The organism is Brevundimonas sp. D3-1P (genome assembly GCF_055809335.1).
The window spans coordinates 110,763-165,193 of record NZ_CM147908.1 but is presented as its reverse complement, the minus strand read 5'-3'; the positions used below and the strand labels follow the sequence as shown (position 1 = coordinate 165,193).

The 54,431-nt window shown below is 68.6% G+C and carries 60 protein-coding genes (2 of these 60 cut by a window edge); 34 read left to right on the top strand and 26 right to left on the bottom strand.

Annotation, left to right across the window (positions count from 1 at the left end; genetic code table 11):
- The 4 genes in view from AC0L6G_RS00870 to AC0L6G_RS00855 are tightly spaced (at most 58 nt apart) and all read right to left on the bottom strand, a layout consistent with a single transcriptional unit that may run on beyond the window.
- Positions 1-539: the beginning of a lysine--tRNA ligase gene (locus AC0L6G_RS00870; RefSeq protein ID WP_293824409.1), read on the bottom strand. 1,141 nt of this gene lie to the left of the window's left edge; only the first 539 of its 1,680 coding nucleotides appear in the window; its start codon is at positions 537-539; the stop codon falls past the left edge of the window.
- A 40-nt stretch (positions 540-579) separates the two neighbouring features.
- Positions 580-936, bottom strand: coding sequence for a RidA family protein (locus AC0L6G_RS00865; RefSeq protein ID WP_293824407.1), 357 nt, complete (start codon positions 934-936; stop codon positions 580-582).
- A gap of 58 nt (positions 937-994) precedes the next feature.
- On the bottom strand, positions 995-1,471 hold the full coding sequence (locus tag AC0L6G_RS00860; RefSeq protein ID WP_293824405.1) for a hypothetical protein: 477 nt from the start codon (positions 1,469-1,471) through the stop codon (positions 995-997).
- Positions 1,472-1,501: 30 nt separating this feature from the next.
- Positions 1,502-1,951, bottom strand: a complete 450-nt coding sequence (locus AC0L6G_RS00855) for an Lrp/AsnC family transcriptional regulator (RefSeq protein WP_293824403.1) — start codon at positions 1,949-1,951, stop codon at positions 1,502-1,504.
- 132 nt (positions 1,952-2,083) lie between these two features.
- Here AC0L6G_RS00855 and AC0L6G_RS00850 point away from each other — a divergent pair, with 132 nt between their 5' ends.
- Both AC0L6G_RS00850 and queA read left to right on the top strand, forming a co-directional pair.
- Positions 2,084-3,370: a D-amino acid dehydrogenase gene (locus AC0L6G_RS00850; RefSeq protein ID WP_473252719.1), complete on the top strand. Its 1,287-nt coding sequence runs from the start codon at positions 2,084-2,086 to the stop codon at positions 3,368-3,370.
- 359 nt (positions 3,371-3,729) lie between these two features.
- A complete protein-coding gene (gene queA / locus AC0L6G_RS00845) occupies positions 3,730-4,815 on the top strand; it encodes a tRNA preQ1(34) S-adenosylmethionine ribosyltransferase-isomerase QueA (protein WP_293824399.1) in 1,086 nt (361 codons plus the stop codon).
- 10 nt (positions 4,816-4,825) lie between these two features.
- Here queA and pdxH read toward each other — a convergent pair whose 3' ends face one another.
- The gene (pdxH, locus tag AC0L6G_RS00840; protein WP_293824398.1) at positions 4,826-5,500 is read right to left on the bottom strand and encodes a pyridoxamine 5'-phosphate oxidase; all 675 of its coding nucleotides are present in this window, start codon (positions 5,498-5,500) and stop codon (positions 4,826-4,828) included.
- A 110-nt stretch (positions 5,501-5,610) separates the two neighbouring features.
- Between pdxH and AC0L6G_RS00835 the strand changes: the two genes are divergently transcribed.
- The 3 genes from AC0L6G_RS00835 (at position 5,611) to AC0L6G_RS00825 (ending at position 8,021) form a co-directional block, all read left to right on the top strand.
- Positions 5,611-6,345, top strand: coding sequence for a J domain-containing protein (locus tag AC0L6G_RS00835; RefSeq protein WP_293824396.1), 735 nt, complete (start codon positions 5,611-5,613; stop codon positions 6,343-6,345).
- A 9-nt stretch (positions 6,346-6,354) separates the two neighbouring features.
- Positions 6,355-7,440, top strand: a complete 1,086-nt coding sequence (gene aroC / locus AC0L6G_RS00830) for a chorismate synthase (protein ID WP_293824394.1) — start codon at positions 6,355-6,357, stop codon at positions 7,438-7,440.
- 239 nt (positions 7,441-7,679) lie between these two features.
- Positions 7,680-8,021, top strand: a complete 342-nt coding sequence (locus tag AC0L6G_RS00825) for a VOC family protein (RefSeq protein ID WP_293824392.1) — start codon at positions 7,680-7,682, stop codon at positions 8,019-8,021.
- A 3-nt stretch (positions 8,022-8,024) separates the two neighbouring features.
- On the opposite strand, the gene AC0L6G_RS00820 is transcribed toward AC0L6G_RS00825, so the two are convergent.
- The 3 genes from AC0L6G_RS00820 to thiE are packed head-to-tail and all read right to left on the bottom strand — an operon-like array spanning position 8,025 to position 11,174.
- Positions 8,025-8,726 (bottom strand): hypothetical protein, encoded by a 702-nt coding sequence (locus AC0L6G_RS00820; RefSeq protein WP_473252718.1) that lies wholly within the window; start codon positions 8,724-8,726, stop codon positions 8,025-8,027.
- Positions 8,727-8,769: 43 nt separating this feature from the next.
- Positions 8,770-10,455, bottom strand: coding sequence for a sensor histidine kinase (locus AC0L6G_RS00815; protein WP_473252717.1), 1,686 nt, complete (start codon positions 10,453-10,455; stop codon positions 8,770-8,772).
- Positions 10,456-10,514: 59 nt separating this feature from the next.
- Positions 10,515-11,174: a thiamine phosphate synthase gene (gene thiE, locus AC0L6G_RS00810; RefSeq protein WP_293824386.1), complete on the bottom strand. Its 660-nt coding sequence runs from the start codon at positions 11,172-11,174 to the stop codon at positions 10,515-10,517.
- A 129-nt stretch (positions 11,175-11,303) separates the two neighbouring features.
- Here thiE and AC0L6G_RS00805 point away from each other — a divergent pair, with 129 nt between their 5' ends.
- The 6 genes from AC0L6G_RS00805 (at position 11,304) to AC0L6G_RS00780 (ending at position 15,469) form a co-directional block, all read left to right on the top strand.
- On the top strand, positions 11,304-11,489 hold the full coding sequence (locus AC0L6G_RS00805) for a (2Fe-2S)-binding protein (protein WP_291537992.1): 186 nt from the start codon (positions 11,304-11,306) through the stop codon (positions 11,487-11,489).
- 142 nt (positions 11,490-11,631) lie between these two features.
- Positions 11,632-12,132 carry a bacterioferritin gene (gene bfr / locus AC0L6G_RS00800; protein ID WP_293824383.1) on the top strand — a complete coding sequence of 167 codons (501 nt, stop codon included), beginning with the start codon at positions 11,632-11,634 and terminating at the stop codon, positions 12,130-12,132.
- A 59-nt stretch (positions 12,133-12,191) separates the two neighbouring features.
- Positions 12,192-12,731 carry a tryptophan-rich sensory protein gene (locus tag AC0L6G_RS00795; protein ID WP_293824381.1) on the top strand — a complete coding sequence of 180 codons (540 nt, stop codon included), beginning with the start codon at positions 12,192-12,194 and terminating at the stop codon, positions 12,729-12,731.
- A gap of 121 nt (positions 12,732-12,852) precedes the next feature.
- The gene (gene efp, locus AC0L6G_RS00790) at positions 12,853-13,419 is read left to right on the top strand and encodes an elongation factor P (RefSeq protein WP_291537304.1); all 567 of its coding nucleotides are present in this window, start codon (positions 12,853-12,855) and stop codon (positions 13,417-13,419) included.
- A 173-nt stretch (positions 13,420-13,592) separates the two neighbouring features.
- Positions 13,593-14,399, top strand: coding sequence for an inositol monophosphatase family protein (locus tag AC0L6G_RS00785; RefSeq protein WP_293824379.1), 807 nt, complete (start codon positions 13,593-13,595; stop codon positions 14,397-14,399).
- Between the two features lie 41 nt (positions 14,400-14,440).
- Positions 14,441-15,469, top strand: a complete 1,029-nt coding sequence (locus AC0L6G_RS00780; RefSeq protein WP_293824377.1) for a glycerophosphodiester phosphodiesterase — start codon at positions 14,441-14,443, stop codon at positions 15,467-15,469.
- Positions 15,470-15,491: 22 nt separating this feature from the next.
- Here AC0L6G_RS00780 and AC0L6G_RS00775 read toward each other — a convergent pair whose 3' ends face one another.
- A complete protein-coding gene (locus tag AC0L6G_RS00775; RefSeq protein ID WP_293824375.1) occupies positions 15,492-17,360 on the bottom strand; it encodes an ABC transporter transmembrane domain-containing protein in 1,869 nt (622 codons plus the stop codon).
- 136 nt (positions 17,361-17,496) lie between these two features.
- On the opposite strand from AC0L6G_RS00775, the gene rpmE reads away from it, so the two are divergent.
- Positions 17,497-17,721 (top strand): 50S ribosomal protein L31, encoded by a 225-nt coding sequence (gene rpmE / locus AC0L6G_RS00770; RefSeq protein ID WP_087119900.1) that lies wholly within the window; start codon positions 17,497-17,499, stop codon positions 17,719-17,721.
- 160 nt (positions 17,722-17,881) lie between these two features.
- Positions 17,882-19,444 (top strand): L,D-transpeptidase family protein, encoded by a 1,563-nt coding sequence (locus AC0L6G_RS00765; protein WP_293824373.1) that lies wholly within the window; start codon positions 17,882-17,884, stop codon positions 19,442-19,444.
- 8 nt (positions 19,445-19,452) lie between these two features.
- Here AC0L6G_RS00765 and rcdA read toward each other — a convergent pair whose 3' ends face one another.
- Positions 19,453-19,959 carry a protease adaptor protein RcdA gene (gene rcdA / locus AC0L6G_RS00760; protein WP_291537297.1) on the bottom strand — a complete coding sequence of 169 codons (507 nt, stop codon included), beginning with the start codon at positions 19,957-19,959 and terminating at the stop codon, positions 19,453-19,455.
- Positions 19,960-20,065: 106 nt separating this feature from the next.
- Positions 20,066-20,269, bottom strand: coding sequence for a DUF1192 domain-containing protein (locus AC0L6G_RS00755; protein WP_291537296.1), 204 nt, complete (start codon positions 20,267-20,269; stop codon positions 20,066-20,068).
- 88 nt (positions 20,270-20,357) lie between these two features.
- Here AC0L6G_RS00755 and AC0L6G_RS00750 point away from each other — a divergent pair, with 88 nt between their 5' ends.
- Positions 20,358-21,329, top strand: coding sequence for an NAD(P)H-quinone oxidoreductase (locus AC0L6G_RS00750; RefSeq protein ID WP_293824371.1), 972 nt, complete (start codon positions 20,358-20,360; stop codon positions 21,327-21,329).
- Here the strand turns inward: AC0L6G_RS00750 and AC0L6G_RS00745 are convergent.
- Positions 21,326-21,922 (bottom strand): beta/gamma crystallin-related protein, encoded by a 597-nt coding sequence (locus AC0L6G_RS00745; RefSeq protein ID WP_293824369.1) that lies wholly within the window; start codon positions 21,920-21,922, stop codon positions 21,326-21,328. The two genes, AC0L6G_RS00750 and AC0L6G_RS00745, sit on opposite strands and share 4 nt — an antisense overlap.
- A gap of 220 nt (positions 21,923-22,142) precedes the next feature.
- On the opposite strand from AC0L6G_RS00745, the gene AC0L6G_RS00740 reads away from it, so the two are divergent.
- Positions 22,143-22,808, top strand: coding sequence for a DUF1013 domain-containing protein (locus AC0L6G_RS00740; protein WP_291537293.1), 666 nt, complete (start codon positions 22,143-22,145; stop codon positions 22,806-22,808).
- Between the two features lie 131 nt (positions 22,809-22,939).
- On the opposite strand, the gene AC0L6G_RS00735 is transcribed toward AC0L6G_RS00740, so the two are convergent.
- The gene (locus tag AC0L6G_RS00735) at positions 22,940-23,113 is read right to left on the bottom strand and encodes a YdcH family protein (protein WP_291537292.1); all 174 of its coding nucleotides are present in this window, start codon (positions 23,111-23,113) and stop codon (positions 22,940-22,942) included.
- Positions 23,114-23,229: 116 nt separating this feature from the next.
- Between AC0L6G_RS00735 and AC0L6G_RS00730 the strand changes: the two genes are divergently transcribed.
- The 6 genes from AC0L6G_RS00730 to AC0L6G_RS00705 all read left to right on the top strand — a co-directional run bounded on the left by AC0L6G_RS00730 (position 23,230) and on the right by AC0L6G_RS00705 (position 27,743).
- Positions 23,230-23,829 (top strand): UbiX family flavin prenyltransferase, encoded by a 600-nt coding sequence (locus AC0L6G_RS00730; protein WP_293824366.1) that lies wholly within the window; start codon positions 23,230-23,232, stop codon positions 23,827-23,829.
- Positions 23,829-24,293 (top strand): TIGR02444 family protein, encoded by a 465-nt coding sequence (locus AC0L6G_RS00725; RefSeq protein ID WP_293824364.1) that lies wholly within the window; start codon positions 23,829-23,831, stop codon positions 24,291-24,293. The genes AC0L6G_RS00730 and AC0L6G_RS00725 overlap by 1 nt, the downstream gene beginning before the upstream one ends.
- A 36-nt stretch (positions 24,294-24,329) precedes the next feature.
- Positions 24,330-24,554 carry a YdcH family protein gene (locus AC0L6G_RS00720; protein ID WP_291537289.1) on the top strand — a complete coding sequence of 75 codons (225 nt, stop codon included), beginning with the start codon at positions 24,330-24,332 and terminating at the stop codon, positions 24,552-24,554.
- 163 nt (positions 24,555-24,717) lie between these two features.
- Positions 24,718-25,356 (top strand): M23 family metallopeptidase, encoded by a 639-nt coding sequence (locus AC0L6G_RS00715; RefSeq protein WP_293824362.1) that lies wholly within the window; start codon positions 24,718-24,720, stop codon positions 25,354-25,356.
- Positions 25,357-25,440: 84 nt separating this feature from the next.
- Positions 25,441-26,388 carry an ABC transporter ATP-binding protein gene (locus AC0L6G_RS00710; RefSeq protein ID WP_293824360.1) on the top strand — a complete coding sequence of 316 codons (948 nt, stop codon included), beginning with the start codon at positions 25,441-25,443 and terminating at the stop codon, positions 26,386-26,388.
- Complete coding sequence (locus AC0L6G_RS00705) at positions 26,385-27,743, top strand: ABC transporter permease (protein WP_293824358.1); 1,359 nt, start codon at positions 26,385-26,387, stop codon at positions 27,741-27,743. Before AC0L6G_RS00710 ends, AC0L6G_RS00705 begins: the two co-directional genes overlap by 4 nt.
- A gap of 220 nt (positions 27,744-27,963) precedes the next feature.
- Here the strand turns inward: AC0L6G_RS00705 and rpsU are convergent, their stop codons facing one another.
- The gene (gene rpsU, locus AC0L6G_RS00700; protein ID WP_087120183.1) at positions 27,964-28,206 is read right to left on the bottom strand and encodes a 30S ribosomal protein S21; all 243 of its coding nucleotides are present in this window, start codon (positions 28,204-28,206) and stop codon (positions 27,964-27,966) included.
- Between the two features lie 188 nt (positions 28,207-28,394).
- Here rpsU and AC0L6G_RS00695 point away from each other — a divergent pair, with 188 nt between their 5' ends.
- Positions 28,395-29,042: a COQ9 family protein gene (locus tag AC0L6G_RS00695; RefSeq protein ID WP_293824356.1), complete on the top strand. Its 648-nt coding sequence runs from the start codon at positions 28,395-28,397 to the stop codon at positions 29,040-29,042.
- A gap of 199 nt (positions 29,043-29,241) precedes the next feature.
- Here the strand turns inward: AC0L6G_RS00695 and AC0L6G_RS00690 are convergent, their stop codons facing one another.
- Both AC0L6G_RS00690 and purE read right to left on the bottom strand, forming a co-directional pair.
- Positions 29,242-30,324: a 5-(carboxyamino)imidazole ribonucleotide synthase gene (locus AC0L6G_RS00690; RefSeq protein WP_293824355.1), complete on the bottom strand. Its 1,083-nt coding sequence runs from the start codon at positions 30,322-30,324 to the stop codon at positions 29,242-29,244.
- Positions 30,325-30,816 (bottom strand): 5-(carboxyamino)imidazole ribonucleotide mutase, encoded by a 492-nt coding sequence (gene purE / locus AC0L6G_RS00685; RefSeq protein WP_291537283.1) that lies wholly within the window; start codon positions 30,814-30,816, stop codon positions 30,325-30,327. It abuts the gene before it with no gap.
- A 173-nt stretch (positions 30,817-30,989) separates the two neighbouring features.
- On the opposite strand from purE, the gene AC0L6G_RS00680 reads away from it, so the two are divergent.
- Positions 30,990-31,553, top strand: a complete 564-nt coding sequence (locus AC0L6G_RS00680; RefSeq protein WP_293824353.1) for a GGDEF domain-containing protein — start codon at positions 30,990-30,992, stop codon at positions 31,551-31,553.
- 24 nt (positions 31,554-31,577) lie between these two features.
- Here the strand turns inward: AC0L6G_RS00680 and AC0L6G_RS00675 are convergent, their stop codons facing one another.
- The 3 genes from AC0L6G_RS00675 to AC0L6G_RS00665 all read right to left on the bottom strand — a co-directional run bounded on the left by AC0L6G_RS00675 (position 31,578) and on the right by AC0L6G_RS00665 (position 36,044).
- A complete protein-coding gene (locus AC0L6G_RS00675) occupies positions 31,578-33,380 on the bottom strand; it encodes an autotransporter domain-containing protein (protein ID WP_293824351.1) in 1,803 nt (600 codons plus the stop codon).
- Between the two features lie 112 nt (positions 33,381-33,492).
- Positions 33,493-35,385, bottom strand: coding sequence for a phosphoglycerate dehydrogenase (gene serA / locus AC0L6G_RS00670; RefSeq protein WP_293824349.1), 1,893 nt, complete (start codon positions 35,383-35,385; stop codon positions 33,493-33,495).
- Between the two features lie 119 nt (positions 35,386-35,504).
- Positions 35,505-36,044, bottom strand: coding sequence for a hypothetical protein (locus AC0L6G_RS00665; protein WP_473252716.1), 540 nt, complete (start codon positions 36,042-36,044; stop codon positions 35,505-35,507).
- Between the two features lie 196 nt (positions 36,045-36,240).
- Here AC0L6G_RS00665 and AC0L6G_RS00660 point away from each other — a divergent pair, with 196 nt between their 5' ends.
- The gene (locus tag AC0L6G_RS00660) at positions 36,241-37,164 is read left to right on the top strand and encodes an Hsp33 family molecular chaperone (protein WP_293824347.1); all 924 of its coding nucleotides are present in this window, start codon (positions 36,241-36,243) and stop codon (positions 37,162-37,164) included.
- Between the two features lie 36 nt (positions 37,165-37,200).
- Here AC0L6G_RS00660 and phoB read toward each other — a convergent pair whose 3' ends face one another.
- From phoB to AC0L6G_RS00630, 6 genes are all read right to left on the bottom strand, one after another.
- Positions 37,201-37,893 (bottom strand): phosphate regulon transcriptional regulator PhoB, encoded by a 693-nt coding sequence (gene phoB / locus AC0L6G_RS00655; RefSeq protein ID WP_291537277.1) that lies wholly within the window; start codon positions 37,891-37,893, stop codon positions 37,201-37,203.
- 20 nt (positions 37,894-37,913) lie between these two features.
- Positions 37,914-38,639, bottom strand: coding sequence for a phosphate signaling complex protein PhoU (gene phoU, locus AC0L6G_RS00650; protein ID WP_473252715.1), 726 nt, complete (start codon positions 38,637-38,639; stop codon positions 37,914-37,916).
- Positions 38,640-38,643: 4 nt separating this feature from the next.
- The gene (pstB, locus tag AC0L6G_RS00645; protein ID WP_293824345.1) at positions 38,644-39,594 is read right to left on the bottom strand and encodes a phosphate ABC transporter ATP-binding protein PstB; all 951 of its coding nucleotides are present in this window, start codon (positions 39,592-39,594) and stop codon (positions 38,644-38,646) included.
- A 4-nt stretch (positions 39,595-39,598) separates the two neighbouring features.
- Positions 39,599-40,903, bottom strand: coding sequence for a phosphate ABC transporter permease PstA (pstA, locus tag AC0L6G_RS00640; RefSeq protein ID WP_293824343.1), 1,305 nt, complete (start codon positions 40,901-40,903; stop codon positions 39,599-39,601).
- Positions 40,896-42,326, bottom strand: a complete 1,431-nt coding sequence (pstC, locus tag AC0L6G_RS00635) for a phosphate ABC transporter permease subunit PstC (RefSeq protein ID WP_293824341.1) — start codon at positions 42,324-42,326, stop codon at positions 40,896-40,898. Before pstC ends, pstA begins: the two co-directional genes overlap by 8 nt.
- Positions 42,327-42,479: 153 nt before the next feature.
- On the bottom strand, positions 42,480-43,874 hold the full coding sequence (locus AC0L6G_RS00630; RefSeq protein ID WP_473252714.1) for a sensor histidine kinase: 1,395 nt from the start codon (positions 43,872-43,874) through the stop codon (positions 42,480-42,482).
- Between the two features lie 147 nt (positions 43,875-44,021).
- Here AC0L6G_RS00630 and AC0L6G_RS00625 point away from each other — a divergent pair, with 147 nt between their 5' ends.
- From AC0L6G_RS00625 to ychF, 9 genes are all read left to right on the top strand, one after another.
- Positions 44,022-46,310, top strand: a complete 2,289-nt coding sequence (locus tag AC0L6G_RS00625; RefSeq protein ID WP_293824337.1) for an ATP-binding protein — start codon at positions 44,022-44,024, stop codon at positions 46,308-46,310.
- A gap of 131 nt (positions 46,311-46,441) precedes the next feature.
- On the top strand, positions 46,442-47,074 hold the full coding sequence (locus AC0L6G_RS00620) for a 50S ribosomal protein L25/general stress protein Ctc (RefSeq protein ID WP_291537270.1): 633 nt from the start codon (positions 46,442-46,444) through the stop codon (positions 47,072-47,074).
- An 83-nt stretch (positions 47,075-47,157) separates the two neighbouring features.
- Positions 47,158-47,418, top strand: a complete 261-nt coding sequence (locus AC0L6G_RS00615) for an antitoxin MazE-like protein (RefSeq protein WP_293824335.1) — start codon at positions 47,158-47,160, stop codon at positions 47,416-47,418.
- On the top strand, positions 47,415-47,741 hold the full coding sequence (locus tag AC0L6G_RS00610) for a type II toxin-antitoxin system PemK/MazF family toxin (protein WP_293824333.1): 327 nt from the start codon (positions 47,415-47,417) through the stop codon (positions 47,739-47,741). Before AC0L6G_RS00615 ends, AC0L6G_RS00610 begins: the two co-directional genes overlap by 4 nt.
- Positions 47,738-48,346, top strand: coding sequence for an aminoacyl-tRNA hydrolase (gene pth, locus AC0L6G_RS00605; protein WP_293824331.1), 609 nt, complete (start codon positions 47,738-47,740; stop codon positions 48,344-48,346). The genes AC0L6G_RS00610 and pth overlap by 4 nt, the downstream gene beginning before the upstream one ends.
- A 48-nt stretch (positions 48,347-48,394) precedes the next feature.
- On the top strand, positions 48,395-48,781 hold the full coding sequence (locus tag AC0L6G_RS00600; protein WP_293824329.1) for a hypothetical protein: 387 nt from the start codon (positions 48,395-48,397) through the stop codon (positions 48,779-48,781).
- Between the two features lie 64 nt (positions 48,782-48,845).
- Positions 48,846-50,903, top strand: a complete 2,058-nt coding sequence (locus AC0L6G_RS00595; RefSeq protein ID WP_293824328.1) for a TonB-dependent receptor family protein — start codon at positions 48,846-48,848, stop codon at positions 50,901-50,903.
- Positions 50,904-50,915: 12 nt separating this feature from the next.
- Complete coding sequence (locus AC0L6G_RS00590) at positions 50,916-51,407, top strand: copper chaperone PCu(A)C (protein ID WP_293824326.1); 492 nt, start codon at positions 50,916-50,918, stop codon at positions 51,405-51,407.
- A gap of 73 nt (positions 51,408-51,480) precedes the next feature.
- The gene (gene ychF / locus AC0L6G_RS00585; RefSeq protein WP_291537265.1) at positions 51,481-52,575 is read left to right on the top strand and encodes a redox-regulated ATPase YchF; all 1,095 of its coding nucleotides are present in this window, start codon (positions 51,481-51,483) and stop codon (positions 52,573-52,575) included.
- On the opposite strand, the gene AC0L6G_RS00580 is transcribed toward ychF, so the two are convergent.
- Positions 52,568-53,107: a hypothetical protein gene (locus AC0L6G_RS00580; protein ID WP_293824324.1), complete on the bottom strand. Its 540-nt coding sequence runs from the start codon at positions 53,105-53,107 to the stop codon at positions 52,568-52,570. The two genes, ychF and AC0L6G_RS00580, sit on opposite strands and share 8 nt — an antisense overlap.
- Before the next feature lie 113 nt (positions 53,108-53,220).
- Here AC0L6G_RS00580 and AC0L6G_RS00575 point away from each other — a divergent pair, with 113 nt between their 5' ends.
- Positions 53,221-54,431 carry the 5' portion of a TonB-dependent hemoglobin/transferrin/lactoferrin family receptor gene (locus AC0L6G_RS00575; protein ID WP_293824322.1) on the top strand. 1,012 nt of this gene lie beyond the right edge of the window, so the window shows 1,211 of its 2,223 coding nt (coding positions 1-1,211); the start codon lies at positions 53,221-53,223; its stop codon lies beyond the right edge, outside the window.

The window sequence follows — 54,431 nt, the reverse complement described above, 5'->3', positions numbered from 1 at the left end:
CCCGACTTGTAGGTCTCGGTCGAGGACATGAACTCGTAGTCGAAGCCGAACCCGTCGAGGAAGGCGCGCAGGCGGGCGTTGTTGTGCGCGCCGAAACTGTCATGGGTTCCGAACGGATCGCGCACCTGGGTCAGGGGCTTGTGCAGGTCTTCGACCAGCATCTCCCGGTTGGGCACGCCCTCGGGAACCTTGCGCAGGCCGTCCATGTCGTCCGAGAAGGCGATCAGGCGCGTGGGCCAGTGGTCGCCGGTCAGGGCGCGGAAGGCGTTGCGCACCATGGTCGTGCGCGCCACCTCGCCGAAGGTGCCCATGTGCGGCAGGCCCGACGGGCCGTATCCCGTCTCCAGGATCACCGGCCGTTGCAGCGCGGGAAAGGTCGCCAGCGCCTCGTCGGCCTTGCCCGCGTCGATCAGCAGCTTGGCGGCGTCGCGCTCGGCGTCGCCGAGGCGCTTCTTCAGAACGTGGTTCAGAAGATTGCGGGCCTGTTCAAACGGCCAGGACTTGGCCTCGCGGGCGAGGGTTTCGAGGTTCTGCAACATGGGCGGGGGTTTGCAGTCTGCATACCGCCCGGTCAACCGCCTAGCGGCCGGATCGGCCCTTGGCGGCGGTGACGATGACTTCGACCCGATAGTCCGGCGAGGCAAGCTTGCTTTCGCCGGTGGCGCGGGCGGGCGGATTGGCGGTGTCGACCCAGGCGTCCCAGACGGTGTTCATCGCCTCGAAGTCGGCCATGTCGGCCAGCCAGATCTGCGCCATCAGGATCTTGGACTTGTCGCTGCCGGCCTGGGCCAGCAGGGCTTCGACCTCGGCCAGGGCGGTCTTGGTCTGGGCGATCACGTCGTCGCCGGGCTCTCCGACCTGGCCGGCCAGATAGATGGTGTCGCCGTGAACGACGGCCTCGCTCATGCGGGCGCCGGGCTGGATTCGGGTGATCATGGCCAAGTCCTCTCGTGCGCCCGCACCTATCGCCGCAGCCGACCTGCTGTCGAGGTCTTTATCGGCGGCTCAGACGGGCGACGGTCAACCCGACGACCAGGGCGCCCGCGCCGACGACGAGGGCGTCCTCGATCAGCCCGCTGCGGGTCTGGCCGATCCGGGCCATGGCCTTCTTGCGGCCGGCCAGGGTCAGATAGGCCAAAGGAACGGCCGTGCCGACGGCCAGACCTGCGCCCAGCTTCTCCTTACCGCGCGGCGCCAGGGCCGAGCCGGCGATGCCCGCGCTCATCACTCGCGCCAGAAGGCCCAGGAAGACCGTGCGGTCCGGGGCCGACTTCATCTTGTCGCCGAACAGCTCGCCCACGCCCATCAACAGGGCGCCGAACTTGAACAGGGGCTGGTTCAGCAGGAACACGCGTCCCGGCGTCGGCTTGTGCGCCAATTCGGCGACGGCGATCGCCGCCATCGGGGTCATGGAACGGGCGCTGGCGACGGCGCCGATGAGGGCGGAAGGCAAAAGCTCGGTGATCTTCATGCCTGCTGAACACCGAAACCCGACGACGGTTCACCCGCGGGCGGCCAGGACGTTGCGGATCGCCAGGCTGGAGTGGATGCGCGACACGCCGGGCAGGCGCGACAGCACATCCTTGTGGATGACCTCATAGGCGGCGATGTCGGGCGCCACGGCCCGCACGATATAGTCCGCCGCCCCCGCCATCAGATAGCAGTCGCGGATTTCCGGGTGGTTGCGCACCGCCGCCTCGAACCGGCGCATATGGTCGTCGGTCTGCTTCTCCAGGGTGATCTCGACATAGGCGACAACCCCGTCGTCGCTGTCGTTGGCCAGGACGGCGGCGTAGCCCCGAATGACGCCCCGCTCCTCCAGCCGCCGCACCCGTCGCAGGCAGGCGGACGGCGACAGGCCGACGGCGGCCGCCAAGTCCGCATTGCTGATTCGCCCGTCGGCCCGCAGGCGCTGAAGCAGGCGGTGATCCATGGGGTCGAGCAGGGTCACAAGATTCCACCATAACGGCGCACAGGATTGCCTGCATCGCATATCAGCCGCAGGAAGTTGCGCAAACAGGCAGGATCGTCGGACGACCCAAGGCTAAGTTTCGGTCTTTCAGGATTCGAGCAGGATTGTCTCATGCGCGTTCTGGTGCTGGGTTCGGGCGTGATCGGCGTGACCACGGCCTGGTATCTGAACCAGGCGGGCCACGAGGTCGTCGTGGTGGATCGCCAGGCCGGTCCCGCCCTGGAAACCAGCTTCGCCAACGCCGGCCAGGTTTCGCCCGGCTATTCGGCGCCCTGGGCCGCGCCGTCCATTCCGGTCAAGGCGATGAAATGGCTGCTGATGCGCCACGCCCCCCTGATCCTGCGCCCCCGGCTGGACATGGCGATGATCCGCTGGACCATCGCCATGCTGCGCAACTGCACCCACGACCGCTATGCGCTGAACAAGAGCCGGATGGTGCGCCTGGCTGAATACAGCCGCGATCAGCTGGACCTGCTGAGGCGGGAAACGGGCGTGGCCTATGACGGCCGCCAGCAGGGCACGTTGCAGCTGTTCCGCACCGAAAGACAGCTGGCCGACGTGCACAAGGACGTGGATGTGCTGAAGGCCCAGGGCGTGCCGTGCGCGGTGCTGGACCGGGCGGGCTGCATCGCGGCCGAGCCGGGGCTGGCGGCGTCCGATGTCGGCTTCGTCGGGGGCCTGCGCCTGCCGCACGACGAGACGGGCGACTGCTTCCTGTTCACCAACGCCCTGGCCAGGCTGGCGGCCGAGCGCGGCGTGACCTTCCACCAGGGCGTCGACATCCTGGGGCTGGAAACCGTCGACGGCCGGGTCGTCGGGGCCCGCACCAACCGGGGCCCGATGACGGGGGACGCCGTGGTGGTGGCCCTGGGGTCGCATTCGCCGCAGATCGCGGCGCCGGTCGGGCTTAAGCTGCCGGTCTATCCGGTGAAGGGCTATTCGATCACGGCCCGGATCGTGGATGCGGACCGCGCGCCCGTCTCGACCGTGATGGACGAGAGCTACAAGGTCGCGATCACCCGCCTGGGGGACCGCATCCGGGTCGGCGGTATGGCCGAATTGTCGGGCTATAACAACACCCTGCCCGCCCTGCGCCGCGAAACCCTGGAGCATTCGGTCGGCAGCCTGTTTCCGGGCGGCGGCGATCTGAAGGGCGCCAGCTACTGGTCCGGCCTGCGGCCCATGACGCCGGACGGCACGCCGGTCATCGGCGCGACCAAGGTTCCGGGCCTGTATCTGAACACCGGCCACGGCACCCTGGGCTGGACCATGGCCTGCGGTTCGGCCCGCGTCCTGGCCGACACGATCGACGGGCGCTCGCCCGAGATCGACGCGCACGACCTGTCGCTGAACCGCTACGGCGCCTGGGCCGGGGCGTTCGCGCCGGGGTTTGGCTGACATCGGACGCTGGCGGCAATTTCACCGTCTGAATAGTGTGAATCGTCTGAAATCGCCCTTTCAAGGATCGATAAGCATGACCTGTCGCCGAACCGCTACGGCGCCTGGGCCGGGGCGTTCGCGCCCGGGGTGGACGGCGTCGGACGCCAGCGGCAATTTTCACCGTCTGAATAGTGTGAATCGTATGAAATCGCCCTTTCAAAGATCGGCGACCATCCTACCACCGCGCCAAGGACCGGTAGGTCGAAAGTCGTTCGGCCGGAAATTCCCGATAGGATTCAGAAGGCGGGGATGGGCGAAAGCGCGTGTCGGCGGGCGCCACGTGGCGCAGGGCGTCGGACGCCCCTATAGAGCGCCCGATGAAGACCGCCGATTTCGATTTCGACCTGCCTGAAGACCGGATCGCCCTGCGACCGGCCGATCCGCGCGATTCCGCCCGACTGCTGGTCGTCAGGAACGGCGCGCTGGAGGATCGGGTCGTTCGCGACCTGCCGGACTTCCTGCGCCCCGGCGACGCCCTGGTGTTCAACGACACGCGCGTCATCCCCGCCCGCTTGTCGGGCGTGCGTCAGCGGATCGGCGTGGAGGACGAAATCCTGACGGTCGAGGTCGAGGCCACCCTGCACCACCGCGACGCGCCCGACGTCTGGTCCGCCTTCATGAAGCCGGGCAAACGCATCAAGCCGGGCGACCGGATAAGGTTCGGGCATGAAGCCGACGCCGCCTGCGACCTGGGCCGGCTGGATGCGACGGCGACGGCCAAGGGCGACGACGGCCTGATCACCCTGAGGTTCGATCTGTCCGGCCCGGCGCTGGACGACGCGATCCGCGAGGTCGGGGTGATGCCCCTGCCCCCCTATATCGCCGCCAAACGACCCGAGGACGAGCGCGACCGCTCCGACTATCAGACCGTCTTCGCCGAGCACGACGGGTCGGTCGCCGCGCCGACGGCAGGCCTGCACTTCACGCCGGCCCTGCTGGAGGCCATCCGCGCCAGGGGGGTCACGACCCATGCGGTGACGCTGCATGTCGGGGCCGGCACCTTCCTGCCCGTCAAGGCCGACGACCTGGCCGACCACAGGATGCACAGCGAATGGGGCGAGGTGTCGCCCGACACCGCCGCCGCCCTGAACGCCGTGCACGCGAACGGCGGCCGCATCGTCTGTGTCGGCACCACCTCCTTGCGCCTGCTGGAAAGCGCCACGGACGAGGACGGAACGATCAGGCCCTTTCACGGCGACACGGCCATCTTCATCACGCCCGGCTATCGGTTCAGGGCGGTCGATGTGCTGATGACCAACTTCCACCTGCCGAAGTCGACCCTGTTCATGCTGGTCAGCGCCTTCGCCGGAACCGACACGATGAAGGCGGCCTACGCCCATGCGGTGGCGGACGGCTATCGCTTCTATTCCTACGGCGACGGGTCGCTGTTGTTCCGCGACTGAGGCGCGGCCGTCAGGGCCAGAGGCGTTCGCGGCTCCAGGCGTCGCCGTCTCGGTTAAAGCGCAGCCGGTCATGCAGACGGAAAGGCCGGTCGCGCCAGAACTCCACCGATCGCGGCGTCACCCGCCAGCCGGTCCAGCGGTCGGGGCGGGGCACATCCTGCCCGTCGAACCGCGCGGTTTCGCGCCCGACGGCCTCTTCCAGCGCCGCGCGATCCGACAGGGGCCGCGACTGGTCCGAGGCCCAGGCGCCGATCCGGCTTTCGCGGGCGCGACTGGCGAAATAGGCGTCCGCCTCCGCCGTCGAGACCGGCTGGACGGCGCCGCGCACCCGCACCTGACGACGCAGGGTCTTCCAATGAAAGGTCAGGGCGGCCGCCGGATGCGCGGCCAGTTCGACGCCCTTGGCGCTCTCGGCGTTGGAATAGAAGGTGAAGCCGCGCGCATCGACGTCCTTCAGCAGCACGATCCGCGCGTCCGGCAGACCGTCGGCGTCGACGGTGGATAGGGTCATGGCGTTGGCGTCGTTCGGCTCATGCGCGCGCGCATCGGCCAGCCATTCGACGAACAGGCCGATGGGTTCGGGACGCGCGAAGATCGTCTCGTCGCCATTGGCGGCCAGGGCGGCGGCGTAGTCGCGGGCGTAGTCCTCGCGCGACGGGCTGGGCGGGATCACGGATGCTGTCATGGCCCCGATCTAGCCCCTGGGCCGAACGGTGGGAATGACCGAGGTCAAAAACGAAGGCCGCGCCGTCACGGTTAACCGCCCATTGACCCTGATCGGCCGACGATGGGGCCATGAGCGCGCACCGTCCTGCATTCGACGTTTCCGGCGTCCGCGAGGCCCTGGCGATCCTGGGCGTGGCGGGCGATGCGGATGCGCCGGCGCTGAAGGCCGCCTTCCGCTCGGCCGTCAAGTCGGCCCGCCCCGACCAGCCGGGCGGCGACGCCGAGCGGTTCCGGCGCGTGATCGCCGCCTATCGCCTGATCCAGGCGCATCGGCCGGTCCGCCCGGCCCTGGCCGCGCCCAGCGCCCGCCCGGCGCCGGCCCCGGTCCTGACCCTGACGCCGATCCAGGCCCTGAGCGGCGGCAAGGTCGAGGTCAGGCTGGGGACGCGCACGGTGCGGGTGACGGCGCCGAAGGGCCTGCGCACCGGCGACCATCTGCGGCTGAGCGGCGGCGCGGCGGACGGGTGCGACCTGTATCTGTCCGTGCTGATCCGGCCCGAAGACGGGCTGTCGGTCATGGGCGACGATCTGTTCATGTCCTGGCCGGTCGAGCGTCGGCTGATGGCCGATGGCGGCCGGGTGGAGATCGAGACCCATGCCGGCGCCCGGTCGGCCTGGATCACGGCCGACATGGCCGCGCCGGTCCGGGTGCGGCTGAAGGGACTGGGCCTGCCGGCGCGCGGATCGCGGGCCGCGGGGCATCTGTTCGTCACCCTGATCCCGTCGTCGGACACGCCGTCGGCGGCCGAGGACCTGCTGGTCCGGTTCACGCGGGTCTGGACGCAGGAACGTCTGGCGGCCTAAGTCGAGGCCATGTCGCACAACACCTTCGGCCATCTGTTTCGCGTGACCACCTGGGGCGAAAGCCACGGCCCGGCCATCGGCTGCGTGGTCGACGGCTGCCCCCCGCTGCTCCCGCTGACCGAGGCCGACATCCAGCCTTGGCTGGACCAGAGGAAGCCGGGCGGCAGCCGGTTCGTCACCCAGCGCAGGGAAAGCGACGCCGCCCGCATCCTGTCGGGCGTGTTCGACGACGGCGCGGGCCCCGTGACGACCGGCGCGCCGATCTCGATCCTGATCGAGAACGAGGACCAGCGGTCCAAGGACTATGGGGAGATCGCCCGAGCCTATCGCCCCGGCCACGCCGACTATGCCTATCAGACCAAATACGGGGTGCGGGACCATCGCGGCGGCGGCCGATCCTCGGCGCGCGAGACGGCCAGCCGCGTCGCCGCCGGGGCCGTGGCGCGCCGGGTGCTGGGCGACGGCGTCAAGATCAGGGCCGGCGTGGTGCAGATCGGGCCGCACCGGATCGCGCCCGAAGCCGTGGATTTCGACGCCGTGCGCGACAATCCGCTGTTCGCCGCCTCGGCCGCGGTCGTTCCCGCCTGGGAGGCCTATCTGGACGAGGTGCGCAAGGCCGGCTCCTCCATCGGCGCGGTCGTGGCGCTGGAGGCGACGGGCGTGCCGGCGGGTTGGGGCGCGCCGATCTACGGCAAGCTGGATGCGGAGCTGGCCGCCGCCCTGATGTCGATCAACGCCGCCAAGGGCGTGGAGATCGGCGCAGGGTTCGAGGCGGCGGAACTGACGGGCGAAGAGAACGCCGACGAGATGCGGCTGGACCTGAACAAGCAGCCGGTCTTTCTGTCGAACAAGGCCGGCGGGGTACTGGGCGGGATTTCGACGGGGCAGCCGGTGACGGCGCGCGTGGCGTTCAAGCCCACCTCCTCCATCCTGACGCTGCGCCAGACCATCACCCGCGACGGCCATGAAACGGATCTGCGCACCAAGGGTCGTCATGATCCGTGCGTCGCCCTGCGCGCCGTGCCGGTGGTCGAGGCCATGGCCGCCTGCGTCCTGGCCGACGCCATGCTGAGGCACCGCGCCCAGGTCGGCTGAGGATCAGGCGCCGGGCCGACGCGGCGCGTCCAATGCCGACGCGACCGGACGCGAGGCCGGCCCGGCCTGTCGCGTCAAAGGCCTCTGTTCCCGCTGCATCAGGGCCACCAGGCCCGCCAACCCCGTGGTCATCACGATCACCGCTCGACTCCTGCGACTGCGAACCGTTTGCAGGTTTGCGCAAGTCGGGCCGCCGTGCAAGAGGGTCGGTCGGCGGCTCGAAGATCAGGAGATCAACCGTGCGTGAAGACGGCAAGCTGGACTACCTCGAACTGCCGGCGGCGGACATGGCGCAAACCAAGGCCTTCTACAGCCAGGCGTTCGGCTGGGCTTTCGTGGACTACGGCCCGACCTATGCGGCCTTCGACCAGGGGCTGGACGGGGGTTTCGACGCCGATCCGGCGGATCGGACGCGCGCGCCCCTGCCCGTTCTTTATGCGCGCGATCTGGAGGCCATGCAGACCCGCGTCGAGGCGGCGGGCGGGCGCATCGTCAGGCCGATCTACGCCTTCCCCGGCGGGCGGCGCTTTCACTTCGCCGATCCGGCGGGGACCGAGATGGCGGTCTGGTCCGAGAGCTGATTCTCAGCGCGGATCGACCGACTGGCCGATCCGTTCGGCCAGATCGCGGTCGGCGCCGGCGACGCTGGCGACCCAGACGTGAATTTCCTTGGGCGCCGCGGCGCGTTGGAACAGGTGCTCCATCGCCAGGCGTCGGCCCGCTTCGTTGACGACGATGGAAGCGCGCGCGCCCGTGCGAACCATGTCGCCGTCATAGATCGGAAACTGGGACGACGGCCCGGCGTAGATCATGACCAGGGTCTGGCCGTCGCGCTGGATGCGGTAGATGGCGGCGTCCGCGCCCGCCCGCCCCGGAACCACGACCACGCCGGCCGGAAGTTCGATGCGGAACGGAAGGGCGGCGACCCCAGCCGCATCCAGAGCCGCCGGCGCGGGCGCAGTCTGCGGCATGGCAGGCGTGGCCTGGGGCGCCGTCGCGGGCGCCGCAGGCCGGGTCGACGGGGCTATGGCGGACGGACGGGGCGCCGTCGCCTGCGGGGCCGGGGCCGGTCTCTGTGCAGCCGACGGCGCGGGCGCGGTTCCAGTCGGAACGGTCGCGGCTCGCAGATCGGTCGCGGCGGGCGCCGGCGTCGCCGGGCGGGGGGCTGCCGATGCTGCGGAGGGCGGCGCGCTGTTCAGGTCCCGCGTCAGGTCGCTGGCGCCGCGCGGCGGCGGCGCGGCCTGACCGGACAGGGCGAAGGCTGTGGCGAGGGCGATCAGGGTCATGGCCGGACCATCGCGCGGCGGCGCCCGCTTCGCAAGCGCGGCCTCACGCCTTCGGGATGGACACCCAGAAGGTCGCGCCTTCGCCGGGGGCCGATTCCACGCCGATGGACCCGGCCTGAAGCTCCACCAGCCGCTTGGCCAGGGCCAGGCCGACGCCGTGCCCTTCCAGGGCCGAACGCTCCAGCCCCAGACGGTTGAAAGGCTCGAACAGCTGGGCCTGTTTCTGCACGGACAGGCCGGGACCGAAATCGACGACCTCGATCCGCACGCAATCCTCGTCCCGCAGCGCCCGCAGAACGACGCGCCCGCCCGAGGCGCCGTATTTGAGGGCGTTGATCGTCAGATTGGTCACGACCTGAACCAGGCGCTGGGAATCCGCCACGGCGATCAAGCCGTCGCCCTCGCACACGACGTCGATCACGGTCTTGCCGGCCTCGGGGCGCAGCAGACAGATGCGGCGGACGTCCTCCAGCAGTCCGGGAATGTCGGTCGGCCGCAGTTCGACCCGAACCGAGCCGGATTCGGCGCGCGCCACATCCAGCAGGTCGTGGGCCAGGGTCTCGATCTGGCGGGCGGTGCCGACCAGCACCTGGGACATCTCGGCCTGTTGCGCCGTGATCGGCCCCAGTTGTCCCTGACGCCACAGATCGCCGATGCCGATGATCCCGGCGACCGGACTCTTGATCTCGTGGGCGACGTTGGCCAGAAGGCGCGACTTGGCTTCCGACGCCTTCTCCGCTCTTTCCCGGCCCGCCCGCGCGCGCTCGGCCAGCACGTCGCGCTCTTCCAGCAGGGAGGCGACCAGCAGGATCGGCATATAGCCGATCAGCACAAGCATCTGGGCCATCACGACCTGCTCAGCCCGGCTGCCCTGTCCATAGGGTCCATGCCCCATCATCGCCCCGCCCACGGACAAGAGCGTGACCAGGATCAGGGCGAAGGCGATGCCCGCCACGCCCAGCCGCACCGCGATGACCATGAGCAGGGGCAACAGGAGGAAGCGCGCCGAAAAATGACCGGCGAACCCGGCGTAATAGAAGCCCAGCAAGCCGGCCAGCAGCACGGCCGCCTCGACCATCTTGTTCGGACGGGTCAGACGAACCAGGGTGGCGCGCGTCAGCGACAAACCCATCGCGCCCAAGACGGCGATGCCCAAGGCATGGCCCAACCACCAGGTCTGAAATCCCTGCCAGACCTCCGCCTGGCCCAGTTGCATCTGAATCACGACACTGCCCAAAGCGGCGGGAAGAGGCGCCAGACCCGCCGCGAAGAACAGGAAACCTGCCGCCCCGTTCAGGGTCGACAGGTTCAGCGTCGGCGCGAAGCGCCGCGCCAGCAGCACCGCCCCGACGATTTCGATCATGTTGACGATGGCGAAGGCCAGAGCCAGCAGGGGCCTGTTGCCGGCGATGATCTCTCCGATCAGGATGCTCACCGTCAGCACCCCGGCGAACGTCAGGTCGTTGGCCCGCCCCCGGCTGGTCCGCAACCACACGGCGATGGCGACGCCGCTCGCCCCCCAGAAGCCGGCGACCAGCCCCGCAGAACGCCCATAGGCGACGGCCGTGGCGACGAGTATGGCCACCGCCACCCCGGTCAGGACCGGAGCCAGCGGACGGAAGGCGTCCGATCCCTCGCCGCGTTCGCTCGAATATCGGCCAGCCTTCGGCGGCGCCGTCCGAGACTCGACGGGGGAGACGTCGCTGTTGAGCGCACGGCTCATGATCATGAAAGCGTCCTGACCGGAAAGCGTCAGGGCGCAAATGACCACAGGGTTCCTAACATCCCTTAAAGTTGGAAGTTCAACTTTCGATTGAACAACTTAACCGCCTCGGCTGCGCCGCCTTCGTAGCTCCAGATTCCGCCGCTGACGGCGACGAAATCGGCGCCGGCCCGGGCCACCTGCTCGGCCGTCTCCAGGGTGATGCCGCCGATGGCGACGCAGGGCGTCTCCACGGTTTCCTGCCAGACGGTCAGCAAGTCCAGCGAAGGGCGGTGAACCGTCGCCTTGGTCGAGGTCGGATAGAAGGCGCCGAAGGCGACGTAGTCGGCGCCGTTCTCGGCGGCGTCCCAGGCCAGATCGCGGTCGTCATGGCAGGTGACGCCGATCATGGCGTCCGGTCCCATGATGCGCCGCGCCTCGGCCAGCGACGCATCCCCCTGGCCGATGTGGACCCCGTCGCAGCCGGCGGCGCGCGCCAGGTCGGGGCGGTCGTTCAGGATGACCGCGACATCATGCCGACGGCAGACAGGCGCGAGGACATCGACCGCACGTCGGATCGCGTCGTCATCGGCCGGTTTCAGGCGAATCTGCAGCGCCGCCACGTCGCCGGCCGCCAGCGCCTGATCCAGGGTGGCGGCGAAGGCGTCGAGGTCGGAAATCGCCGGCGGCGTGATCAGGTACAGCCGGCACGGCGGGCGGTCGGGGACGAGCGAGGTCTTGGCCATAGCCGTCCTTCCCTCCCTTGCGACCCCGCGTCAACGGCCGCGAGCGGTCCAGCGCATGAGAACGACTTGCAATCGCCTTAAGGAGTGATATAGCGAACCATTCTCAGTCGGTGGATCGCGTAGAAACTCGTGTACGTCTGCAACTGCAACGGCCTTCGCAAGCGGGATGTGGCTCAATCCATAGAGGCGGGCGCCAGCCGGCCGCGCGACATCTTCGCCAGCCATCAATGCCAGGCGCAGTGCGCCAAATGCGTCTGCGAGATGCGCCAGATGATCCAGGACAGCCGCGAAGCCTTCGCACTCGCAGCCGAGTAGGACCGCCATCTCGCGCGGTCGAAAATCACTCGCACTATCAATGCGATGATAAGAAGTCGCAAGTAAACAATGCGCGCTCTGATGTGGTATGGCGTCGGCTGACGGCGACCGATGCGCCGTGACGAGACCAAGGACCATGGCCATGAAGGGCGACCCCGCAATCCTGCGCACTCTGAACGCGGTGCTCACCAACGAACTGACGGCGGTGAACCAGTATTTCCTGCACGCCCGCATGTTCGAAAGCTGGGGCCTGGCTCATCTGGGACACGTCATCTACGAAGAATCGATCGGCGAGATGAAGCACGCCGACATGCTGATCAAACGCATCCTGTTCCTGGACGGCCTGCCCAATCTGCAGGACCTGCACAAGCTGAAGGTGGGCGAAGATCCCATAGAATGCCTGGGCGCCGATCTGCAGCTGGAGCTGGACAGCCGCGCGACCACCGCCGCCGCCGTGACCCAGTGCGAGGAGATGCGCGACTACGTCAGCCGCGACCTGTTGATGAAAATCCTGGCCGACACCGAAGAGCACATCGACTTCCTGGAAAACCAGCACAAGCTGATCGAACTGATGGGCGCGCAGAACTATCTGCAGGCGGCCATGAAGGAGATCGTGACCGACGGCGCGGCCACCGGAAACTGATGGGAACCGCCGTTCGATCCGGTCATTAGCCTTTCACAAGGGCCAAGCTGGAGCGCGCCATGACCGATATCGACGACGCCATCGACGACGTGCGCGACGCCGCCGTGGACCTGCTGAACAGCGAGGGACGCAGCGCCGGCCATGTCGCGGCGGGGATCGCCCTGACCGTCGGTTTCGCCCTTCTGGCCCACACCATCGCCTCGGGCGCGTTGAAGCCGCGGCGCAATTTCAAGCAGGTGCGCGACGGGGACCTGCCGATCACCGAAAAGCCGAAAGGGGCGTTCAGTCTGATCCTGCCGGCGGTGTTTTCGGCGACGACCCTGTCGGCCGTGCGGGTGTGGAACGCCCCGCCGCAGCAGGCGCGCACGCGCGCCATGGGCCTGTGGGTCGCGGCCCAGACGGTGAACGCCATCTGGCTGGGCCTGCGCCCCGCATCGATGGCGCGCCAGGTCGTCGCCGCCATGTCCTCGGCCGGTCTGGCCGCCGCCTTCGCCCACGAGGCGCGCAAGCTGGACGAGGGCGCCGGCAAGATGGCCGCCCCGACCGGTTCGGGCGTGCGGCTGGGCAACTTCCTGCATCGCAAGACCGACGAGGCGTAGTCGGTCCCGGCATGAGCGCGCGTCGCCTTGCCCTTTGTCGGGGCTTCCTCTAGGGATCGCGCCCTATTCGCCTCGGCCCGGAACGGGTGCGAGCGCGCAACCCTATTCCCGATGTGACCCCATGAAGATCAACGGCAACACCATCAAGCCCGGCATGGTCCTGCAGCACAACGGCGGCCTGTGGGTCGTCACCAAGGCCAGCCACGTCAAGCCCGGCAAGGGCGGCGCCTTCGCCAACGTCGAGGCCAAGAACCTCGAGACCGGCAACAAGCTGAACGAACGCTTCCGTTCGGAAGACAAGGTCGAGCGCGTCACGCTGGAGCAGAAGGACTTCTCCTATCTGTTCGACAACGGCGACAGCCTGGTCTTCATGGACGACGCCACCTACGAGCAGATCGAACTGCAGAAGGACTGGGTCGGCGACGAGCGGATTCCCTATCTGCAGGAAGGCATGAAGGTCGTCATCGAGATGCACGAAGACCGTCCGATCGGCCTGGAGCTGCCCGATCAGGTCGTGCTGGAAGTCGCCGAGACCGAGCCGACCGTGAAAGGCCAGACCGCCTCATCCTCCTACAAGCCCGCTCTGGCCTCCAACGGCGTGCGCATCATGATCCCGCCCTATATGTCGGCCGGCGAGAAGATCGTCGTCGATACGACCAGCGGGGAATACGTCCGCCGGGCGGACTGACTGTTTGGGTGAGCGAGGGATGTCAGTGAGCGAAGAGGTGAGCCGAGGCCGCCCTGTTCGCTCACCCCTTGCTCACGGACACTTCTCACCGACGCCGCTCAGACGTCGCCCTTGAACTTCTCCGTCTGTCCGGGCCGATGCCTTGAAGGACAGCCGGACCAGGAGATCCGCCGATGGCCCTCGCTTCCGCCCTGCTTCAAGTCATGACCGATGCGGTTCGCAAGACCGCCCGCCCGATGCTGCGCGACTTCGGCGAGGTGTCGCAGCTTCAGGTGTCGAGGAAAGGCCCCGGCGACTTCGTCACGGCCGCCGACCTGAAGGCGGAAGACACCCTGTTCGAACTGCTGATGAAGGCCCGCCCCGGCTACGGCTTCCTGGGGGAGGAACGCGGCATGGTCGAGGGGACCGACAAGTCCCACACCTGGATCGTCGATCCGATCGACGGCACCACCAACTTCATGCACGCCATGCCCCATTTCGCCATCACGGTGGGGCTGGAGCGCCGCGCGCCGGACGGCCCCAGCGAGATCGTCGCGGGCGTCACCTACAACCCGGTCATGAACGAACTGTTCTGGGCCGAAAAGGGCAAGGGCTGCTATCTGAATGACCAGCGCATCCGCGTCGCCGGTCGTCGCGACCTGTCGGAATGCCTGATCGCCACCGGCCTGCCCTTCATCGGCAAAACCGGCCACGCCCAGGCCATCAAGGACATACACGCGGTGGGCCAGCGCGTCGCCGGCATCCGCCGCCTGGGCTCGGCCGCCCTTGATTTCGCCTGGGTCGCCGCGGGCCGCTACGACGCCTATTACGAGCGCAATCTGAAGCCCTGGGACGTGGCGGCGGGCATACTGTTCGTCACCGAGGCGGGCGGGCGCGTCACCACCATCGACGAGGACGGCGATCCCAAGACGGGCGTGTCGATCCTGGCGTCCAACACCGAACTGCATCCGCACCTGCGCAAGGTGCTGCAAGCGGCGTAGGGCGTCACGGGCCTGTCGCGCCCCTGCCCTATCCAGGGCGGATGATCCGTTTCATCCTGGGCGCCCTGATCCTTCTGACGGGAACGCCGGCCTTGTCTCAGCCCCTGATCATCGCCCACCGCGGCGCCTCCGGCGAGCGGCCCGAACACACGCGCACGGCCTATGAACTGGCCGTCGAACAGGGCGCGGACGTGATCGAGCCGGACCTGGTCCTGACCCGGGACGGCGTCTTCGTGGACCGGCACGAGAACGAGATCGGCGGCACGACCGATGTCGAACGCCATCCCGAGTTCGCGGATCGCAAGACCACCAAGGTCGTCGACGGGGTCGAGACGACGGGCTGGTTCACCGAGGACTTCACCCTGGCGGAACTGAAGACCCTGCGGGCCAGGGAGCGGCTGCCCGCCTTTCGTCCGGGCGGCGCGGCCTTCGACGGGCAGGAGCCGATCCTGACCTTCGGCGAGGTCGTGGCCATCGCACGCGCGGCCTCGGCGCGGACAGGACGCACCATCGCCGTGGCGCCGGAGTTGAAACACCCGACCTATTTCGCCGGGATCGGCCTGCCGATGGAAGACGCCTTCGTCGCCGAACTGGAGCGGCTGGGACTGACGGGGGCGGATGCGCCCGTCATCGTCCAGTGTTTCGAGGTCGGCCCGCTGGAGCGGCTGTCGAAACGGATCGACGCGCCCCTGGCGCAGTTGGTGAGCGGCGCCGGCGGCCCGGCGGATCGGCCCGGCCTGACCTATGCCGAGATGATCACGCCCGAGGGGCTGAAGACCATGGCCGCATACGCCGCCTGGGTCGCGCCGGAGATGACCCTGGTCCTGCCACGCGACGCCGAGGGCCGCAGCACGGCGCCCAGCGCCCTGGTCGCCGACGCCCATGCGGCGGGGCTGAAGGTGGTGGTCTGGACCGTGCGGGCGGAAAACGCCTTCCTGCCCGCCGAACATCGCCGGGGCGAGGGCCTGGCGGACCATGGCGACATGGCGGCCTATGTCCGCGCGCTGGCCGAGACCGGCGTGGACGCCATCTTCAGCGACTTCCCTGGATTGGCGCGGGCGGGGCTGTAGTCCCCGCTCTCGGCCGCCGCGATCAGCCCGCGCGGAACTGCAGTTCGGCCAGTCGGGCGTAGAGTCCGCCCCTGGCGACCAGCTGATCGTGCGTCCCCTCCTCCACCACGCGGCCGTCGTCCATCACCACGATGCGGTCGGCGCGCAGGACGGTGGCCAGACGGTGGGCGATGACCAGGGTGGTGCGCTCCTCCATCGCCTGATCCAGCGCCGCCTGGACCAGGCGTTCGCTTTCGGCGTCGAGCGCGCTGGTCGCCTCGTCCAGCAACAGGATGGGGGCGTCGCGGACCAGGGCGCGGGCGATGGCCAGGCGCTGGCGCTGGCCGCCCGACAGGCTCTTGCCGCGTTCGCCCAGAGGGGTGTCGAATCCTTCCGGCAGGGCGTCGATGAAGCCCAGGGCCTGAGCCTTCTCGGCCACGGCGCGGGCCTCTTCCAGGGTGGCGTCCTCGCGGCCGAAACGGATGTTCTCGAGCGCCGAGCCGGAAAACAGGGGCGTCTCCTGCGAGACCCAGGCGAAACGCGCGCGCACGGCGACGGGATCGGCCTGGCGCACGTCGACGCCGTCGACCGAGACCATGCCGCTCTGCGGATCGTAGAACCGCAGCAACAGACGAAAGACGGTGGACTTGCCCGCGCCCGACGGGCCGACCAGGGCCACGGTCTCGCCCGGCCGAACGGTCAGGCTGAACCCTTTCAGGGCCGGCAGATCGGGCCGTCCGGGATAGGCGAAGCCGACGGCCGACATCGACAGTTCTCCACGCGGCGGCTGGGGCAGGATCGACGGATGGGCGGGCGGCGCGATGCCGGGGACGGCGCGCATCAACTCCTCGATCCGCTCCATGGCGCCAGCGGCCTTCTGCACGTCGCCCCAGCTTTCGCCCAGCGCGCCCACGGCCCCGGCGGCGAAGACCGACAGCAGGACGAATTGCAGCAGGGCGCCAGGCGTCATGACGCCGGCGACCACGTCCTGCGCGCCCAGCCACAGCACCAGGGTCACGCCGCCGAACATGACGACGATGATCAGGGCCGTCATCCAGGCGCGGGCCTGCATCCGGGTGAGCGAGGCGGAAAAGGCGTCCTCGACCGCCGCGCCGAAGCGGGCGATGGCGCTTTGCTCGCGGCCGAAGGCCTGGACCGTCTCGATGGCGTCGACGCTTTCGCCCGCGAAGCCGACGGCGTTGGCGAAGCGATCCTGGGACGCCACGGTCAGTTTGCGGACCCGACGGCCGAAGATGAAGATCGGCCCCAAGAGGAAGGGCACGATCAAAAGCACGAATCCGGTCAGCTTGGGACTGACGAAGAACAGAAGGATCACGCCGCCGATCAGGGTCAGGAAGTTCCTGAGCGCATAGGAGATCGAGGTGGTCATCAACGTCTCGACCAGGGCGATGTCGGTGGTCAGGCGCGACAGCACCTCGCCGGTCCGCATCTGGGCGTAGAAGGACGGATCCAGCGTCAGGATGCGGCCGAACAGGCCCTTTCGGACATCGGCGATGACGCGCTCGCCCGTGCGGGTGACGAAATAGTAGCGGGCGGCCGTGGCCAGCCCCAGGAACAGGGCGTTGGCGCCCAGCAGGACGAACCACAGGTTCAGGTGCGCGCCGCCCGCCTCGAACCCGTAGTCGATGGCGCCGCGCGCCAGGCCGGTCAGCCCCAGGGAGGCGGCGGTGGACAAGAGCAGCCAGAAGACCGCCATCAGGGCATGGCCCTTGTGCCGCATGGCGAAGGGGATCAAACGGGCCAGCGGACGGATGTCGCGGCGCTTGGCGCGCTTGGCCCCCGCCTCGGCCATCTGGTCGGCCAGCAGGGCGCCGGCGCTCGGCCGTCCCTCGACGGAGGCCAGACCGGAAGCGCGGTTGGCGGAGGGGGCGGAGGCGGTCTGATCGGTCATGGCGCCCGCCTCTTGCCCCGGAACGCCCCTCAGTGTAAACGCCGCGCTCTTTCCCGCTGGATCTTTCGGCGGGATTCTCAATTTCACGCGCACCGACGGTCGGCATCGTCATCGCGCCAGAGACCGGACGACGACCATGAAAGCGGATACCCATCCCGACTATCACTTCATCACCGTGGTGATGACCGACGGCACCTCCTACCAGACCCGTTCGACCTACGGTAAGGAAGGCGACACGCTGAACCTGGACATCGATCCGACGACGCACCCGGCCTGGACCGGCGGCAACGCCCAGCTGATGGACCGCGGCGGCCGCGTTTCGCGCTTCAACAACAAGTTCGCCGGCTTCATCAAGAAGTAGGACCTTGTCGGCTGCGACATGTTGCAGCAAACAGGTCTCGAAGGGCGTCGGTCGCAAGACCGGCGCTTTTTGTTTGCCCGGAACACCGATAATGTAGGGACGTTCGGGTACCAGGGGCGTCGGCCAAGCTGGCCGAAGCGATCGAAGAAGCGGACAGGATATGAATAGACGGCAACTGGGTCTGGGCGTCGCGACGGCGGCCATGGCCCTCGGCTCCGCGGCGCGCGCGCAACAGGTCTTCGTGCAGCGCGGCCCGGAAGCGACCGCCTTCTACAACAGCTTCAACGATCAGATTTCGCGCCTGCCCGAAACCCAGCAGGCCGATGTCCGCGCCTTTTACGAGCTGAACAACTGGCGGCCGGTGTGGAACGCCGAGCGGGTGCGCGCCCTGAACGCCGCCGCCGCGCGCGCGGACCGACATGGGCTGGCGACGGCGGATTATTTCGACTTCGTGGGTCTGGCGGCCGACCCGGCCAGCGCGGACCTGCGCACGACGGCGGCGGCCCTGGCCTACGCCCGCGTCCTGGCCGAGGGCAAGGTGCGGCCGGAAACGGTCGAGGACCTGTGGGAGATGCAGAAGAACCGCGTGGACCTGCCGCGCGGCCTGACCGACGCCCTGAACCGCAACGTCCTGCCCAACTGGTTCGACGGCCTGGCGCCGACCGACATCGGCTATCAGAACCTGTCGGCGGGCTATGTGCGCTATCGCCGCCTGGCGGCCCAGGGCGGCTGGCCCCGGTTCGCGCAAGGCGCGACCATCGAACCCGGAAACAGCGACCGCCGCATCCCCGCCTTGATCGACCGTCTGACGGCCGAAGGCGACCTGTCGGCCGCCGACGGCGCGCGCCTGAAGGCGCAGGGCCTGACCTATAACGCCGAACTGCAACGCGCGGTGCAAAGCTTCCAGAATCGGCACGGCCTGGGCGCCGATGGTCGGATCGGCGCGGGAACGCAGCGTTCGCTGTCCGCCTCGGCCGAGGATCGGGCGCGCCAGATCGCCCTGAACCTGGAGCGCCGCCGCTGGCTGAAGCGCGACCTGGCCCCCGAGCGGATCGAGGTCAACACCGCCGCGGCCATCATGGTCTATTGGAAGGACGGCAAGCCCGTTCATTCCAATCGCGTCGTGGTCGGCTCGGCCGAGAACCAGACCCCCAGCCTGGAAAAGCCCTTCGCCTCGGTCGTCGCCAATCCGCCCTGGTATGTGCCGGCCGGCATCGCGCGCCGCGAAATCCTGCCCAAGGGCCCGGGGTATCTGGCCGCCAACGACATGTATGTGAAGGACGGCATGGTCATCCAGCGCGCCGGCCCCCGCTCGGCCCTGGGCTATGTGAAGTTCGAACTGCGCGACAGCTACGCCATCTTCCTGCACGACACTCCGTCGAAGGCCGCGTTCAATCTTTCGATGCGCCAGCGCAGCCACGGCTGCGTGCGGGTGCAGAACGCGGTGGAGTTCGCGCGCCTGCTGCTGTCGCCCGATCCGGCCAAACTGGCCCAATTCGACACGGCTCAGGACACGCGCGAGACGACCCGCGTCACCACCGGCCGTGAAATCTCGGTGCGTCTGCTGTACTGGACCGCCTTCGTGGACGGTCAGGGCCGCGTGGCGTTCCGCGAAGACGGCTATGGCCGCGACGACAAGCTGGCCCAGGCCCTGGGCATCGGCGTCAACCTGCCCAAGCCCATCGACGACGGCCGGTCCGACGCCAACGACGTCGGACCGTAGTCCGGGAATCAGCCTCGGAAGGCGGCTTCCAGCAATCCCAACTGGCTGAGCACGGGATTCGCCGGAGCCTGGTCCCGGTCGTCCAGATACATGCGGCGATCCAGATAAAGGGTGCGTTCGAACAGCTTTTCGGAGCGCACCAGATATTCCACCAAGGCGATCGGCAGTTCGGCGTGGCTGGGCTCGCTCTCTATGCGCCGGTCGTTCAGGCGGTAACGCGGCTCGCACGCCGTTTCGGGCGTCATGTCGTCCTCGCGCACGGCCCGCTGGACCAGCAGCCACGAGGCGATCTGCATCAGCCGCGTGGTCAGCTTCATGCTCTCGGCCGCATAGGCCAGGGCGGCGGCGCGCGACAGCATCTTGGATTCGCGCCGTCCCTCGCCGTCCAGATAGGCGGCGGTCTCCTCCACAAGCTCCATCCCTTCGCGGAAGGTGCGGTCGAACAGTTCCGAACGGGCGAAGTCGCGCACCGTGCGGCTGCGGTCGGCGGAGGTGGGGACGGAGGCGAGGGTCATTTCAGCTTCGATCATCGGGTCTGCGGCGCCGTCCTGCAATCGGCCCCGACGGAGCCGTTCGCCACGACGATGCAACGCTCATGCCATGGCGGGACCGATTGGGCGATCACGATCCGAAGTTGAACAGGGCGTCGGCGGCGTTTTTCTTGGAGCGTTTCGTGTCGATGGCCGCGCGGGCGCGGGCGATCTCGTCCTCCAGCGCCTGGATGCGCTCCTGCAGATCCTCCACGGAATAGACGTCCAGGTCTTCGCGCGACAGCGCGCGCAGGGGTTCGCCGCGCTGGGGTCGGGGTTCGGGATCGTCGAACATCGTCTGCGCCCTTCGTTCCGGTGTTGGCCAAGGCGGGCCGGGGCGCCTATCTGAACGCCCTGACACGGACGAAAGCAAGGCGGATACGATGCGGGTCATTGAGATCGAAGGCGGTTCCGGGCCGGCCGAAGCGCTGAGGGTCGCCGAACGCCCCGATCCCGTCGCGGGAGCGGGCCAGGTGGTCATCCGGGTGCGCGCGGCGGGGGTGAACCGGCCGGACCTGCTGCAACGCCTGGGCGCCTATCCGCCCCCGCCCGGCGCCTCGGACATCCTGGGCCTGGAGGTCGCCGGAGAGATCGCCCAGGTCGGCGCGGGCGTGACGCGCTGGCGGGTCGGCGACCGGGTCTGCGCCCTTCTGGGCGGGGGCGGCTACGGCGAACAGGCGTTGGTGGACGCCCGCCATGTCCTGCCGATCCCGGAGGGGCTGGATTTCGTCCAGGCGGCGGCCCTGCCGGAGACCGTCTTCACCGTCTTCGCCAATGTGTTCGAAGGCGGGGCGCTGAGGGCGGGCGAGACCCTTCTGATCCACGGCGCGACCAGCGGCATCGGCGTGATGGCCATTCAGATGGCCAAGGCGGCCGGCGCAACCGTGATCGCCACATCGCGCGGCGCGAACAAGGCCAGGGCGGCCGCCGGGCTGGGCGCGGACGTCAGCCTGGACGCCAAGGCGGACGACCTGGAGGCGCGGATCAAGGCGGCGGGCGGCGCCGACGTGGTTCTGGACATGGTCGGAAGGGACTACGCCGCCCTGAATCTGCACAGCCTGAAGGCCGGCGGGCGCTGGGTGGTGATCGCCTCCCTGACCGGCGCCAAGGTCGAGATGGACCTGCAGCGGATCATGCTGAAGCGGCTGACGCTGACCGGATCGACGCTGCGAAGCCGGTCCGCCGACGAGAAGGCGCGGCTGACCGCGGCTGTGGAGGCGACGGCCTGGCCCTGGATCGTGTCGGGCGCGGTCAGGCCGCCGATCCACGCCGTCTATCCGCTGGCGCAAGCCGCCGACGCGCACGCCGCGCTGGAGGCCGGCGCGCACATCGGCAAGATCATGCTCGAGGTCTAACGGTTCGGCCGTCGGCCGCCGGACACCGGACGCACGGAGGAAATGCTATCGTTGAAGCCGCCGCTGAGATTGCGGACATTCCCCTCGACCACGCGGCAGCGGCCGCGGAACTCGGCGTCGGTGCAGACCTCCCAGCGCCCCTGGACGCGCATGGAGCTGATGCGGTCGTTGAACGGCGTGCGGCCCAGGTTGCGATCCTCGCTGGTGAACTCGCGCGAGGCGCCCCGGAAGTTGGCGTTTTCATAGACGGTGATGGAGGAGCGGCCCCAGCCGCCGCCGTTACCCGGTCCCCAGCCGCCGTCGCCGCCGCCCGGCCGTCCCGGCCGGCCGCCCTCGTAATCGCCTCTGAAGCGCCCGCAGACCAGAAGTCCGTTGTTGTTGACGATCTCTTCGTTGCCGCAGCGGACCAGTTCGATCGAGGTGCCGCGCATCTGGCCGCGCTCGTCGCGACAGTCGGCATACAGCCGGCCCTGGTTGACGTAGGCCTCGGTGCAGGTCTGGGCGTAGCTGCCGCGCGGGGCGACGCGCAACTGTTGCGGCTCCACGGGGGGCGACATGGCGGCGGCCAGGGCGGCCGCGAACAATAGGGACATTATGGTTCTCCTCTCCGAAAGCTCAAAGCCTTCACTACCGCGAAGGTTGCACCCGGCGGATGAACCGTTGCTGTATTCGATTGTCGGGCGGCGTTTTCTTTTCGCGCGAATAGGCCTATATCGACGTCATAAGCGCCCGGTCGAAAGGCCGGGCGCCGTCGTATCCAACGCCAGCCGAAGCCTCATTCGGCGGCTCCTACAACACCGGGACGAACGCGCCATGAGCGACATTCTGATGCCCAAGGCCACCGCGGTCTGGCTGGTCGACAACACCTCCCTCAGCTTCGAGCAGATCGCGGACTTCTGCGGCCTGCACCCGCTGGAAGTCCGCGGCATCGCCGACGGCGACGTGGCGCGCGACATCCGCGGCGTCGATCCCGTCACGGGCGGCCAGTTGACGCGGGAAGAACTGGACAAGGCGCAAGCCGATGAAAACTATCGCATGAAGGCGATCGTCAGCCGCCACGCCGAACTGCTGAAATCGGCCAAGCCCGCGCCGAAATACACCCCGGTGTCGCGTCGCCAGGACCGCCCGGACGCCATCGCCTGGTTCGTGCGCAATCACCCCGAGGTGACGGACGCCCAGATCGCCAAGATGCTGGGCACGACCAAATCCACCATCGAGAGCGTGCGCAACCGCACGCACTGGAACAGCGCCAACATCAAGCCGGTCGACCCCGTGACCCTGGGGCTGGTCGGGCAGCTGGCCCTGGACGAAGTGGTCAAGAAGGCCGCCGAGAAGAAGGCCAAGGACGATCTGAAGAAGGGCGGCGGCACCCTCCAGCCCGTCGAGGAGGTCGAGGCCGAGCCGGAGTTCGTCCCGGAAGCCCGGCAACGCCCCAGCGCCGAACCGACGGCGGAATCGGTGTTCGGTTCGAAAGGCTGATCCGAAACCCCTTCCGTCACGGCGCGAAAACGCGCCGCGCGCCTCCCCGGGAATGGGGAGGCGGACGGAACAAAAACGGCCCCGGAGAGCGCTCTCCGGGGCCGTCGTCGTTTCGGAGGAATGATGCGTCCCTAGTGGACGCGGGCCTCCAGACTGATGATCTCTTCCTTGAGCCGAAGCTTCTTCTGCTTCAGCTCCCTGACCTGCAGCGTGTCCACGGACGGACGGGTCAGCTCCTTCTGGATGGTCTCATCCAGGGTGCGATGACGATTACCCAGTTCGCGAATACGAGCCTCGATGGTCATGGCTTGCGCCTCCTCAGGTTAGGGACCAGTAGAGTGAGCGCCCGGTTTGACAGGCTGTAGAATCACATTCCGGTGACAGCCCGCCTGGCCGGACCCGATGGAGGCTGACCGCAAATATGGTCGATGATGTGAACGGAGCCATACGGAACCCGCCCGCGCGGATGGTGGTCGGAATCTCGGGGGCTTCCGGCGCGATCTATGGCGCACGGGTGCTGGACGCCCTGAACGACCTGGGCGTCGAGAGCCACCTGGTCGTGACCAAGGCGGCCCTGCTCACATTGTCGCAGGAGACCGACCTGTCGCCCGACGACCTGACGGCCAAGGCCTCGGCGGTCCACAAGCTGAGCGATGTCGGCGCGACCATCGCCTCCGGCTCGTTTCGCACCCTGGGCATGATCGTCGCGCCCTGTTCGATCAGGACGATGAGCGAGATCGCGACGGGCGCGACCTCCACCCTGCTGACGCGCGCCGCGGACGTGACGCTGAAGGAACGGCGGCCGCTGGTGCTGATGGTGCGCGAAACGCCGTTCCATCTGGGCCATCTGCGCACCATGACGGCCCTGGCCGAGATGGGGGCGGTCATCGCCCCGCCCCTGCCCGCCCTCTACGCCCGCCCCGCGTCGATCCTGGACATGGTCGACCAGTCGGTGGGCCGCGCGCTGGACCTGTTCGGCCTGGACTGGGGCGCGGTGCGGCGTTGGGAAGGCCTGAGCTGATGGGGTTGTGGGACTGGGCGGTCGCCGCCTATGGGGCGCCCGGCGTTTCGCAGGCGTGTCTGGCGCTGCAGGACGATCACGACCAGAATGCGCCGCTGCTGCTTTGGTCGGCCTGGGTCGCCGCGACGGGACGGCGGCCCGATGCGGAGACGCTGGAGGCGGCCTGCGACACCGCGCGCGCCTGGGACGGGGTGGTCGTGGCGCCGCTGCGCGCCATGCGCCGCACGTTGAAGGCGCCCGTGCCCGACATCGACGACGGCCCGCGCGAGACGATCCGAAACCGCGTCAAGGCGCTGGAACTGGAGGCCGAACGCCATCTGCTGGAGGCGTTGGAGGCGTTGGCGCCGGAACCGACGGGCGCGCCGCGTCCCGCCGTCGACGCCCTGGCCGCCACCGCAAGGGTCTGGGCCCCGGTCACGCCGCGCCCGGCGCTGATCCGCCTGGCCGACGCCCTTCCGGCCTGAGACCGGCGTGGCTATAAGCGCCCTGGGGACCAGACGATGAACGACGACCTGCCCGACATCAGCGAAGAAGAAGCGGCGCTGCACGCCCGCGTCAGAATGCTGCGCCAGGAGCACGCCGACCTGGACGCCTCCATCGAGGCCCTGAGCCAGGCCGCCGTGCCGGACCAGTTGATGATCGCCCGGCTGAAGCGCAAGAAGCTGGCCATCAAGGACGAGATCGTGAAGATCGAGGACGTCATCCTGCCCGACATCATCGCCTGAGCGGAGGCCGGCGAGTTCCGCCCTGCGACCATCCGCCGCCCGAACCAGGCCCCAAAGTCGCCCAAGCGTCCGGCCATAAGCCCGCCTCCACGGAGCGACGTGCGGCGTAGGACGCCGCCGCGTTCCCTCATTCCAGAGCGTAGAACGCTGGAGCCGCCGCCGAATGCGACGCCTGCCGACCCACGCGCCGATGGCGCGCTGCAAGACCCTTTTGATCCATTCCGGCCAGACGGCCGCCTTCGCCGCCGTGGCCGTCTTCGCGGCCGCCGCCGCGCCCAATGTCGCGCCTGCGCCCGACCCCGCGCCGACGCCGGTCGCCGCTCCCGTGGCCCCGCCGATCAAGGCCCAGGTGGAAAAGGCCGGGCCGGTGATGCGCCAGATCGTCTTTTCCGCCCCGGTGCGCGGCTATGCGATCAACTCGGCCTTCGGCCTGCGCAAACTGGCCATCGAGGCCAAGGCCCGCGCGCACAAGGGCGTGGACATCGCCGCGCCGAAAGGAACCAGCGTCTTCACCGCCGCCGAGGGCCAGGTGGCGCGAACCGGCCATGACGCCGGCGGCTATGGAAACTTCATCGAGGTGCGCCATCCGAATGGGATGACCACCCTCTATGGCCATCTCAGCCGCATCGACGTGGCCAGCGGCGACAGGCTGACGCCGGGCCAGCGCATCGGCCTGGTCGGCTCCACCGGCTATTCCACCGGCCCGCACCTGCATTTCGAGGTCCGCCGAAACGGCGCCCAGCTCAATCCGACCAAGGTGGTGGACCGCCATTTCGAGATCGCGATCAAGCCGAAGACCTGATCGTCGCCTGCCGTGGAATCGCATTGACGACTGGCGTCGGGGCGGCGACGGCCATAGGCTGACGGCTGGGAACAAGGGGGCGACATGGCGGCGTTGACGCTGGACGGGGTGGGCAAGCGATACGGCGACTTCGAGGCCGTGCGCGATCTGAGCTTTGAGGTTCGAAAGGGGTCGATCTGCGGCTTCCTGGGGCCGAACGGGGCGGGCAAGACCTCGACCCTGCGAATGATCCTGGGGCTGCAGCCGGCGACGGCGGGGCGAATCGACATCCTCGGCGCGCCGGACGGGCGGCTGGTGCGCGACCGGATCGGCTTCCTGCCCGAAGAGCGGGGCCTCTACAAGAAGATGACGCCGGTCGAGGCCATCGCCTTCTTCGGCGCGCTGAAGGGCCTGCCCGCCGCTGAGGGCCGCAGGCGGGCCAGGATCATGCTGGAGCAGCAGGGCCTGGGCGCGGCGCAAAAGAAGAAGATGAAGGAGCTGTCCAAGGGCATGGCGCAGAAGGTGCAGCTGATCGCCTCGATCGTGCATCAGCCCGAGTTCGTGATCCTGGACGAGCCCTTCTCCGGCCTGGACCCGGTGAACCAGCAGGGGCTGGAGGCGATGATCCGCGACCTGGCGGCCGGCGGGGCGACCGTGCTGTTCTCCACCCATGTGATGCAGCACGCCGAACGGCTTTGCGACAAGGTCGTGCTGCTGGCGCGCGGGCGAAAGGCGTTCGAGGGCACGGTCGATCAGGCCAAGGCCACGTCACCGCGCTTCCTGGAGCTGGACGGCGCGATCGGCGCCGCCGACGCCGCCGCCCTGCCCGGCGTGGCGGATGTGGAGACCCTGTCGGACCAGGACGGCCTGCGCCGCCTGAAGATCGCCCTGTCGCCCGGCGCGGCGGGCCAGGAGACGCTGAAGGCGGCCTTCCTGAACGGTCTGGACGTGCGCGGTTTCGCCCTGAAGGAGCCGACGCTGCACGACGCCTTCATCGGCCTGACCGGCGATCATCCTGACCAACCCCTGGCCCATGCGGAGGTGGTCCAATGAAGCGCACCCTGCTGATCGCGCGCCGCGAATACGTCGCCTACGCCAAGACCGTGGGCTTTTGGCTGTCGCTGCTGGCCTTTCCGTTGTTCGCGGTGCTGGGCGGCGGCATTCCGCTGCTGATCCGTTCGGCCGAGCCGATCAAACAGGTGGCGCTGATCGAACAGGGGCCGCAGGCGACGGGCCTGGCCGCCGCCGTCCGCGCCTCGCTGCAGGCCGACCGGGATCGCCAGAACGACCGGATTCGCCAGGCCGCCGAAAAGGGCCAGTCCGGCGCCGGACGCGCGGTCGCCTCGATAAGCGGCCCCAAGATCGAGCTCGTCGCCGCGCCGCCGGCCATCTCGAACGCCGCGGGCGCGGCGCACGACGCCGCGATCAAGACCGCGCTGAACAAGCAGACGCCCAAGGATCGTCGCCTGGACGCCGTGGTGTTCCTGGACCGGATAGACGGCAAGCCCGCCGCCCAGGTCTGGACCGGCCGGGCGAACGACAACGACGTCTCAGGCTTCGTGCGGAACGCCCTGCGCGATGCGCGACGGACCGAGCTGCTGGCCGCCGCCGGCGTGCCGCCCGCGGTGGCGGACGAGGTCCAGACCTTCCGGCCCGAGGTCAAGGCCTTCTCGCCGAACGCCGCCAGCGGGGGCGAGGTGTCGATGCGCGACCGCATCCCGTCCTTCGTGGGCCTGGGCGCCGGCTTCCTGCTGTGGTCGCTGGTCATCACCGGCGCCTCCATTCTGCTGAACAGCGTGATGGAGGAGAAGTCGAACAAGATCCTGGAGGTGCTGCTCTCGTCGGCCTCGGCGACCGAGATCCTGACCGGCAAGGTGCTGGGGGTGGCCCTGTTGACCCTGACCGTCATGGCGGTGTGGGGCGGGATCGGGGCGTCGACGCTTCTATCCGCCTCGCCCCAGGCGGCGGCCAGCATCGGCCAGGCGCTGATGCACGACGGCCTGATCTTCTATTTCGTCGCCTATATGGTCGGCGGCTATCTGATGTATGCGGTGCTGTTCGCGGCCATCGGCGCCTTCTGCGAGACGCCGCGCGACGCCCAGACCCTGATGGGACCGATCATGATGATCCTGGTCGTGCCGATCCTGGTCATGCAGATGGCCCTGACCAGCCCCGATGCGCCGGTTGTGAAGGCGCTGTCGTGGATTCCCTTCTTCACCCCCTTCCTGATGAGCGCGCGGGCGCCCAGCGACCCCCCGTTGATCGAGGTGGTGCTGACCCTGATCGGCATGTTCGCGACCGCCGCCTTCATGGTCTGGATCGCCGGCCGTGCCTTCCGCGCAGGGGCATTGTCGGACGTGAAGCTGAGCTGGAAGACCTTCGGTCGGGCGATCACCGGGCGCGCGTAACCAGCGCGGCGTCTCCTCCCTGTCGCGTAGCGATGGGGAGGTGGCGCGGCGCTTCTTCAGCGCCGTGACGGAGGGGTTCTTTCCCGCCTCACCAGCGCCTGTGGGACTTGCCCCTCCACCACGCCACGCGCGGTCCCCTCCCCGCTCCGCAGGGCGAAGACAAGAAAAAGGCCGCTTCCCGGAGGAAGCGGCCTTTGATCTTGCGGCTTTCGCCCGGGTCTTAACGACCGCCGGGAACGCGCGGCTTCGGCGCGGGCAGCAGGCCCTCGCGTTGAGCGCGCTTGCGGGCCAGCTTGCGGGCGCGACGGACGGCTTCGGCCTTTTGACGGGCGCGCTTTTCCGACGGCTTTTCGTAGTGCACGTGGCGCTTCATTTCACGGAAGCTGCCTTCGCGCTGCATCTTCTTCTTCAGGGCCTTCAGCGCCTGATCGACGTTGTTGTCGCGGACGAAAATCTGAACCAGGTTGAACTCTCCTTTGGCCGCCCGCCGCGTCCTGTGAGGGAGACGGGCGAACAAAATAAAATCGTCTTCCGAAGGCCGAGCCGTCGGATGAAGGCGCGCTGATACACGAGCCGCCCCTTCCTGTCCAGATCGTCGCGACCATTCTTCATGGCTCGAAACGCACGACCGAGCAGCGTATGATCGTCCTCATGACCGAAGCGATGGATTGGGCCGAGCGGACCGAACAAAGGGTGCTGGACGCCGCCATCGGCCGTGCGCCCGCCCTGGGCTGGAACGCGCGTCTGGTGCGCGAGGCGTGCGAGGCGTGCGGCCTGTCGGCGGGCGACGAGGAATTGCTGCTGCCGAACGGGGCGCGCGATCTGGCCGCCCTGCTGTCGCGCCGCCACGATGCGCGCGCGCTGGAGGCCCTGTCCGCCATCGAGGCCAAGTCCCTCAAGATTCGCGAGCGAATCGCCCGCGGCGTGTCCGAACGGATGGAGGCGGGCGCCGCCGATCTGGAAGCCACGCGTCGCTGCGCCGCCTTCCTGGCCCTGCCGGTCAACGCCGACCTGGGGCTGAAGCTGGCCTGGGAGAGCGCCGACCATCTGTGGCGCTGGGCCGGGGACGAGGCGACCGACTGGAACCACTATTCGAAGCGGACGATCCTGTCGGGCATTCTGATTCCGGCCCTGACGATGCGCTGGTTCGACGGGCGCGAGGCGGCGGAAGGCTTCGTCGCGCGGCGGATCGACAACGTCATGGCCTTCGAGAAGTGGAAGGCCGGCAAGGACTTCGACGCGCCGTTCAAGAAGGTCAGCGAGGCGCTGAGCCGGATGCGGTATGGGGCGAAAGCTTAAAACGCTCTTCTTTCGTCATCCTCCGGCAAGCCGCTTGCGGCGCAAACCGGGGGACCAGCGCCGCCGAAGGCGATATTGTCCGCCGCACGACTGAAAGACCGAGACGGAAAGACCGAGATGGCGACAGGTTCGCGCTCGCGCGCGCCGCTGGGTTCCTCGATCTCGCTCCGCTCGTCGAAGGATGACGAAAGTGAGGACGCTAGACCGCCCCCAGCACCCGGTTCACGTGCGCCATCTTGCGGCCGGGGCGGGCTTCGGCCTTGCCGTAGAGGTGCAGGCGTTCGTCGGCCTTGGCCGAGAGGGCGCGCCACTGTTCGACCTCGTCGCCCAACAGATTGGTCATTTCGATGCGGGCGTGGGCGGTCGTGGGGCCCAGCGGCCAGCCGGCGACGGCGCGGATATGCTGTTCGAACTGGTCGCAGACGCAGCCGTCCTGGGTCCAGTGGCCGGTGTTGTGGACGCGCGGGGCGATCTCGTTGACCAGCAGGACATCGTCTCCGAGGTCGAACAGTTCGACCCCCAGGACGCCGACATAATCCAGGCCGTCCAGGATCGCCTCGGCGATGGCGCGGGCGCGAACTTGCGTTTTCTCGTCCACGGCGGCGGGGGCCAGGGTGGTGCGCAGGACGCCGCCCTCGTGCCGGTTCTCGCCCAGCGGATAGACCGCCATATGGCCGTCCCAGTCGCGGGCGGCGATGACCGACAGTTCGCGCACGAAGGTCGCCCTGGCCTCCAGGATGGCCGGACGACCGCCCAGGCTTTCCAGGGCGGCGGGCGCATCCTCGACGGCGTGAATCCAGACCTGGCCCTTGCCGTCATAGCCTTCGCGACGGGTCTTCAGCAGGGCGGGCAGGCCCAGTTCGGTCAAACCGACGATCAAGTCGTCCAGCGTATCGACGACCGCGAAGGCGACCGTGGGGGCGCCGACCGCGTTCAGAAAGGTCTTTTCGTCCACCCGATCCTGCGACACGCGCAGCGCCGTCGGCCCGGGCGCGACGAGGGCGCCGGCCTCGGCCAGACGTTCGATGGATTCGGCGGGGACGTTCTCGAACTCGAAGGTGACGACGTCGGCGGCGCGGCCCAGGGCCGTCAGGGCGTCGGGATCGTCATAGGCGGCGACGATCTGATGCGCCGAGACGCGGCCGGCCGGGCTGTCGGCCTCGGGGTCCAGGATGACGACGTCAAAGCCCAGGCGCGAGGCGGCCTGGCTCAGCATCCGGCCCAGTTGGCCGCCGCCGATGACGCCGAGGGTGGAACCGGGGGGAAGCGGCAGATCGGGCACTCAGTCCTCGACGGTTTCGGCGACGGCGTCGGTCTGGGCGGCGCGGAAGGCGGCCAGCCGTTCGGCCAGGGCTTCGTCAGACAGGGCCAGTATCTGGGCGGCCAGGATGCCGGCGTTGGCGGCGCCCGCCTCGCCGATGGCCAGGGCGGCGACCGGCACGCCGGCCGGCATCTGGACGATCGACAACAGGCTGTCCATGCCCTTCAGCGCCTTGGACTGGACCGGCACGCCCAGCACAGGCAGTTCGGTCATGGAGGCGGCCATGCCCGGCAGATGGGCGGCGCCCCCGGCCCCGGCGATGACGACCTTGAACCCTGCGGCCTTGGCGCCGGTGGCGAAGGCGACCAGCCGTTCGGGCGTGCGGTGGGCGCTGACGACCTTGGCCTGCCAGGCGACGCCCAGCTGATCCAGCTTGTCGGCGGCCAGTTTCATCGTCGGCCAGTCCGAACGGCTGCCCATGATGATCGCCACCGGGGTTTCGGAAGTCGCCATGTCTGCAAGGCCCCTCGCGGAAAGGCGCCCGTTACAGCACCGACGGGGCGCCCGCAACCGCAAGCCGGCGGTTTCCGACGCGCGGCGGCTTCAATGTCGCGGAATCACGCTCTACCATCGGCCGACCCTGCGCGACCTCTTATGAGTCGCGCGATCGGAGCCCATCCTGCGCCGTGACCGACGTGGCCGAACACGACCTGACCGCCGAGATCGCGCGCCTGCGTCTCGAGCTGGAAGCCTGGAAGTCGCGCGCCGCCGCCGCCGAGGCCGCCGCCGACCACGATGTGCTGACCCCCGCCCTGAACCGGCGGGGCTTCATGGCGGCGCTGCAGCGGACCATGGCCTATTGCCAGCGGCACGGGGTGCCGGCCGTGCTGCTGTATCTGGACATGGACGGGTTCAAGAGCGTCAACGACCGGCTGGGCCATGCGGCCGGCGACGCCGCCCTGGTCGCGGTCGCGCGTCTGTTCCTGGCCAATCTGCGCGAATCGGACGCCGTCGGCCGGATGGGCGGCGACGAATTCGCCCTGCTGATGCTGCACGCCGGGCTGGAGGAAGGGCGGACCAAGGCGCGACAGCTGGCCGAGGCCCTGCGCACCGAAGGCTTCGTCTGGGATGGGCGCAAGACCGAACTGGGCGGATCGTTCGGCGTGCGGGCCTGGGACGGCCACACCGACGCCGAAGCCTGGCTGGCCGAGGCCGACGCCGCCATGTGGGTGCGCAAGAAGGGGCGCTGACAGCGCCCTTCCCCGCCCCGCCGTCTACAGCGGCAGTTTCAGCTGGACGCCGCCCATGTGGCTGTCGGCGTGGTCGCTGAAGCGGCCGCGATAGCCGACCGTCACCTTGACCGGCCCCACCGCCCCCTCGAACCCGGCCGAGGCCAGGAACTGACCGCCGAAGGGATCGTCGATTTCGCGTGACATCACCTGGGCCGGGTTGTTGTAGATCCCCACCCGGACCGGGTCCGAACTGTCCTCCAGCGCATCGCGATAGCCGCCCTCGGCGAACAGGCCGAACCGACCCATCTCGGCCTCGGCGCGCAGCGAGACCTCGCCGGTCAGGGCCTTCACCGTGCGGTCGCCATATTGATACTGGGCCGCGACGCCCTGTTCGTAATAGCCGTCAACGTCGCTGGAGACATAGGCCAGGGCCGCGCGGGGCGACAGGGCGACGCCGCCCATGTCGAACCACATGCCGCCCTGAAGCCGCGCCCCGCTGCTGAACGCCCGCGTCTCGGCCGTGTGGACGATGGGGGCCAGACTGGTGGTGCGCTCGATGTCGTCGATGTTGTCGCGCGCCACCCCGACCGCCGCATTGACGAACACATCGCCCGAACGCCAGCCGCCATAGATGTCCAGGCCGAAGCTTTCGACGTTGAAGCGCAGCGCCTGGCTGTCGACATCGGTCTTGCGCGCCGATCCGGCCAGACCGAAACGCCAGTCGGCCGAGGGGCCAGCCTCAAGCGCGATACGGGCGCCCCAGCCGTCGCTGGTCGCGCTTTTGACCGGTCCGCGCGCGTCGGTGTCGACGCTGTCGATCAGGGCCGAAGTGGTGACGGCGACGCCCGCCTCCCACGGCTGGCGGCCCGACAAGGCGTCGCTGGCGCTGTCCAGGGCATCCTCGCGGTGGCGATAGGCCGTCTCGCCCTGCAGGGTCGATTGGGCGCCGATGTCGCCGTAGTAGAGATAGTCGGTCGCCAATTGGGCGATGATCCGATGCCCCGCCGCCGTCGGATGGACGCCGTCGAAGTAGAAATAGCTGTCGGGGTTCGAACAGACGGTCACGCCGTTGAAGCAGGTCTGGGCGATGTTGGCGATGCCGAAGGCGCCGGGGTCGGCGGCAAGGGTGTCGCCGACCTTGAACAGGTCCATCATGACGATGTTGCCGCCCGGACGGGCGGCGGCCGTGGCGGTCAGATTGGCCTGAAGCGCGGTGTTGAAGGTGGTCACGGCGTAGTCGGCCAGGGGCGCCGCCGTCGTGCCCCGGAACTGCGGCGTCAGGCTGAGCTTGGGCAGGTTCGTGACAAGTATGGTCCCCGCGCCGGCGCCGGCGACGCTGTTCACCAGGCTGTCGATATTGGCCGCCGCCGTCGTCGCGACAGGCGTGATGGCCGCGACCGGGCTGGCCGAGGCGCCGGCGATCGGCAGTCCCTGGAAGATGTCGTTGGCGCCGCCCAGCACGCTGACCAGATCGGTCGAGCTGAAACGCCCGCCCGCAGCGGTGTAGCGCGACAGCTGGTTCAGCATGCCGAACGGCACGCCGGCCGAGGCGTCGGTGCGCGATCCGCCGAAGGCGTAGTTGATGCTGCCCGTCACCGAGCCGTTGAAGTTGGCGGCGTTGAAGCCGAGCAGTTCGACGAAGGTCGGGCCGTTCGAGAACCGGCGGGCGTAGGGCGGCGACGGCGGCTGGGTCCCGCCCGAGATCAGATAGAGATTGCCGTTGTCGCTTAGACTGTCGCCGAAGACGACCAGGCGATTGTAGGTCTGAGCCGAGGCCGAGCCCGCGAAGGCGCAGGCCGCGACCGCCAAGGCGGCGACGGCGCCGCCGGTGATATAGCGTGACATGTGAATCCTCCCCGGCCGTCATGGATCGCGGCCGTTGCCAGGCAGGATGCGCCTGTCAGCGCAGATGACAAGATGTCGTTACGTCAGTCCTCGGAAGATTTTCCTGCGCATCCTAATGCAGGGTGCGGAACTTCAGCGTGCCGGGCACGGTCTTGAGCGCGCGCAGGGCCTCGGGGTCGTAGTCGCGATCGACGTCGGTGATGACATAGCCGGTCCGCTCGTCCGTTTTCAGATGCTGGCCCAGGATGTTCAGGCCCGCCGCCGCAAGGGCCCGGTTCAGCTCAGCCAGCACGCCCGGCTGGTTGCGGTGGATGTGCAGGATTCGGTGCGCGCCCGAGACTTCGGCCAGTTGCACGTTCGGCAGGTTGACGCTGAAGGTGGTGTCGCCCCGGTTCAGATAGCCCAGCAGCCGTTCGGCGGCGAACTCGGCGATGGCCTCCTGCGCCTCTTCGGTCGAGCCGCCGACGTGGGGGGTCAGGATCATGTTCTTCAATCCCTGGAGCGGGCTTTGGAACGGGTCCGAATTCGTGCGCGGCTCCTCGGGGAAGACGTCCACGGCGGCGCCCGCGATCCGGCCCGATCCCATGGCCTGGGACAGGGCGCCGACATCGACGACGTGACCGCGCGACAGGTTCAGGAACAGGGCCCCTTCCTTCATCTGCGCGAACTGGGCCGCGCCGAAGATGGCGCTGTTTTCCTTGCGGCCGTCGACGTGCAGCGTGACCACGTCGCTTTCGGCCAGGAGGGCGTCCAGCGACCGCATCCGCCGGGCGTTGCCCAGCGCCAGCCGTTCGGACAGGTCGTAGAACAGAACCCGCATCCCCAGGTTTTCGGCCAGAACCGACAGCTGGCTGCCGATGGCGCCGTAACCGACGATCCCGAGGGTCTTGCCGCGCAGTTCCTTGGATCCGGTCGCGGACTTGTTCCACTTTCCGACATGCATGGCGGCCGACTTGTCGACCACGTCGCGCATCAGGACGATCATCAGGCCGATGGCCAGCTCCACCACCGAACGGGTGTTGGAGTATGGCGCATTGAACACCGCGACGCCGTGGTCGGAGGCCGCGTCCAGGTCGATCTGGTTCACGCCGATGCAGAAGGCGGCGACGGCCATCAGCTTGTCGGCCTCCTCCAGCACCCGGCGCGACACCGTGGTCTTGGATCGGATGCCCAGCACATGCACGCCCTTGACGGCGGCGATCAGGTCGTCCTCGTCCAGGGCGCCCTTGACCGTCTCGACCGAATAGCCCGCCTCTTCCAGCCGTTCGACGGCGGCGGGGTGGATGTTCTCCAGCAGCAGCATCTTCATGCGGCTGCGCGGAAAGGACCAGCGGCCGACCAGGCCCTCGGCGTGAAGAACCTCGTCCAGAGAGGCGGCCTCCATGTCGGCGGCTTCGACCACCCGCGCACGGCGGACGACCTCGGTGAAGGCGTAGAAGGCGTCGGCGGCCCCCGCGATCTTGACCTCGGCGTCGTTCCAGCCGTCGCCGATCATGACCACGCGGCCCGACAGGTTCAGGGCGTGGATGGCGGCAGGCTTGCCGTTCGCGTGCGACAGGGGATTGGCCTCGTCCACGCCCGTCACGCGCCCGTCGGCGTCATAGATCAGGTCGTTGCACAGGATGCGGTCGGGCGGGACGCCCAGCGCCTGGGCGACCGGGGCGATCACCTCGCGAAAGCCCCCGGAGATGACGATGATCTTGCCGGGGTTCTGACGGAAGAAGTCGAGGTTGCGCCGAACCGACGCCGTCAGCCGATCCGGCGCCGAAGCGGCCAGGGTCTGGACATGATCGCGGTTCAGGGGCAGCAGCGCCAGGCGTTGGCGCAAGGCCTGGCCGAAATCCAGTTCGCCGCCCATGGCCCTGTCGGTCAGAGAGGCGATCTGGGACCGTATCGCCTCGGCGTCCGGCGCGCCGGCCAGGGCGATGTCAGCCAAGAGTTCGAGGGTCTCGAAATCGACCAGGGTCGAATCGAAGTCGAAGATCAGGGTGGGGCGGGCGCTCATGCACGGCGTCTTAGCGGCCTTCGCGGCCGCAGCATAGCCAAGCCTGCTGAAGGCGGCGCAAAGCTGCGCTTAAACCGTGCCGCCCGATGCGGTTTCCCGCACCGGGCGGCAAGACCCTGTCAGAAACGCACGATCCGGCGCACGCGGCTGTCCGGGCGACGACTTTCCAGCACGGCGGCGCCGACGGCCGCGGCGATGGTCGCGACCGCCAGCAGCGCCCCGCCCTCGCGCACATGGTCGCGGGCGTAGACGCCGGCGTCGTCGGCGTAGCGGCGAGCGGTCTTTCCGTGCTTCTTCAACGCCTTCTTCGATCCCTTGCGGGCTGACCGGAACCAATCGTCGGCCCGGTCGCGCGCGTCGTAGGCGGCGTCGGCCGCGCGTTGACGGGCGGCTCGCGACAGATCGCCGGCGTGTTCGCCGACCTCTTCGGCGCGATGTCGGAAAGCGTCGACGGCGTCGTGGAAACGATCGCGCAGTTCGGCGGCATCGACCCATCCGCGCGGGTCCATACGGGTCTTGATGCGCTGATAACGGGTCGGGCCGGTGCGCTGGGTCAGATAGAGAATCGCCGCCGCGCCGAGCGCCAGGGCGGCCAGGCTGCCGGCCGTGACGCCGGGATGTTTGCGAATTTCTTGAATCGGATCGATGTCGCGGATCATCGGCGGACCTTTTCGTCGGAATGGCTGTCAGGCGAAGCGACGGCTCCGCTTGTCGGAAAAGAGCGAACGGGGCCGCAAAGGGTTCCGTCGCAGGCGGCCCACGGCGCGCGACGCCGCACGGGATTAGCCCTTATCAACAGCGCGTCGGGCGCCTACATAGCCCCGATCCCGAAATGATGTCGCCAAAGGACCCGCCGTGACCGATCACGCGCCCCACACTCCCATTTCCGACGATCTGGCGGCCGCCTTCCAGATCGAGGGCTGGCCCGTGCGCGGTCGTCTGGTCCGCCTGGGCGCCGCCATCGACAAGATCCTGGCCGCTCACGCCTACCCTGAGCCCGTCGCCGCCCTGCTGGGCGAGGCCTGCGCCCTGGCGGCCCTGATCGGCTCCAGCCTGAAGTTCGACGGCCGGCTGCTGGTCCAGGCGCAAGGCGACGGACCCGTGCGCTATGTGGTCGCCGACTATGGCACAGACGGCTCGCTGCGCGGTTACTGCCGCTATGACGAGGCGGAGGTCGCGGCGGCGTCCACCGGCTTCGCCCGCCCCGGCGCCAAATCGTTGCTGGGCGAAGGCGTCTTCGTCATGACCCTGGATCGCGGCCCCGATTTCGAACGCACCCAGGGCATTACCCCCATCGAGGGCGAGAGCCTGTCGTTGGCGGCCGAACACTATTTCCAGCAGTCCGAACAGGTGCCGACCAAGGTGCGTCTGGCGGTCGGGGCGGTGGAGACCGAGGCCGGTTCGCAGTGGCGCGCCGGCGGGGCGATGATCCAGATCATCGCCGGCGATGAGACGCGCGGCTCGACCGAGGAGGTGTGGGACCGCACCCGCGCCCTGTTCGGCACCCTGGCCGACGACGAACTGATCGACCCGACGATATCGCCGGAAACCCTGCTGTTCCGCCTGTTCCACGAGGACGGGGTGAGGCTGGAGGGCGCGCGCGAACTGACCGCCGTGTGCCGCTGCTCGCGCGACCGGATCGCCTCGGTCCTGGCCTCGTTCGATCCGGGCGAGCGCTCAGAAATGCTGGAGCCGGACGGCAAGATTCGCGTCACCTGCGAATACTGCGCCACCGTCTATGCCCTGGAGCCGGACGAAGTGGTCGCGGCGCAAATCTGAATTGAGAGGGCGGCCTGATGGCCCGTCCTTTTTCTCTCAGCCTTCCAGGTCCAGCGAATAGCCGGCCGAGCGGACGGTGCGGATCGGGTTGGCGCTGTCGTCGCCGATGGACAGGGCCTTGCGCAGGCGGCCGACATGGACGTCCACGGTGCGGGCCTCGACATAGACGTCCGACCCCCAGACCGCGTCCAGCAGCTGCTCGCGGCTGAACACCCGTCCGGGATGCTGCATGAAATGGTCCAGCAGGCGGAACTCGGTCGGCCCCAGGTGCACCTCCTTGCCGTCGCGCTTCACCCGGTGCGAGACGCGGTCGATGATGATGTCGCCGTGGTTCAGCCGGTCGTCGGCCAGGCCGGGACGGATGCGGCGCAGCACCGCGCGGATGCGGGCGATCAGTTCGACCATGGAGAAAGGCTTGGTCAGATAGTCGTCGGCGCCGGTGTCCAGACCGCGCACGCGGTCGCTTTCCTCGCCGCGCGCGGTCAGCATGATGATCGGCAGGTTGCGCGTCTCGGCCTTGCCCCGGATGCGCCGGCAGACCTCGATGCCCGACAGCTTTGGCAGCATCCAATCCAGCAGCACCAGATCGGGCAGCCGCTCGTCGATCTGCAGCATCCCCTCTTCGCCGTCGGCGGCGACGGTGACGTCGTAGCCTTCCTTTTCCAGATTGTATTGAAGCAGGGTCGCCAGCGCGTCCTCGTCTTCCATCACAAGGATATAGGGCTGCACGTCGGGTCTCCGGGCTCGGGTCAGTGCGTGGAAAGGTTGGGCGTCGGATCGGAGTCCTCGGCCGTCGGCTGGGCGCGCGGGCGTTCGCCCAGGACTTCCTCGCCGGTGATCTCGTAATGGACGGTCTCGGCGATATTGGTCGCGTGATCCCCGATCCGTTCCAGGTTCTTGGCCATGAACAGCAGATGGGTGCAGGCGCCGATCGTGCGCGGGTCGCCCATCATATAGGTCAGCAACTCGCGGAACAGGGCGTTGTAGTGCTCGTCCACCTCGTCGTCGGTCTGCCAGACGGCGACGGCGCGATCCAGTTCGGAGGCCGTATAGGCGTCCAGCACGTCGCGCAGGCGGGTGGAGACCAGCCGCCCCATTCGCTCGATGGAGCGGGTCAGCGGCTGCATCGGCGCGCCCTCGGCCAGGATCAGGGCGCGCTTGGCGATGTTCTTGGCCAGGTCGCCGGTGCGCTCCAGGTCGGTGGCGATCTTCATGGCGCCCAGGGTGCGACGCAGGTCGCTGGCGACCGGCTGGCGCAGGGCGATCAGGCGGATGGCCTTCTTCTCGATGTCGCGATGAAGCGCATCCAGCTTCAGGTCGCGCTCGACCACCGCGCGGGCGAGGGCGATGTCGCGCCGGGCGACGGAATCGATGGCGTCCGCGACCTGGGCCTCGGCCAGGCCGCCCATGCGGGCGACCTCGGCCGTGATCTGGTTCAGTTCGTCGCCATAGGCTTTAACGGTGTGCTGGTTCATCGGATTAGCCGAAGCGTCCCGTGATATAGTCGAGGGTGCGCCGTTCGCGCGGGTTCTGGAAGATGTCTTCCGTGTCGCCCGTCTCGACCAGACGGCCCATGTGGAAGAAGGCGGTGCGTTGCGACACCCGCGCGGCCTGGGCCATCGAGTGGGTGACGATGACGATGCAGAACCGCTCGCGCAGTTCGTCGATCAGCTCCTCGATCCGCGCCGTGGCGATGGGGTCCAGGGCCGAGCAGGGCTCGTCCATCAAGATGACCTCGGGGTTCACGGCGATGGCGCGGGCGATGACCAGACGCTGCTGCTGGCCGCCCGACAGGCCCATGGCCGACGATTGCAGGCGGTCCGCCACCTCCTCCCACAGGCCCGCGCGCTTCAGGGCGCTTTCGACCACGCCGTCCATCTCGGACTTGGACGAGACCAGGCCGTGGATTTTCGGGCCGTAGGCGACGTTTTCGTAGATCGACTTGGGGAAGGGGTTCGGACGCTGGAACACCATGCCGACGCGGGCGCGCAGCAGCACCGGGTCGATGGAGCGGTCGTTGATGTCCTCGTCGTCCATCGCGATGCGGCCGGTGACGCGCGCTCCGGCGATGGTGTCGTTCATGCGGTTCATGGTCCGCAGGAAGGTCGACTTGCCGCAGCCAGACGGGCCGATCAGGGCCGTGACCGTCTTGTCCGGGATGTCCAGCGAGACGTCGTAAAGCGCCTGCTTGCCTTCGTAGAAGACCGAGACGTCGCGTGCGGCGATCTTGATCGGTCCGGTCGGCGGGGTGTCGACGACGGTCGGCGCGGAGACGGGGGTCGCGTCTTCCACGCGCGGTTCGGCGGGCGCGGCGTCGGACGCGGGCGCGACCTCGGGCAGGACCTGGCCGCCCATGCGCGGCGTCTGGGTCGGATCGGCCGGCCCGGCGCCCGTCTGGTCCTCGGCGGAGCGGAAAATACGGAATTTCATTCTCTTACCACCGACGCTCGAAGCGCCGCCTCAGGATGATGGCCGCCGCGTTCATGATGATCATGAAGACCAGCAGGACGATGATCGCCGCGGCGGTGCGTTCGTGGAAGGCCCGCTCCGAGGCGTTCTCCCAGATGTAGATCAGCGACGGCAGCGCCCCGACCGGCTGGTCGATGGCGTGCGGCACGCCCGGCACGAAGCTGACCATGCCGATCAGCAGAAGGGGCGCGGTCTCGCCCAGGGCGTGGGCCATGGAGATGATGGCGCCGGTCATGACGCCGGGCATGGCCAGCGGCAGGACATGGCTGAACACCGTCTGGGTCTTCGAGGCGCCCATGGCCAGGGCCGCCTCGCGGATCGACGGCGGCACCGCCTTCAGCGCCGAACGGGTGGCGATGACCAGGGTCGGCAGGGCCATCAAGGCCAGGACCAGGCCGCCGACGATGGGGCTGGCCCGCGGCAGATGCATCCAGTTGATGAACAGGGCCAGACCCAGCAGGCCGTAGACGATCGACGGCACGGCCGCGAGGTTGTTGATGTTGACCTCGATGATGTCCGTCAGCTTGTTCTTGGGCGCGAACTCTTCCAGCCAGATGGCCGCGCCGACGCCCAGAGGAATGGCGATCAGGGCCGTGACCATCAGCATCAGGGCGGAACCGACCACGGCGCCCAGCACTCCGGCCATCTCGGGCTGGGTGGAATCGCCATTGGTGAACAGAGCGGTGTTGAAGTGGGCGCCGACGACTCCGTCGGCCTTCATCTTGTCCAGCCAGGCGATCTGCTGATTGGTCAGGCGGCGCTGGTCTTCCGGCGTGTCGCTGGAGATTTCGCCCTTCAGATACAGGTCGGCGTCGTCCGAAAGCGGCGCGGCCAGGGGCACGGTCTCGCCGATGACCTCGCCCCGCTTGGCGACCAGGTCGGCGGCGACGAACTTCAGCTCCGACGAGAACAGCCGCTTCATCTGGGCGGCGTTGGTTCCGAGGGCGTCGTCGACGACGCCCATGCGCTGCAACTGCTGCTCGGCGGCCATCTGCTCGAAGTTGGAGCCTTGCGGATAGGCGCGGTCGATGCGGGCGGGGTCCATATAGACCGGCACCGTCACCGTGTGGGTGTAGAAGGCCGTGCGCCCCTGTTCGACGATGCGGACCAACAGGACCGCCAGGAACAGCATGGCGGCGGCGATGGCCAGGCGGCCATACCATTTGAAGCGCGTTTCCTTGGCGTGACGACGCTTCAGGCCCGCGCGCAGCCGCTCCAGCCGCCCGTTGGCGGATGCGCCGTCGATCCGATCGGGGGTCGCGTCAGTCATATTGTTCCCGATAGGTCTGGACGATCCGATGGGCGACGATGTTCAGCGCCAGCGTCACCAGGAACAGGGTCAGGCCCAGGCCGAAGGCCGACAGGGTCTTGGCGCTGTTGAACTCCTGATCGCCGGTCAGAAGGGTCACGATCTGAACCGTGACGGTCGTCACCGTGTCCAGCGGATTGAAGGTCAGGTTGGCGGCCAGGCCCGCGGCCATGGTCACGATCATGGTTTCGCCGATGGCGCGCGACACGGCCAGCAGCAGGGCGCCGGCGATGCCCGGCAGGGCGGCGGGCAGCAGCACGCGCTTGACCGTCTCGGACTTGGTGGCACCCATGGCGAAGGAGCCGTCGCGCAAGCTCTGCGGCACGGCGTTCAGGATGTCGTCGGACAGGGACGACACGAACGGGATCAGCATGATGCCCATGACGGCGCCGGCGGTCAGCGCCATCTGGTTCTGAACCAGGGCCAGATACTGACCCAGTCCGTCCAGAGGACCGCCGATCAGGAACAGGCCGATCTCGTTGAAGAACACCCGCAGGATCGGCCCGACCGTCAGGGCGGCGAAGAAGCCGTAGACCACCGTCGGCACCCCGGCCAGAATCTCCAGCAGCGGCTTGATGACGGCCCGCGTCGTGCGGCTGGCGTATTCCGACAGATAGACCGCCGACAGCAGGCCGATGGGCGCCGCCACGCACATGGCGATGACCATGATCAGCAGGGTGCCGGCGAACAGGGGCACGGCCCCGAAGGCGCCGGACGATCCCACCTGGTCGGCGCGGATCGCGATCTGGGGACTCCACTGTGTTCCGAACAGGAAGTCGAGGATCGGCACCTTCTGGAAGAAGCGGAAACTGTCGAAGGCCAGGGATGCGATGATGCCCAGGGTGGTCAGGACGGCGATGGCCGAACAGACGAACAGGGCGCCGTAGATCCAGCCCTCGACCCGGTTGCGGGCGCGCGTCCCGGGCTTGATCTGGGTCAGGGCGAACAGACCCCCCAGGATGGCGGCCAGGATGGCGGCCGAGCCTCCGCCCCACGACAGGAGGCGTTCGATGCGGACCATGCGGCGCGCCTCGACCGGCAATTGTTCGGCCAGGGGCCGCTCCCAGATCTGCAAGGCCGGATCGCCACGCCCGACCCGGTGGGCGTCGGCGAAGAAGGCGTCGCGGCGGAAGGGCTCCAGCGCGGCGACAGCCTCCGGCGCGCCCGAAGCCGTCAGTTGGCGTTGCAGCGGGGCGGAGAAGACCGAGGCCAGGATCAACACCAGAAGGGCCGGCGCGGCGACCCAGATCAGGGCGTAGGCGCCGTGCTGGCCGGGGCGGGAATGGGGCTTGGCGCCGACCGACCGGCGGCGCGCCAGCTCGCGACCGCCGAAGAAGGCGGCCGCGCTCAGCGCCATGAGGATCAGCAGATAAATCCAGATCATTCGAAGTCCGAAGCGACGCGCGCGAATCGGCGTGCGGCCCCGAACACCGGGACCGACGCGGCGCGACTACTGCCCGCGAATGGTCAGCGGATTAAGACGGGTCCGTGACAGTTGGGTGACAGCGACGATCCGACGGCTTCGCCCGGCTCCGGCCTATCGCCGCTCGGGTTGAGGGAACCAGGCGGTGAAGGCCGCGCCCATGCCCGGCGCGCTTTCCACGACCAGACCGCCCTGGTGGCGGTTCATGATGTGTTTCACGATGGCCAGGCCCAGGCCCGTGCCCTGACGCTCGCCGCTCTTCTGGCCCTCGACGCGGTAGAAGCGCTCGGTCAGGCGCGGCAGGTGCTCGCGCGCCATGCCGGGGCCATGATCGCGTACGGTGACGGCCGCATAGAGCACGCCGGCCGTCCGGTCCGGCGTAACCAGCGGAAGGCGCGTCGCGCCCGGCATCCGCGAGGCCCAGGCCTCGTCGAACGACAGGTCGGACCGGACGGAAATCTCCACCGCGCCGTTGCGCGACGAATATTTGACCGCATTGTCGAGCAGGTTCTGCACGACCTGCAGGATTTCGTCGCGATCTCCGTTGACCGAAGCCCTCGCCTCCCCCCGATCCAGGACGACGGCGATCTCCTTTTCGCGCGTCAGCACGCTGACGGCGTCGACCACGTCCGAGGCGGCGCGGTCCAGATCGACCCGACCCGAAGGCGGGATATGCTCGTTCAATTCAATGCGGCTCAGCGACAGCAGGTCCGCGACCAGCCGCCCCATCCGATCCGCCTGGGCCGACATGATGTCCAGGAAACGGTCGCGCGCCGCCACATCGTGGCGGGCGTGCCCCTTGAGGGTTTCGATGAAGCCGCTCAGCGAGGCCAGGGGCGTGCGAAGCTCGTGGCTGGCGTTGGCGAGGAAGTCGACCCGCATCATCTCGATGCGTCGCGCGTCGGTCTCGTCGCGCAGGACCAGCAGCGCCATGGATGCGCCCGGCGCCGCGGTGTCATGAACCGCCAGGGGGCGGGTCCAGGCCCGCCAACGGCGATCCCTCTGGCCGCCGGTGGCGTAGTCGGTGGTGCGGGACGCGCCGCCGAACAACGCCTCGTCCACCGCCTCCAGCACGCCGGGTTCGCGGATGACCTGGACCAGCAGGGCGCCCTGGCGCTGGATGCGCAGCAGGTCGCGCGCCGCGCCGTTGGCCATCACGATCCGCCGGCCGGCGATGTCGTCGGGCTCTCCGCCGCTGACGACCAGGACCGGATCGTCCAGGGCCTCGAACACCCGGTCTAGCAGGTCCCCGGCGGCCGGATCGTTCGGCGCGTCGGCGGCCACGCCGTCCGTCGCCGCCGGCGCGGCGTCGGCCGCGCCCGGCATGTTCAAAAGCCAGGCCGACGCCGCCACGATCAGCGCGCCGCCGAGCAGCCAACCCGCAAGTTCGGGGTGCAGGATCGCCAGCACCACCAGGATCAGGATGGCGATGCCGATGCTGGCCCCCACCGTCCACAGTCGCGAAGAGGACATCGGCGCGACGGGCGAAGGCGAAACTTCGTAGGGCATGGACGGGCGGCGACCTTGAAATGCACGGCGATATCCGATCCTTGCACGGATTTTGTGACGGCGCTTCGACAGGCTGATGCGTTCCGGGAGCTTCGCCGCACGGTTTCTTTAGACATTTCAGCCAGAGTGCCTGCAAGGGGAGGCCTCGTGGACCGCATCATCTACTGTATTGCGCGCGATCACGACTGGCGGATCACACTGTTGGCTGCGCTGATCTGCATGGTCGGTCTTGGCGTTTCGATCCGCTTCATGGAGCGGGTGCGTCCGCGCGACCGCGCGGCAAGACGCCGCGCGGCGGTCATCGCCGCCGTCGTGGGCGGCCTTTCGATCTGGGCGACCCATTTCGTGGCGATGCAGGGCTATATCGCCGGCGTGCCTGTCCGCTACGACCCATGGCTGACGCTGGCGTCGCTGGCGGTGATCCTGGCCATGAGCGGCCTGACCTTCGCCTGCATCCAACGGGGCAAGGGGCGGGCGTGGCGGATGATGGCCGCGGCGATCGCGGTCGCCGGAGTCGGCGCCATGCACTATCTCGGCATGGCCGCCATCGAGGGTCCGGCCCACATATACTGGGACGCCGGCCTCGTCGCGGCATCCCTGGGCGGGGCCATGGTTGTGGGCGGCCTGACCGCCTTCTTCTATCGGCGCGGCGGCCCGGCGAACCTGGCTCTGACCGCGACAGGCCTGTCGCTGATGGTGCTGGTTCTGCATTTCGTGGGCATGGCGGCCATCGCCATTGTCCCCGATCCGTTCGTGCTTCACGACCACGGCCTGTCGCCCGCCGCCATGCGCCTGCTGGTGGGCGTGGTGTTGCTGCTGGTCTGCGGCGTCGGCGGGGTGCTGGCCGTCATGGCCTATGTCTCGCGCTCGACCGATCTGCGCCGCATTCGCGAGGCGGTGGACGCCATGCCGGACGGGCTGGGCTTCTACGACAGCAAGGACCGGCTGGTGCTGTGGAACGCCCGATACGCCGAGGTGAACCCGGAGCTGGAGCCGCATCTGGCGGTCGGCCTGACGTTCCGGGAGGCGCTGCGCATCGGCATCGACGAAGGCCGCTATCAGGAAGCGGCCGGGCGCGAAGAGGAATGGCTTAGCGAACGTATGACCGCGCGACGCCAGCTGTCCTCCAGCAGCGAGCAGCGGGTGGCCGGCGGCCGCTGGCTGCGCATCCAGGATCGCCGGACGTCCGAAGGCGGCACCGTCACGGTCTGCAACGACATCACCGACCTGAAGCGCGACGCCCAGGCCCTGGCCGAGGCCCGCGACGCGGCCCAGGCGGCCAATGTCGCCAAAAGCCAGTTCCTGGCCAATATGAGCCACGAGATCCGCACCCCGCTGAACGGGGTGATCGGCCTGTCCCAGGCCCTGGCCAAGACCGACCTGACCGCCGAACAGCGCGAGATGCTGGATCTGATGCAGGCGTCGGGCAAGACGCTGCAAACCCTGCTCAGCGACATCCTGGACCTGGCTCGCGTCGAATCGGGCAAGCTGGAACTGACCGAGGACGCCTTCGAACTGGCCGCCGTCGTGCGGGAGGCGGCGCAACTCTACGCCGAGAACGCGCGCCAGAAGCACCTGGACTTCCATGTCGACATCGACCTGGAGGACGGCCTCTGGGTGGTGGGCGACGCGGTGCGCGTCAAACAGGTGCTGACCAATCTGATCTCCAATGCGGTGAAGTTCACCAGCCAGGGCTTCGTCGGCCTGATCGTCCAGCGCGGTCAGGATCGCGAGGGCCGGCCAGTGCTGCGCTTCACGGTCGAGGACAGCGGCATCGGCTTCGACGCCGCGACGCGCAGCCGTCTGTTCAGCCGATTCGAACAGGCCGACGGCGGCATCACGCGCCGGTTCGGCGGGTCGGGCCTGGGCCTGTCGATCTGCCGCCAGTTGGCCGACATGATGGATGGCGACCTGGATTGCGAGAGCGAGCCGGGCGGCGGCTCCGCCTTCATACTGACGCTTCCGCTCAGGCCGTGCGCGGCCCCTCAACCGCAGAAAGCGGACGCCGGCGCGCCAGAACCCGCCGACGGCGCGCGGTCGACGCGCGTCCTGGTGGCGGACGACCATCCGACCAACCGGCGCGTCATCGAATTGATTCTTGCGCAGACGCCCGCGCAGATCGTCATGGTGGAGGACGGCGCCCAGGCGTTGGAGGCCTTCCGCGCCGGCGCCTTCGACCTGGTGCTTATGGACATGCAGATGCCGGTGATGGACGGACTGACGGCGACCCAGGAAATCCGCCTGCACGAGGCGGCCATGGGCCTGGCGCGCACCCCCGTCGTCATGCTGACCGCCAACGCCATGCCCGAACACGTCGCCGCCGGGCGTGCGGCGGGCGCCGACCATCACCTGGCCAAACCCTTCAACGCCGCCGAACTGCTGGCCCTGGTGGCCGCGCCGGCGACCGTGCTCAAGGATCGCGCCGAGGCGGCCTGAGGGCGCCTTTCACAGTTGCGCCGCCGGTTCGATACGTGTAATAGCCCGCGCTCTTGAATTCGAGGGTTCATGACCCCGCCGCGCGGGCCCAGGGTTGGCGCGGCGTTTCTGTTGTTGTTGAGGCGAGCCACATGGCCGAGATCATTCTGAACGTGGACGTCCGCGATGGCGTCGGCACCGGCAGCGCCCGCGCTGCGCGTCGCGACGGTTTCGTGCCGGGCGTCCTGTACGGCGGCGAAAAGGCCCCTGTCGCCATTTCTGTGAACGAGAAGGACTTCCGCAAGTCCCTCTACACCGGCAAGCTGCTGGGCCATCTGGTGACGCTGAAGTACGGCGAAGAGACCCAGCCGGTCATCGCCAAGGACGTTCAGTTCGATCCGGTGTCGGATCGTCCGCTGCACTTCGACCTGATGCGCGTGGATGAGAAGGCCCCGGTCAAGATCGAGGTTCCGGTTCGCTTCCTGAACGCCGACGAGGCGCCCTTCGCCCGTCAAGGCGGCTCGCTGGAAGTCGTTCGTCACGCCGTCGAAATCCTGGTCCGCGCCGACCAGATCCCGGAAGAACTGGTCGTCGACCTGGCCAAGGCGCAGATGGGCGACACCCTCCGCATCTCGGACATCGCCCTGCCCAAGGGCGCGGAAGCGACCATCAGCGACCGCGACTTCGTGATCGCCACGATCAAGGTCTCCTCGGCCGCCCTGTCGGCCGCCGCCGACGAAGCCGCGGAAGCCGAGGCCGCCCCGGCCGAGAAGACCGAAGGCTAAGCCTTCCGTCGCTCCGACAAGATCGCGCCCCGCCCGGCTCGCCGCGGCGGGGCTTTTCTTTGGGCGAGGTTGCGTGAGGGCGGGTGGCGCGCTACCTTTTCGGCATGAACCTGCATGCCGCGCGGCCGGACAAGTACAGGCGCTATCGCGAGCGCAAGAAGGCTGCCGGGCTGAAGCAGGTGCGCGTCTGGGCGCTCGACCCCGACGCCCCCGGGTTTCGCGAACGACTGATGGCGGATCAGGCCCGTATCCAGGACAGCGAAAGCGAACGCGGCACGATCGCCTTCATCGAGGCGATGATGGCGGACGACCTGTCCGGGGACGATGCGGCGGAAGCCTATTGAAACGCGGCGACATCATCACCGTCGCCGTCTCTGGAGATCACGGAAAGCCCCGCCCCGCTGTGGTGGTCCAGGCGGACATCGTACAGACGGGCACGGTTCTGGTCTGTCTGCTGACCAGCGACACGGACAAGACCGCCCCCTATCGCCTGGCGATGCAGCCCACAGCCGAAAACGGCTTGAGGAAACCCAGCCTCATCCAGGCGGACAAGATCTATCCGGTCGCGCTCGCCCGATGCGGTGAAGTCATCGGCAGCCTCGCTCAAACGGAACGCGCCATGCTCGACCTCCACCTGCTTTTCGTCCTGGGATTGGGCGCCGAATGATCATCATCGCGGGCCTGGGCAATCCGGGCGCAAAATACGAGAAGAACCGACACAACATCGGCTTCATGGCGGCCGACGAGATTTCGCGCCGCTGGCGGTTCGGGCCCGAGCGCGCCAAGTTCCAGTCGATCGTCGCCGAGGGCGAGGTCGAGGGACAACGCGTCCTGCTGATGAAGCCCCAGACCTATATGAACGAAAGCGGCCGGGCCGTCGGCGAGGCGGCGCGCTTCTACAAGGTCAAGCCCGGCGAAATCATCGTCTTCCACGACGAGATCGACCTGGCCCCCGGCCGCTTCCGCATGAAGACGGGCGGCGGGGCGGCGGGCCAGAACGGCGTCCGCTCGCTGATCAGCCACCTCGGCGCCGACTTCCGCCGCGCGCGCATGGGCATCGGCCATCCGGGCGAGAAGGACCTGGTCATGCCGCACGTGCTGGGCGACTTCCACAAGGCGGAACAGCCCTGGCTGAACGCCCTGCTGCAAGCCTGCGCCGACGCCCTGCCCTTCGCGGTCGCCGGCGACGACGAACGCTATCAAGGCGAGGTCATGCGCCTGGCCCCCACGCCCAAGTTCAGCCCGCGCCAGGCGGCGCGCGGCGCGCTTTAGACAAGACGCCGCCTTTCGCAGAGGATCGAAACGCCCTACAGGCGAACCGTGACCCGATCCCAGGCCGACAACTGGTCGACATCGAAATCGCTGGCCTTCCTGGCGGCGGTGTTCGCGCTCGTGATCGGCGCGCTTCTGCCGTTCGCGGCGCTGGCGGCGGTCCAGCCGGGTCATCCGCTGGTCATCTGCACCGCCGAGGGGCCGCAGACGATTCAGTCGGGCGGCGTGGACGGGCCGGCGAACAAACATGTGGGGGCCAAGTGCGCCGCCTGCGTCACACCTGCGCCCGCCGCCCTGCCCGCCCCCCCGTCGCCCGAACCGGCCCAGATACTTCGCACCTATAGCGCCGTCGTCTATGCGCCTTTAGGGGTCAGCCCGCCGCCGCCTGCACGCGCCCCGCCGCGACCGCCTTCCACCGCTCCGCCCCACGCCTGAAACCAGACCGATCCGCGACCGGCCCGCGCCGGCCGCGCCCGATTCTCTGATTTCAGGACCCTCAATGTCTCTCAAGACCTCCGCGGCGCCGTGCGCGCTGCTGCTGGCCGCCCTGGCCGCGCCCGCCTGGGCGCAGACCGCCGCCCCGACCCAGATCGACAGCGTCATCGTCACCGCGCGGCGCAACGCCTACGACCCGCCGGTCGTCGCCGAAGCGCGCGCCAGGCTGAGCCGCACGCCAGGCGCCGTCGCCGTGATCTCGGCCGAATCCTACGCCGACCGCTATGCGCCCAACCTGGCCGACGTCCTGCGCGACGCGCCCGGCGTCTATGCCCAGAAGAAATGGGGCGGCGACATCCGACTGTCGATCCGGGGATCGGGCATCGGCAACGCCAGCCATAATCGCGGCGTCCTGCTGGCCCAGGACGGCGTGCCGTTCAACGAGGCCGACGGCTATGGCGACTTCCAGCTGATCGACCCGCTGATCGCCCGCTACACCGAGGTCTACAAGGGCGGCAACGCCCTGCGCTTCGGCGGCTCCCTGCTGGGCGGGGCGGTCAATCTGGTCACGCCCTCCGGGCGGACGGCGGGCGCGAACCTGGGCCTGCGGCTGGATGGAGGTGCGTATGGGACGGCGCGCTTGCATGGGGAGATCGCCGGCCAGCGCGGGAACTGGGACGGTTTCGCCGCCCTGACAGGCCAGACCGCCGATGGCTGGCGCGATCAGAGCGAGGGCAAGTCCCTGCATCTGTCCGCCAATCTGGGCCGCGCCTTCGGTCAGGATCGGGAGGTGCGGCTGCTGGTGTCGGGCGGCGACATCCACCAGCAGATCCCCGGCAGCCTGACCCTGGATCAGTTGAAGGCCGATCCGACCCAGGCGGCGGCCTCCAGCACGGCGCTGAACTATCAGCGCAACATGACATCGCTGCGCGCGACGCTGCAGACGCGATGGCGCTTGGACGAGGCGACCGTGTTCGAAGGCGCCGTCTACGGGACATGGAAGGATCTGGACCACCCGATTTTTCAGGTCATCGACCAGCAGAGCCGCAATCAAGGCCTGTTCGGACGGTTCGACTGGCGGGGCCGCCTGGCCGGCCTGCGCGCCGACGCCTTCTACGGCGCCTGGTATCGCCAAGGCGATCTGGACGCCAAACAATGGGTCAATCTGGCCGGCTCGCACGGAGGCTTGCGCGCCCGCAGCTTCCAGAACGCCAGGGGACTGGACGTCTTCGCCGAAGGACGACTGTTCGTGGCCGAACGGATAGCCCTGGTCGGCGGCGGAACCTGGGGACGGGCCGAACGCGACTATCGCGGCTACGCCGTGCCGGGCGTCAGCGGGACCTTCGACCTGACGACCGAGCGGACCTACGACTGGTTCGCGCCCCGTGTCGGTCTGCTGTGGGAGGCGGACGACGGCGCCCAGGTCTTCGCCAATGTGACCCGTTCGGTCGAACCGCCCAACTTCTCGTCCATGTCGCCCACGGCCGAAGGCTTCCAGCCGCTGGTCCCGCAGGAGGCGGTGACGGCCGAGGTCGGCGCGCGCGGCCGTCGCGGGGCCTTCACCTGGGACCTGACCGCCTATCGCGCCGAACTGAAGCACGAACTGCTGAACTTCATTCCAAACGCCGCCCTGGGCGTTCCGGCGGCCACCTTCAACGCCGGCCCGACGACGCATCAGGGGATCGAGGCCGGGCTGGACTGGCGGATCGCGCCGCAATGGCGTCTGCGCCAGACCTATGGCTGGTCGGATTTCCGCTTCGACGGCGACAGGGTCTATGGCGACGCCCGCCTGCCGGTCGTGCCGCCCCACCTGTACCGAGCCGAGCTGCGCTACGATCATCCATCCGGCTGGTTCGCCGCGCCATCGGTGGAATGGTCCGTCGCCGACGCCTGGGTCGATTATCGCAATACGCTGAAGTCGCCGTCCTACGCCGTGGCCAATCTGAACCTGGGATGGACGGTCCGGCCGGGCGTCGCGGTCTTCGCCGACGCCCGCAACCTGTTCGATACGACCTATGTGTCGAACTTCGGCGCCGTGACCGACGCCCGCGCCGCCTCGACCGCCGTCTTCTTCCCGGGCGAAGGACGATCCCTGTTCGCCGGCCTGCGCCTGACCTATTGAAGGACTATGATGATGATCCCGCACATCGCCCGTCCCGCCCTGCTTATCGCCGCCTTGACAGGGCTGGCCGCGTGCAGTCCCGCATCGCAGCCGCAGAACGACGCCGACGCGGCCCCGGCCGTCGCAGCCGCCGACGCCTGGTGCCGACCGTCGCCGAACGGCGCCAGGGCGGGGGCCTGCTATGTCGTCCTGACCGCCGCGACGGACGACCGGCTGACCGGCGGCTCCACCCCCCGCGCCGGAACGCTCCAGGTTCATGAAATGAAGACCGAGAACGGCATGATGACCATGCGCGAAATGGCTCAGGGCTTGCCCCTGCCTGGGGGCGAGGCCGTGGCCCTGGCGCCGGGCGGAGCGCATCTGATGCTGATGGACCTGACCGCCCCGCTGGTCGCCGGAGAGACCCTGCCCCTGACGCTGGACTTCGCCGACGCGGCGCCGGTCACGGTCCAGGCCAAGGTGCGGCAGCCGGCGATGGCGGGCGTGGACCAGGGGGCGCATTGAGCCCTTTTGAAGCGCGAGCCTGACAAACCGGTTCGAACCGGCTAAAGGCTCGCGCCTTCTCCAAGGAACACCCATGGCTCTTAAAGTCGCGATCGTCGGCCTGCCCAATGTCGGCAAGTCCACCCTGTTCAACGCCCTGACCAAGACGGCGGCGGCCCAGGCGGCCAACTATCCGTTCTGCACCATCGAGCCGAACACCGGCGACGTGGCGGTGCCGGAGCCGCGCCTGAACGCCCTGGCCGAGATCGCCGGATCGAAAGAGATCATTCCCGCCCGCATCACCTTCGTCGATGTCGCCGGCCTGGTGCGCGGCGCGTCCAAGGGCGAGGGGCTGGGCAACCAGTTCCTGGCCAATATCCGCGACTGCGACGCCGTGGCCTTCGTGGCGCGCTGCTTCGTCGACGACGACATCACCCACGTCGAGGACCGCATCGACCCGATCGCCGATCTGGAGATCATCGAGACGGAACTGATGCTGGCCGACATGGAGAGCCTTGAACGCCGCCGGCCCCAGTTGGAGAAGCGCGCCAAGGGCGGCGACAAGGAATCGGCGCTGACGCTGAAACTGGTCGATCTGGCCCTGGCCCAGTTGCACGCCGGCAAGCCCGCCCGCACCGCCGAAGTGTCCAAGGAGGACGCCAAGGCCTGGCACATGCTGCAACTGCTGACCGCCCTGCCCGCCCTCTATGTCGCCAATGTGGAAGAGGCCGCGGCCGACAAGGGCAACGAACTGTCCGACAAGGTCGCGGCGCGCGCGGCCAAGGACAACGCCAACGCCGTCGTCATCTCGGCTCAGATCGAATCCGAGATCGCCGTGCTGGACGACGAGGAACAGCGCGAATTCCTGGAAACTCTGGGTCTGGAGGAACCCGGCCTGAACCGCCTGATCCGCGAAGCCTACAAGCTACTGGGCCTGCAGACCTATTTCACGGTCGGGCCGAAGGAGGCGCGTGCCTGGACGATCAATGTCGGCGACACCGCGCCCCAGGCGGCGGGGGTGATCCATACCGACTTCGAAAAGGGCTTTATCCGCGCCGAGACCATCGCCTTCGACGACTTCGTAGCCCTGCGGGGCGAGGCCAAGGCGCGCGAGGCGGGCAAGCTGCGCGCCGAAGGCAAGTCGTATGTCGTCAAGGATGGCGACGTGATGAACTTCCTGTTCAACTAGGCGGAGCAGCGGGCGGGGCGTCCCCTGCCTCCTTCTTCATCATTTTCTCGAGCGGATTGGCGGCGTCGGGCGCGCGCGGCGAACCGGGGCAACGCGCCAGCTTGGTCGTCAGCCTGTCTCTATCCATATAGGTCAGGGTCAGGACATCGCCCGTCGTGCCCATGTGAACGCGCTCGTTCACCGGCTTGCCCTGAACCATGCAGGACAGGGCCGCGAAATAGCCCGAGCCCGCTTCGTCGATGCGGGCGATGTCGCAGTTGCGGCCATAGGCGTCGAACCGCATTGGCGTGAGGGTGATCGGACTGTTCGCCCCTCTCGGATTGACGCACCATTGCGGATTCGCCGCCCATACCCCCACGAAACTGCGCGGGCCGCGCCCCGCCAAGGACGACGGTCCCGCAGGCTCCACGGGCTGCATGGCGTCCGGGGTGCGCAACGGCGCGGCGGGTTCGCTGGGCGGATTGACCTGCCGTTCGTCGCATGCGGACAGCAGGGCGCAGGCGGCCAGCGCCGGTAACAGGACCGTTCTCATGGCGTTTTAACGCAACGGCCAAGGCCCAGGTTCAAAACCTTACAGCTATTGCGGTTGATTCTAATAATCGTTCGCAGTAACACGCCCGCCAATCCTACAAAGCGGGGCCATTGATGCGCACTCTCCTTCTTCTTTCCACCGCCGCGGCGGCCGTCGGCTCGGCCCTGCTCGGCCAGTCCGCACGCGCCGAGGCCCCAGCGGCGGCTGCGGCGCCGGCCGTCGCCACCGACGTCGATCCCGTCGTCGTGATCGGCACCCGATCCAAGCGCCTGGCCTCCAATATTCCCGGCACGGTCAGCGTCATCGACGCCGAGCAGATCGAGACCATGCTGGCCACGGACATCAAGGACCTGATCCGGTTCGAGCCGGGCGTCAGCGTCCCCACCTCCCCCTCGCGGTTCAGCCTGGCGCTGTCCGGCGCCGGTCGCGACGGCGATTCAGGCTTCACCATTCGCGGCATGGGCGGCGACCGGGTGCTGATCGTCAACGACGGCGTGCGCCTGCCCGCAGGCTTCAGCTTCGGCGCCCAGGCGGTCGGCCGCGGCGGCTACAACGACCTGGACCTGATCAAGTCGGTCGAAATCCTGCGCGGCCCGGCCTCGGCCCTCTACGGCTCGGACGGCGTCGCGGGCGCCGTGGCCTTCACCACCAAGGATCCATCGGACTTCCTGATCGGCGATCAGACCTTCGGCGCGCGTGGGCGCGTGGCCTACAACTCCGCCGATGAGGGCTGGACCGAAGGCGTCGCCTTCGCCGGACGTTCGGGCGCCCTGTCGGGCCTGCTCGCCTATACCCGCCGCGACTATCAGGAGACCGAGAACAAGGGATCGGTCGGCGGCGTCGGCGCGACCCGCACCCAGCCCAATCCGCAGGACTTCACCTCCAACGCCTATCTGGGCAAGCTGGTGTGGGACATCGCGCCCAACCACGCGCTGCGACTGACCTACGATCACCTGGATTCGGAGATGGACGGCGATGCCCTGAGCAGCCGTTCGGCCACCGTCCTGGCCGTCACCGCCCATGACGAGACGCAGCGCGACCGCGTCAGCGGCGAATGGCGCTTCAGCGATTTCGCCGGGCTCAACGACGGATCGGTGTCGCTGTATTGGCAGGACGCCACCACCCGCCAATACACTTTCGAGGATCGCACCCCGGCCGTCGACCGCGCCCGCGACGTCACCTTCGACAACGCCGTCTATGGCCTGGCCGCGCAGGGATCGCGCGTCTTCGGCGAGGGCGCAGCCGTGCAGCACCGCGTCACCTTCGGCGGCGACTGGTCGATGACGACGCAGGAAGGCGTCCGCGACGGGACCACCCCGCCGGT

Bases quoted from the DNA above. Each gene is read 5' to 3' on its own strand.
- AC0L6G_RS00865 (WP_293824407.1), bottom strand. From the start codon at position 936: ATGATCACCCGAATCCAGCCCGGCGCCCGCATGAGCGAGGCCGTCGTT.
- AC0L6G_RS00860 (WP_293824405.1), bottom strand. From the start codon at position 1,471: ATGAAGATCACCGAGCTTTTGCCTTCCGCCCTCATCGGCGCCGTCGCC.
- AC0L6G_RS00850 (WP_473252719.1), top strand. From the start codon at position 2,084: ATGCGCGTTCTGGTGCTGGGTTCGGGCGTGATCGGCGTGACCACGGCC.
- queA (WP_293824399.1), top strand. From the start codon at position 3,730: ATGAAGACCGCCGATTTCGATTTCGACCTGCCTGAAGACCGGATCGCC.
- pdxH (WP_293824398.1), bottom strand. From the start codon at position 5,500: ATGACAGCATCCGTGATCCCGCCCAGCCCGTCGCGCGAGGACTACGCC.
- AC0L6G_RS00835 (WP_293824396.1), top strand. From the start codon at position 5,611: ATGAGCGCGCACCGTCCTGCATTCGACGTTTCCGGCGTCCGCGAGGCC.
- aroC (WP_293824394.1), top strand. From the start codon at position 6,355: ATGTCGCACAACACCTTCGGCCATCTGTTTCGCGTGACCACCTGGGGC.
- AC0L6G_RS00820 (WP_473252718.1), bottom strand. From the start codon at position 8,726: ATGACCCTGATCGCCCTCGCCACAGCCTTCGCCCTGTCCGGTCAGGCC.
- AC0L6G_RS00815 (WP_473252717.1), bottom strand. From the start codon at position 10,455: ATGATCATGAGCCGTGCGCTCAACAGCGACGTCTCCCCCGTCGAGTCT.
- thiE (WP_293824386.1), bottom strand. From the start codon at position 11,174: ATGGCCAAGACCTCGCTCGTCCCCGACCGCCCGCCGTGCCGGCTGTAC.
- bfr (WP_293824383.1), top strand. From the start codon at position 11,632: ATGAAGGGCGACCCCGCAATCCTGCGCACTCTGAACGCGGTGCTCACC.
- AC0L6G_RS00795 (WP_293824381.1), top strand. From the start codon at position 12,192: ATGACCGATATCGACGACGCCATCGACGACGTGCGCGACGCCGCCGTG.
- efp (WP_291537304.1), top strand. From the start codon at position 12,853: ATGAAGATCAACGGCAACACCATCAAGCCCGGCATGGTCCTGCAGCAC.
- AC0L6G_RS00785 (WP_293824379.1), top strand. From the start codon at position 13,593: ATGGCCCTCGCTTCCGCCCTGCTTCAAGTCATGACCGATGCGGTTCGC.
- AC0L6G_RS00780 (WP_293824377.1), top strand. From the start codon at position 14,441: ATGATCCGTTTCATCCTGGGCGCCCTGATCCTTCTGACGGGAACGCCG.
- AC0L6G_RS00775 (WP_293824375.1), bottom strand. From the start codon at position 17,360: ATGACCGATCAGACCGCCTCCGCCCCCTCCGCCAACCGCGCTTCCGGT.
- rpmE (WP_087119900.1), top strand. From the start codon at position 17,497: ATGAAAGCGGATACCCATCCCGACTATCACTTCATCACCGTGGTGATG.
- AC0L6G_RS00765 (WP_293824373.1), top strand. From the start codon at position 17,882: ATGAATAGACGGCAACTGGGTCTGGGCGTCGCGACGGCGGCCATGGCC.
- rcdA (WP_291537297.1), bottom strand. From the start codon at position 19,959: ATGACCCTCGCCTCCGTCCCCACCTCCGCCGACCGCAGCCGCACGGTG.
- AC0L6G_RS00755 (WP_291537296.1), bottom strand. From the start codon at position 20,269: ATGTTCGACGATCCCGAACCCCGACCCCAGCGCGGCGAACCCCTGCGC.
- AC0L6G_RS00750 (WP_293824371.1), top strand. From the start codon at position 20,358: ATGCGGGTCATTGAGATCGAAGGCGGTTCCGGGCCGGCCGAAGCGCTG.
- AC0L6G_RS00745 (WP_293824369.1), bottom strand. From the start codon at position 21,922: ATGTCCCTATTGTTCGCGGCCGCCCTGGCCGCCGCCATGTCGCCCCCC.
- AC0L6G_RS00740 (WP_291537293.1), top strand. From the start codon at position 22,143: ATGAGCGACATTCTGATGCCCAAGGCCACCGCGGTCTGGCTGGTCGAC.
- AC0L6G_RS00735 (WP_291537292.1), bottom strand. From the start codon at position 23,113: ATGACCATCGAGGCTCGTATTCGCGAACTGGGTAATCGTCATCGCACC.
- AC0L6G_RS00730 (WP_293824366.1), top strand. From the start codon at position 23,230: ATGGTCGATGATGTGAACGGAGCCATACGGAACCCGCCCGCGCGGATG.
- AC0L6G_RS00725 (WP_293824364.1), top strand. From the start codon at position 23,829: ATGGGGTTGTGGGACTGGGCGGTCGCCGCCTATGGGGCGCCCGGCGTT.
- AC0L6G_RS00720 (WP_291537289.1), top strand. From the start codon at position 24,330: ATGAACGACGACCTGCCCGACATCAGCGAAGAAGAAGCGGCGCTGCAC.
- AC0L6G_RS00715 (WP_293824362.1), top strand. From the start codon at position 24,718: ATGCGACGCCTGCCGACCCACGCGCCGATGGCGCGCTGCAAGACCCTT.
- AC0L6G_RS00710 (WP_293824360.1), top strand. From the start codon at position 25,441: ATGGCGGCGTTGACGCTGGACGGGGTGGGCAAGCGATACGGCGACTTC.
- AC0L6G_RS00705 (WP_293824358.1), top strand. From the start codon at position 26,385: ATGAAGCGCACCCTGCTGATCGCGCGCCGCGAATACGTCGCCTACGCC.
- AC0L6G_RS00695 (WP_293824356.1), top strand. From the start codon at position 28,395: ATGACCGAAGCGATGGATTGGGCCGAGCGGACCGAACAAAGGGTGCTG.
- purE (WP_291537283.1), bottom strand. From the start codon at position 30,816: ATGGCGACTTCCGAAACCCCGGTGGCGATCATCATGGGCAGCCGTTCG.
- AC0L6G_RS00675 (WP_293824351.1), bottom strand. From the start codon at position 33,380: ATGTCACGCTATATCACCGGCGGCGCCGTCGCCGCCTTGGCGGTCGCG.
- serA (WP_293824349.1), bottom strand. From the start codon at position 35,385: ATGAGCGCCCGCCCCACCCTGATCTTCGACTTCGATTCGACCCTGGTC.
- AC0L6G_RS00665 (WP_473252716.1), bottom strand. From the start codon at position 36,044: ATGATCCGCGACATCGATCCGATTCAAGAAATTCGCAAACATCCCGGC.
- phoU (WP_473252715.1), bottom strand. From the start codon at position 38,639: ATGAACCAGCACACCGTTAAAGCCTATGGCGACGAACTGAACCAGATC.
- pstB (WP_293824345.1), bottom strand. From the start codon at position 39,594: ATGAAATTCCGTATTTTCCGCTCCGCCGAGGACCAGACGGGCGCCGGG.
- pstA (WP_293824343.1), bottom strand. From the start codon at position 40,903: ATGACTGACGCGACCCCCGATCGGATCGACGGCGCATCCGCCAACGGG.
- pstC (WP_293824341.1), bottom strand. From the start codon at position 42,326: ATGATCTGGATTTATCTGCTGATCCTCATGGCGCTGAGCGCGGCCGCC.
- AC0L6G_RS00630 (WP_473252714.1), bottom strand. From the start codon at position 43,874: ATGCCCTACGAAGTTTCGCCTTCGCCCGTCGCGCCGATGTCCTCTTCG.
- AC0L6G_RS00620 (WP_291537270.1), top strand. From the start codon at position 46,442: ATGGCCGAGATCATTCTGAACGTGGACGTCCGCGATGGCGTCGGCACC.
- pth (WP_293824331.1), top strand. From the start codon at position 47,738: ATGATCATCATCGCGGGCCTGGGCAATCCGGGCGCAAAATACGAGAAG.
- AC0L6G_RS00595 (WP_293824328.1), top strand. From the start codon at position 48,846: ATGTCTCTCAAGACCTCCGCGGCGCCGTGCGCGCTGCTGCTGGCCGCC.
- AC0L6G_RS00590 (WP_293824326.1), top strand. From the start codon at position 50,916: ATGATCCCGCACATCGCCCGTCCCGCCCTGCTTATCGCCGCCTTGACA.
- ychF (WP_291537265.1), top strand. From the start codon at position 51,481: ATGGCTCTTAAAGTCGCGATCGTCGGCCTGCCCAATGTCGGCAAGTCC.
- AC0L6G_RS00580 (WP_293824324.1), bottom strand. From the start codon at position 53,107: ATGAGAACGGTCCTGTTACCGGCGCTGGCCGCCTGCGCCCTGCTGTCC.